The organism is Geobacter metallireducens GS-15, assembly GCF_000012925.1.
GTDB classification, from domain to species: Bacteria; Desulfobacterota; Desulfuromonadia; order Geobacterales; family Geobacteraceae; genus Geobacter; species Geobacter metallireducens.
Genome location: NC_007517.1, coordinates 1029458 through 1087128, shown reverse-complemented (window position 1 = coordinate 1087128; position 57671 = coordinate 1029458). Strand labels below are relative to the sequence as shown.

46 protein-coding genes and 1 riboswitch (2 of these 47 running past the window's edge) are annotated in these 57671 nt (G+C 60.7%); of the genes, 4 read left to right on the top strand and 42 right to left on the bottom strand.

Annotation, left to right across the window (positions count from 1 at the left end; genetic code table 11):
• From GMET_RS04890 to GMET_RS04800, 19 genes are all read right to left on the bottom strand, one after another.
• On the bottom strand, positions 1–470 hold the 5' portion of the coding sequence (locus GMET_RS04890; protein ID WP_004514372.1) for a shikimate kinase. Its footprint begins 70 nt before the window's first position; only the first 470 of its 540 coding nucleotides appear in the window; its start codon is at positions 468–470; the stop codon falls past the left edge of the window.
• Positions 439–1620: a chorismate synthase gene (gene aroC / locus GMET_RS04885; protein WP_004514371.1), complete on the bottom strand. Its 1182-nt coding sequence runs from the start codon at positions 1618–1620 to the stop codon at positions 439–441. Before aroC ends, GMET_RS04890 begins: the two co-directional genes overlap by 32 nt.
• A 75-nt stretch (positions 1621–1695) precedes the next feature.
• Positions 1696–4308 (bottom strand): type IV pilus secretin family protein, encoded by a 2613-nt coding sequence (gene pilQ / locus GMET_RS04880; RefSeq protein WP_004514370.1) that lies wholly within the window; start codon positions 4306–4308, stop codon positions 1696–1698.
• A 22-nt stretch (positions 4309–4330) separates the two neighbouring features.
• A complete protein-coding gene (locus tag GMET_RS04875; RefSeq protein WP_011365753.1) occupies positions 4331–4879 on the bottom strand; it encodes a pilus assembly protein PilP in 549 nt (182 codons plus the stop codon).
• On the bottom strand, positions 4863–5459 hold the full coding sequence (locus tag GMET_RS04870; RefSeq protein ID WP_004514368.1) for a type 4a pilus biogenesis protein PilO: 597 nt from the start codon (positions 5457–5459) through the stop codon (positions 4863–4865). The genes GMET_RS04875 and GMET_RS04870 overlap by 17 nt, the downstream gene beginning before the upstream one ends.
• A 20-nt stretch (positions 5460–5479) precedes the next feature.
• Complete coding sequence (locus tag GMET_RS04865; protein WP_004514367.1) at positions 5480–6052, bottom strand: PilN domain-containing protein; 573 nt, start codon at positions 6050–6052, stop codon at positions 5480–5482.
• Positions 6046–7101 carry a type IV pilus biogenesis protein PilM gene (pilM, locus tag GMET_RS04860; RefSeq protein WP_011365752.1) on the bottom strand — a complete coding sequence of 352 codons (1056 nt, stop codon included), beginning with the start codon at positions 7099–7101 and terminating at the stop codon, positions 6046–6048. The genes GMET_RS04865 and pilM overlap by 7 nt, the downstream gene beginning before the upstream one ends.
• A gap of 21 nt (positions 7102–7122) precedes the next feature.
• Positions 7123–7323 (bottom strand): helix-turn-helix transcriptional regulator, encoded by a 201-nt coding sequence (locus tag GMET_RS04855; RefSeq protein ID WP_004514364.1) that lies wholly within the window; start codon positions 7321–7323, stop codon positions 7123–7125.
• Between the two features lie 264 nt (positions 7324–7587).
• Positions 7588–7664: riboswitch (cyclic di-GMP riboswitch) on the bottom strand.
• Between the two features lie 94 nt (positions 7665–7758).
• Positions 7759–8316 carry a hypothetical protein gene (locus tag GMET_RS04850; RefSeq protein WP_004514363.1) on the bottom strand — a complete coding sequence of 186 codons (558 nt, stop codon included), beginning with the start codon at positions 8314–8316 and terminating at the stop codon, positions 7759–7761.
• A 22-nt stretch (positions 8317–8338) separates the two neighbouring features.
• Positions 8339–8680 carry a hypothetical protein gene (locus tag GMET_RS04845; RefSeq protein WP_004514362.1) on the bottom strand — a complete coding sequence of 114 codons (342 nt, stop codon included), beginning with the start codon at positions 8678–8680 and terminating at the stop codon, positions 8339–8341.
• Positions 8680–11772 carry a pilus assembly protein gene (locus tag GMET_RS04840; protein ID WP_011365750.1) on the bottom strand — a complete coding sequence of 1031 codons (3093 nt, stop codon included), beginning with the start codon at positions 11770–11772 and terminating at the stop codon, positions 8680–8682. The genes GMET_RS04845 and GMET_RS04840 overlap by 1 nt, the downstream gene beginning before the upstream one ends.
• A gap of 49 nt (positions 11773–11821) precedes the next feature.
• Complete coding sequence (locus GMET_RS04835; RefSeq protein WP_238378976.1) at positions 11822–12307, bottom strand: hypothetical protein; 486 nt, start codon at positions 12305–12307, stop codon at positions 11822–11824.
• A gap of 53 nt (positions 12308–12360) precedes the next feature.
• Positions 12361–13044, bottom strand: coding sequence for a prepilin-type N-terminal cleavage/methylation domain-containing protein (locus tag GMET_RS04830; protein ID WP_004514359.1), 684 nt, complete (start codon positions 13042–13044; stop codon positions 12361–12363).
• Between the two features lie 11 nt (positions 13045–13055).
• Positions 13056–13448 carry a type IV pilus modification PilV family protein gene (locus tag GMET_RS04825; protein ID WP_004514358.1) on the bottom strand — a complete coding sequence of 131 codons (393 nt, stop codon included), beginning with the start codon at positions 13446–13448 and terminating at the stop codon, positions 13056–13058.
• Positions 13449–13455: 7 nt separating this feature from the next.
• Positions 13456–13968, bottom strand: coding sequence for a GspH/FimT family pseudopilin (locus GMET_RS04820; protein ID WP_004514357.1), 513 nt, complete (start codon positions 13966–13968; stop codon positions 13456–13458).
• A 197-nt stretch (positions 13969–14165) separates the two neighbouring features.
• Entirely contained in the window at positions 14166–14735 is a 570-nt protein-coding gene (locus GMET_RS04815; RefSeq protein ID WP_004514356.1) for a pilus assembly FimT family protein, read from the bottom strand.
• A 96-nt stretch (positions 14736–14831) separates the two neighbouring features.
• Complete coding sequence (locus tag GMET_RS04810) at positions 14832–16196, bottom strand: sigma-54-dependent transcriptional regulator (protein WP_004514355.1); 1365 nt, start codon at positions 16194–16196, stop codon at positions 14832–14834.
• Positions 16193–17788 (bottom strand): sensor histidine kinase, encoded by a 1596-nt coding sequence (locus GMET_RS04805; protein ID WP_004514354.1) that lies wholly within the window; start codon positions 17786–17788, stop codon positions 16193–16195. Before GMET_RS04805 ends, GMET_RS04810 begins: the two co-directional genes overlap by 4 nt.
• 10 nt (positions 17789–17798) lie before the next feature.
• A complete protein-coding gene (locus GMET_RS04800; protein WP_004514353.1) occupies positions 17799–18578 on the bottom strand; it encodes a prepilin peptidase in 780 nt (259 codons plus the stop codon).
• 347 nt (positions 18579–18925) lie between these two features.
• On the opposite strand from GMET_RS04800, the gene GMET_RS04795 reads away from it, so the two are divergent.
• Positions 18926–19882, top strand: a complete 957-nt coding sequence (locus tag GMET_RS04795; RefSeq protein ID WP_004513407.1) for an IS110-like element ISGme8 family transposase — start codon at positions 18926–18928, stop codon at positions 19880–19882.
• Between the two features lie 49 nt (positions 19883–19931).
• On the opposite strand, the gene GMET_RS04790 is transcribed toward GMET_RS04795, so the two are convergent.
• From GMET_RS04790 to GMET_RS04710, 17 genes are all read right to left on the bottom strand, one after another.
• Positions 19932–21833: a bifunctional diguanylate cyclase/phosphodiesterase gene (locus GMET_RS04790; protein ID WP_004514440.1), complete on the bottom strand. Its 1902-nt coding sequence runs from the start codon at positions 21831–21833 to the stop codon at positions 19932–19934.
• A gap of 157 nt (positions 21834–21990) precedes the next feature.
• Positions 21991–24654: a valine--tRNA ligase gene (locus GMET_RS04785; protein ID WP_004514439.1), complete on the bottom strand. Its 2664-nt coding sequence runs from the start codon at positions 24652–24654 to the stop codon at positions 21991–21993.
• Between the two features lie 100 nt (positions 24655–24754).
• Positions 24755–26074, bottom strand: coding sequence for a response regulator (locus GMET_RS04780; RefSeq protein ID WP_004514438.1), 1320 nt, complete (start codon positions 26072–26074; stop codon positions 24755–24757).
• Positions 26075–26169: 95 nt separating this feature from the next.
• Positions 26170–27420, bottom strand: a complete 1251-nt coding sequence (locus tag GMET_RS04775) for a serine hydrolase domain-containing protein (protein ID WP_004514437.1) — start codon at positions 27418–27420, stop codon at positions 26170–26172.
• 64 nt (positions 27421–27484) lie between these two features.
• On the bottom strand, positions 27485–27829 hold the full coding sequence (locus GMET_RS04770; RefSeq protein ID WP_004514436.1) for a DUF2914 domain-containing protein: 345 nt from the start codon (positions 27827–27829) through the stop codon (positions 27485–27487).
• Between the two features lie 108 nt (positions 27830–27937).
• Positions 27938–29122, bottom strand: coding sequence for a bifunctional glutamate N-acetyltransferase/amino-acid acetyltransferase ArgJ (argJ, locus tag GMET_RS04765; RefSeq protein ID WP_261974681.1), 1185 nt, complete (start codon positions 29120–29122; stop codon positions 27938–27940).
• Positions 29123–29222: 100 nt separating this feature from the next.
• Positions 29223–31922: a preprotein translocase subunit SecA gene (secA, locus tag GMET_RS04760; RefSeq protein ID WP_004514434.1), complete on the bottom strand. Its 2700-nt coding sequence runs from the start codon at positions 31920–31922 to the stop codon at positions 29223–29225.
• A 143-nt stretch (positions 31923–32065) separates the two neighbouring features.
• Positions 32066–33367 carry a phenylacetate--CoA ligase gene (locus GMET_RS04755; RefSeq protein ID WP_004514433.1) on the bottom strand — a complete coding sequence of 434 codons (1302 nt, stop codon included), beginning with the start codon at positions 33365–33367 and terminating at the stop codon, positions 32066–32068.
• Between the two features lie 25 nt (positions 33368–33392).
• Positions 33393–33938 (bottom strand): indolepyruvate oxidoreductase subunit beta, encoded by a 546-nt coding sequence (locus tag GMET_RS04750; RefSeq protein WP_004514432.1) that lies wholly within the window; start codon positions 33936–33938, stop codon positions 33393–33395.
• A complete protein-coding gene (locus GMET_RS04745) occupies positions 33935–35752 on the bottom strand; it encodes a thiamine pyrophosphate-dependent enzyme (RefSeq protein WP_004514431.1) in 1818 nt (605 codons plus the stop codon). The genes GMET_RS04750 and GMET_RS04745 overlap by 4 nt, the downstream gene beginning before the upstream one ends.
• Before the next feature lie 146 nt (positions 35753–35898).
• Entirely contained in the window at positions 35899–37236 is a 1338-nt protein-coding gene (locus tag GMET_RS04740) for a TldD/PmbA family protein (RefSeq protein WP_004514430.1), read from the bottom strand.
• A gap of 18 nt (positions 37237–37254) precedes the next feature.
• Positions 37255–37707, bottom strand: coding sequence for an N-acetyltransferase (locus GMET_RS04735; protein ID WP_004514429.1), 453 nt, complete (start codon positions 37705–37707; stop codon positions 37255–37257).
• 49 nt (positions 37708–37756) lie between these two features.
• A complete protein-coding gene (locus tag GMET_RS04730; protein ID WP_004514428.1) occupies positions 37757–38674 on the bottom strand; it encodes a GGDEF domain-containing protein in 918 nt (305 codons plus the stop codon).
• Positions 38664–39518, bottom strand: coding sequence for an HDOD domain-containing protein (locus tag GMET_RS04725; protein WP_004514427.1), 855 nt, complete (start codon positions 39516–39518; stop codon positions 38664–38666). The genes GMET_RS04730 and GMET_RS04725 overlap by 11 nt, the downstream gene beginning before the upstream one ends.
• The gene (locus tag GMET_RS04720) at positions 39508–39837 is read right to left on the bottom strand and encodes a hypothetical protein (RefSeq protein ID WP_004514426.1); all 330 of its coding nucleotides are present in this window, start codon (positions 39835–39837) and stop codon (positions 39508–39510) included. The genes GMET_RS04725 and GMET_RS04720 overlap by 11 nt, the downstream gene beginning before the upstream one ends.
• Before the next feature lie 33 nt (positions 39838–39870).
• Positions 39871–41535 carry a DNA repair protein RecN gene (recN, locus tag GMET_RS04715; protein WP_004514425.1) on the bottom strand — a complete coding sequence of 555 codons (1665 nt, stop codon included), beginning with the start codon at positions 41533–41535 and terminating at the stop codon, positions 39871–39873.
• Entirely contained in the window at positions 41535–42386 is an 852-nt protein-coding gene (locus GMET_RS04710; RefSeq protein ID WP_004514424.1) for an NAD(+)/NADH kinase, read from the bottom strand. The genes recN and GMET_RS04710 overlap by 1 nt, the downstream gene beginning before the upstream one ends.
• Positions 42387–42527: 141 nt before the next feature.
• Here GMET_RS04710 and GMET_RS04705 point away from each other — a divergent pair, with 141 nt between their 5' ends.
• From GMET_RS04705 to pfkA, 3 genes are read left to right on the top strand one after another with little or no spacing between them, the layout of a single operon-like run.
• Positions 42528–45044 (top strand): glycogen/starch/alpha-glucan phosphorylase, encoded by a 2517-nt coding sequence (locus GMET_RS04705; RefSeq protein WP_004514423.1) that lies wholly within the window; start codon positions 42528–42530, stop codon positions 45042–45044.
• Between the two features lie 14 nt (positions 45045–45058).
• The gene (locus GMET_RS04700; RefSeq protein WP_004514422.1) at positions 45059–46384 is read left to right on the top strand and encodes a replication-associated recombination protein A; all 1326 of its coding nucleotides are present in this window, start codon (positions 45059–45061) and stop codon (positions 46382–46384) included.
• Positions 46381–47340 (top strand): 6-phosphofructokinase, encoded by a 960-nt coding sequence (pfkA, locus tag GMET_RS04695; protein ID WP_004514421.1) that lies wholly within the window; start codon positions 46381–46383, stop codon positions 47338–47340. Before GMET_RS04700 ends, pfkA begins: the two co-directional genes overlap by 4 nt.
• A gap of 25 nt (positions 47341–47365) precedes the next feature.
• Here the strand turns inward: pfkA and GMET_RS04690 are convergent, their stop codons facing one another.
• The 6 genes from GMET_RS04690 to GMET_RS04665 all read right to left on the bottom strand — a co-directional run.
• Positions 47366–47986 carry an HAD family hydrolase gene (locus GMET_RS04690; protein WP_004514420.1) on the bottom strand — a complete coding sequence of 207 codons (621 nt, stop codon included), beginning with the start codon at positions 47984–47986 and terminating at the stop codon, positions 47366–47368.
• 29 nt (positions 47987–48015) lie between these two features.
• Positions 48016–48330 (bottom strand): HNH endonuclease, encoded by a 315-nt coding sequence (locus GMET_RS04685; RefSeq protein WP_004514419.1) that lies wholly within the window; start codon positions 48328–48330, stop codon positions 48016–48018.
• Complete coding sequence (gene rnhA / locus GMET_RS04680; RefSeq protein WP_004514418.1) at positions 48327–48785, bottom strand: ribonuclease HI; 459 nt, start codon at positions 48783–48785, stop codon at positions 48327–48329. Before rnhA ends, GMET_RS04685 begins: the two co-directional genes overlap by 4 nt.
• On the bottom strand, positions 48769–49422 hold the full coding sequence (locus GMET_RS04675; RefSeq protein WP_004514417.1) for a lysophospholipid acyltransferase family protein: 654 nt from the start codon (positions 49420–49422) through the stop codon (positions 48769–48771). The genes rnhA and GMET_RS04675 overlap by 17 nt, the downstream gene beginning before the upstream one ends.
• Before the next feature lie 175 nt (positions 49423–49597).
• On the bottom strand, positions 49598–57370 hold the full coding sequence (locus GMET_RS04670; RefSeq protein WP_187148464.1) for an MBG domain-containing protein: 7773 nt from the start codon (positions 57368–57370) through the stop codon (positions 49598–49600).
• Positions 57371–57612: 242 nt separating this feature from the next.
• Positions 57613–57671: the final stretch of a peptidylprolyl isomerase gene (locus GMET_RS04665; RefSeq protein ID WP_004513962.1), read on the bottom strand. The gene runs 934 nt beyond the window's last position; 59 of the gene's 993 nt are visible here — the last part of the coding sequence; its start codon lies beyond the right edge, outside the window; it ends in the stop codon at positions 57613–57615.

Here is a 57671-nt window from a genome sequence, read left to right as displayed (position 1 = left end):
CTCAACTCCGCATCCGCGTAGAACTGTTCACGTTCCGCCATCATGGCCGCAATCCGCTCGCCCGAACGATCGTCCTTCAGAAGGGGGCGGTCCGTCTCCTCCCGCAGCCGCCTGCATACTTCCTCCACCGTGGCGGTCAGGTTCACCACAACTCCCGCCTTCCGCAAGAGACAACGGTTTTCAGGAGAGATAACCGCTCCGCCGCCGGTGGAAACGACACATCGTTCTTCCCGGGACACGGATCGCACCGCCTCGGTTTCGAGAGCCCGAAAGTGGGGTTCCCCATGTCGGGCAAAGATCTCGTTAATGGAGACTCCCTCCCCTTCGACGATGAGCGCATCCAGGTCGCAGTAGCGGAAGCCGAGCCGATGGGCCAGAAGCCTGCCGACGCTGCTTTTTCCCGTCCCCATGAAGCCGGTGAGAATGACGTTGCGCACGCTAGAAGGAGCGGAGATAGTCGAGGTAGCCATCGTAGTTGCGCCGTATCTCGGCAAGGGAGTCGCCACCGAACTTCTCCAGGAACGCGCTGGCAATCTCGATGGCCACCACCGACTCGGCCACCACGGCGGCGGCGGGCACGGCGCAGACATCGGAGCGCTCTACCGTGGCCTCGAAGGGCTCCTTGGTGAGCATATCCACCGAACTGAGGGGTTTGTAGAGGGTCGGGATCGGCTTCATGGCCGCGCGGATGACGATCTCCTCGCCGTTGGTGATCCCCCCCTCGATGCCTCCGGCATTGTTGGTCTTGCGGAAAAATCCCGTGGCCTCACCGTGGGCGATGCGGGAGGAGTCGAAGTAGATCTCGTCATGAACCTGGGAGCCGGGGCGGCGGGCCGTCTCGAAGCCGAGGCCGATCTCGACCCCCTTGATGGCCTGGATGCTCATGACCGCCATGGCGAGGCGGGCGTCGAGTTTGCGATCCCACTGGACGTGGCTGCCGAGTCCCACCGGGGCTCCCGTCACAACCACCTCAACGACCCCGCCCGCCGTGTCGCCGGCATCCTTCACCGAGTCGATAAAAGCCTTCATCCGCGCTTCCGCCTCGGGGTCGTAGGTGGCAAGTTCGGACTTGGCAGCCAGTTCCCGGAGCCGGTCGGAGGAGAGGCCACGCCGCTCGGCCTTTATCCCCCCGAGTTCCACCACGAAGCCGCTCACCGTGACACCAAAGGAGGCCAGAAATGCCCGGGCAACGGAGCCCACCGCCACCCGCATGGCAGTCTCCCGGGCGCTGGAACGCTCCAGGATGTTACGGACGTCGCGGTGGTTATACTTCATGGCTCCGGGAAGGTCGGCATGGCCGGGACGCGAACGGGTGACGCGGATCTTATCATCCCGGTGGCGCTCGTGGGGCGACATCTTCTCCTGCCAGTTAACCCAGTCGCGGTTCACCACGCAGAGGGTCACAGGGGAACCGATGGTCTCACCCCACCGGACCCCGGAGAGGATCTGGACCTGATCCTTCTCGATGAGCATCCGGCCCCCACGGCCGTAGCCCCCCTGCCGGCGGGCCAGATCCACGTTGATGGTTTCTTCGGAAATTTTCAGGCCTGCGGGAATTCCCTCGATGATGGCCGTCAGTTGCGGGCCGTGGGATTCGCCGGCGGTCAGGTAGCGGAGCATACTCACCTCTTTAGTAAAGAAATGCCAGGGGATACCCCTGGCATGGTAAAAATTGTCTTTATGGAACCCTGTTCATTACAGAACGATTTTAGGAGTAATGAAAATTAGCAGTTCGTTCTTGATTTTTTGCGTATTGCTTGACTTGAACAGCCAGCCAAGCAATGGGATATCTTTAAAGAACGGGACGCCCTGATCAGCCTGAGAATCATTATCCACGTAAATCCCGCCAATAACTGTGGTTTCACCATTCCTTACCAAAAGCTCTGTGGTCGCCTCTTTCTTGTTTATTGCCGGAACAGCCCCTGTCGGTGCTGGCGCAGCAGAGTTGTTAGTCGCCTTGATCTTCATACTGATGCTTCCATCGGAAGCAATGTGGGGCGTCACTTCCAGCGTCAATGCCGCTTCAACGAATTCTGTTTTCGTCCCTTCAGCAGAGACAGTCGAATAAGGAATAGATTGTCCCTGGGATATTTTGGCTGCTTTGTTGTTAAGGGTCACGACTTTGGGCGATGAAATTATCTTTATCCTCTCTCCCGAAGCCAATGCGGACAGTTTCAGGTCAAGGGACCCGCCGGAAATGAGTTTCCCAAATGTTATGCCGGCCGCAGCACCAGGACCGAATGTACCCGCAGTTGGCGCAAGCCCGGTGAGGATTCCACCAAACCCCACGTCAGCATTCGTCACGCCAATAGTATTCGCATCACGAGCGTGTATGCCCCATTGAATGCCGAGTTCCTGAGTGACAGTGGAACTCGCCTCAACGATTCTGGCCTCGATCATTACCTGTTTCTCGGGGATGTCGAGACTCTTCAGCAGATTCCTCATCTCCGCCACCACCGGTGCGATATCCTTGACGATGACCCGGTTGGTGCGGGCATCCTGGGAAATCATCCCCCGCTCGCTCTTGAGGGTGTTGAACTGGGTGACCACATCGCCCACTGCGGCATAGTTGACGTCAAAGACCTCGGTCTTGAGTTCCATCCCCTGTTCGCGGGACTTTTTGGCCTTCTGCTCTTCATCGGCAAGGGTCATGATTTTGGATTTGGGACGGATCTGAACGATGTTGCCGTCCCGCTGCATCCCGAGCCCCTTGTTCTCAAGAATTACGTCGAGGGCCTGGTCCCAGGGAACGTTCACCAGCTTTAGGCTGATGGTGCCGGTGACATCGTCACCGACGATGAAGTTCAGATTGCTGACTTCGGCAATAAGTTGGAAGATCTTCCTGATATCGGCATCGGAGAATTCGAGGGTGACCCGGCGCCCCGTGTAGACCTTTTTCCCGTCCGCGGCTGCCGTCGGTGAAACAGCCTGTGATTTGACGACCACAGGAGCGGACCGTTCAGACTCGGTCTGCTTGGCCGGCTCCGATGCGACCGGTGCCGCAGTGATATCAACCGGATTCTTCAGGTCAAGGTAAATGACTCCCCCTTCCCTGCGCAACTCATAGGAAGTCTGCCTCCGTAACGCGACCTGCACTTTCACGTCGTGACGCCCCTTTACCTTGACCTGGTAGGGGGTCACCTTCTGGACAACGCTGGCAAAAGCGCTCGTGTCGAGATGCCGCTGCCATTTCCGCGGCAGAATGCAGTTCTTGAGAGTAAGCGTCAGACCTTCGGCGGACTTGACTGGCTTTTCAGCGTTGCACGGGGCAGTCGTTTCAATGGCGATGCGGGAGATGGCATCCACCACTTTGAATTCTATCGAATCTACTTCAGGTGCCCCGGCATGCACAACGGGCTTGGCTTCCGCCTTGGGAGCCGCGCCCGTCACAAGGGCGGGTGTCGTCTGCTCGGACTCACGAGACTTCGCCGCGACGGCAGCCGGGGATGATGACGGAACCACGGCGAGGCCGGCGGCGGTCTTCTCCACCGTGAAGGCGGGAAGGGTGTCACCTGAAGCATCGAGGACAAGACGCACCTTGTCGGGATAGGCGCCTACCCGGACGGTCTCGATCCCAAGGCTGTTGACCGGCACAACCTTTTGGGCCAGGGCCGCTTTGACGCCGAAGACATCGAGCACGAGGCGGTCGGGCTTCGTGAGCCGGAACGTCTTGAAATCGGCCACCTCGCCCGTGGTCCGGATTTCAAGGGAGTCTTTACGGGGAGTAATGGCGGTGATGGCATCGGCGATTTTACGTTCTGCAGCTACAGGCGTATTAGCGGGCTGCGGAGCTACCGGTTCCGGCGCAGCGGCAGGCGCCGGCGGCTCGGCTTTGGCCGGTGCGGCAGAAGCAGGAACCGGCGGGGGGACAAAGGCCAGACGCATTGTTCCCTTGTCGGCGGGATCCGTGGCAGCCGTCATCTCCGCATCCCGGGCAAGGAAGACCTCTACCCGGGTCATGGCGGCTTCCCCCTCACCCACACGGGTGGTGGCAATCCGCTTGATGTTTCCGGCGTTGATCTCCATGGGCGCGGAAAAGGCACCCGGTTGCACCTGGGCAAGATCTACGACCGCCTTGGGAGGATTCGCCGCCATGTAAAAAGTGTACGCGAGGGGACGGTTAGCCGAGATGCTTACCTGGGCATTGTCTCCCTCCCCCGTAACGCGGATGTCCCGGATCACCGGAGCCGAGGACTGGCTCGTCTCCTTGTCGCCCATAACGGAGGCGTTAGTGGCGGCACAGCCGCACAACGCGCCCAACAGGGACAGAAAGGCAAGGTTGCGGGATATTGTGAGTTGGATTCTCATGGGGAGTCTCCTTGGCAGCCTGTTAGTTTTTCTTTGGCAGGGCGAGTTTCACCAACCGCCGGCTTATTTTGCCGGTGACGTCGTTCCTGACGCGTTCAGCAACTTCAAGGTATGACGGGGTGATTCTCATTATCACGCCATTGTTGTTGCCCATTTTCATCCCTGCCTTGACCACGTATCCCTTGCCGGCTGGGTCGACGATAAGAGCCTTGTTTTCCTTGAATCCGGCAATGATGCCGGAGACTTTGAACTGCTCCACCGGATAGCCCTGGATGGGAAGTGCGCCGGCGGCGGGAATGGAGCCGCTGGCAGCGGCCGGTTTCTCGGCCTTGGGTTGAATGAACGGCTTGAAGGGATCTTTGCGGCCGGAAAAATCCAGTGACGGATTAACACTTGCCACGGATTGGGCTGACGAGGCCTGAGCCTGCACGGGAGGCTTGACCGGGTTGGCCGGTTTCGCGGGGGGGGCCGGCGGGGGACTCTCTTCGGCCTTTTTGCACCCTCCGCACGCCAGGACCAGTGAGGCCGCTGCGGCAAGGAGGAGCATGCTGGTGCTATTTCTTCTTGTCATCCTTGGTCTCTTTCTTGTCGAGGAAACGGAACGTCGTGGCGAGACAGTTCACTTTGACGCTGGTCTTGCCTCCCGCCTGCTTAATGTCTGCAAAGGAGACATCGGTGATATTGACGATCCTCGGCAGCTTTCCCACGGCGGTGAAGAAATTGGCAACGCTGTGGAAGGTGCCGGAAATGGAGATATCAACCGGCACTTCGGCATAGAAGTCCTTGGAAACTTCAGGTTTCGGCCTAAAGAGAAGGAAGTCGTTACCCGCGCTCTTGCCGACACTGGTGATGCCGGTCAGTAGGGAGGGTATCTCTTTCTGGTTCGGCAGTTCGGTGAGGGCCAGGTCGAGATCCTTCTGCAGTTGCTGATACTCGCGCTTCAGCTTGGGAAGGTTGTTGGCGATCCTCTCCTTTTCCCGCACCTCGTTCTGCAACCCTTCCAGCCGGCCGCGAAGCTCCTTGAGCTCCGTCTGCCGCGGCAGAAAGAGCCCCCAGTAGAGGGCAGCACCTTCAAAAAGCAGGATAGCGACCAGAAGAGCAATCTTCTGTTTCTTGGGAAGCTTCAGCAGTTTTTCGATTCTCGGATCCATGGAGAGTCCTTAACCGGTGGCTATTTCTTCGGCGCGGGCGGCTCTGGGTTCTTGACCGCCTTCAGGGCACAGGTGAGCTCGAACCGCTTGGCCTTCACGCCGCCGACCTCCGTTTGCTCGGACACGACGAGTTCCACGTTCGTGAAATCTTCGGATCTTTGGAGGTTGCGCATGAATGTGGCGATGAGATCCTCGTCGAGAGCAACCCCACCGATGCTGACGCTAGCTCCGCTCTCGGCATACTTGGTGATCCAGAGCTTATCGGGCGTAGCATCGCTCAGGGTCGCGAGTCTGCGGACGGGGCCGGTTTTCCCCTTGCGAAGCTGAGCGAGCACATCGAGCTTCTTCGTGACCTCATCTTTCAGCTTCTTGATGTTTTCCAGCTCGCCGATCTTGACCTTGAGCTGCTGAAGGTCGTTTTCAGCCTTGGAAATCTCTTCCTTGGTGGCTTTGATCTTTGCCTGGGCATAGACATAGAGGCCAAGGCCGGCAACGAGCACGAGAGCCGCCGAGACGCCGAGAATCGCCAGTTGCTGCCTGGCGGTCTCCTTCTTCTTCGACGTTCTGACCGGGAGCAGGTTGATTTTTACCATTTGTCCCCAACCCTCCTTGCGGCCAGCCCCAGGGCAACCGTGACGAGGGGCCCGATCTCCCGGAGATACTCAGGATCGAACTCCTTTTCGCTGCAGGTAATCTTCCTGAAGGGATTGAGCATCTCCACCGGCACGCCGAGCTTGTCCTGGATCGCATCGGCGAGCATGGCGGTTTTAGCCGCGCCGCCGCTCAGGTAGACCTTGCTCACCCTCCCCTCGCCGGCGGTCGTGTTGTAGAAATCCAGGGAGCGGCGCACCTCGATGGAGAGGGTTTCGTTGATTCGCGCCAGTACGCTCCGCAACTTCTCCTGGTCGGGGTGATCACCGGTCAGCTTGACCCGTTCCGCTTCGTCGCTGCTCAAGGCGAACTGTTTCTGAATCTCTTCGGTAAAGAGGTTCCCCCCCATCTGGACGTCGCGGGTGAAGAGCGAAATCCCCCCCCTGACGATATTGAGGTTGAGGATGCTGGCACCGATATTGATGAGGGCCACGACCTCCTCCGGCCCGCTTTCATAGTTGAGCTCAAAGGCGTTCTGCACCGCGAAGGAATCGACGTCGACAATGACGAGTTTGAACCCGCTCTCCGCGAAAACATTCACGTAGTCGTTGATGATTTCCTTCTTGCTGGCCACGAGGAGCACATTCATGCGGGTGGGATCGTCCTCGTCGGGCTCGAGAATCTGGAAATCGATATTGACGTCATTGATGTCAAAGGGAATGTACTGCTCGGCCTCCCACCGGATTTGATCCTCCAGTTCTTCGGGAGGCATGGCGGGAAGCTTGATCTTGCGTATGATCACCGTGTTGCCCGAAATAGAGCAGGCAGCTTCCTTGACCTTGACGGAAAGGCTCTTGCCGAGGTTCTTGACCGCATCGACGATGGCCGAGCTGTCCATGAGGGTATTGTCGACGATGGCCTCGGATGGCAGCGGCATCGTGCCGACATTCAGGAGCTGCCAAGCCCCCTTCTGCTCCCGGAGCTGCACGAGCTTCACGGAGCTGGAGCCTATGTCGATGCCGACGAGATCCTTTTTCTTGGAGAAAAACATAGGTGATTCCCGTTCACAAGGTTAGTCGAGAAAGACCGCTTCCTTCTCGGACAATGAAAAACCAAAGGCAAGAATGATCTTTCTCTTTGTCTCCATCCGGCACTCCTCACCGTGCTCGATCCTGTCGATGGTGGCCGGCGAGACCCCCGCAAGGCGCGCAAGCTCAGCCTTGCTCATGAGCCGTTCTTCTCTGATCTTTCTGACGTTGTTCTTGAATTTCATCGCCCAATCCCGCAAAGCCAGGTAGTTTACGGCGAAATGTACTGAAATTGAAATCAATGTCAAGGAATTAGTTAATATTAAATGAAGTTGAAACGAATTAAGCAAGATTGATACCGTAAACATTTCGATCGTTCTGGCAACGAAACTCCATGAATTGAAGCAAATGACTGACAATTTCCGTCCACTCCTTGCCGATATTTTGACAACCTGTATTTCTGGGTCCAAAAAAGAAATGCCGGGACCGAGCATCACGAATTGTGATATTTCGGCATCCCGGCTGTCTCAGAGAGACCCTGTAGGCTTTCCGTCCCACCCTCGCGGATGGTTTAGTATTGTCGATATCGGAGCTATTCTGTTTTTTCCAGGAACACTCGCGTATATGTCCTCTGGATTAACTAATCGGCCTGTACGTTCGTTTCTTGAGGGGAAAATTCCTCATTTCGAACTTTTTCTCGGGAGGGCTGCCGTACCGAGAGCTTTTAGGGCTACCCCGCGGTACTTGCCGAGCCTGTTGAACTGGTTATCCAGCTTTATCGACTCGGCAAGGTATCCCTTCCCCTCCACATCCCTGCCATGCCGGATAGCATACAACCCTTCCAGGAATAGGGCAAAAACCTTGTCCTTTGTCTCAAGCTCCCGGTGAAGCGCCTCTTCGCCGCGTAAATCACCACGCAGATCGTGAATATAGCCGAGGTAAAGGTAAATTTCCTTGAAAAAGGGAAATGTTACTGCCACATTTTGTCGCAGGTACTGCAATCCCTGGAACGCCGCATCGTATTCCTTCTTGTTGAGCTTCCGTTTCGCATCGAGAAAACGCTTAATGTTTTGAAGCTCCGTCACCCGTGACGGGAAAGGCTTTCCCAATATGCGGTACGTCATCCATCCCACGACGTTATAGGGCCATGTTGCGACAACATAAATCGACGCGGCCCCTAGTATTATGACAACCAGTACGGCAATCGTCCGCCCAGTTTTTCTTACAGGTTTGCCCATATTCAATACAGTGAATCTTCCCTTACTTTATTTCCAGCTCTGAGACGAAATAAGTCTTGTTCGGAAGCCTGTAGACGGTAGCTTTGACCGTGTCCCCCTTCTTCAGGGAAAATTTCGCCTGATTTGCCGGGGTGCCGTCGACATCACTCTCCTGGCAGATAATATAGAGCTTTTCCCGAAGAATAAAGCTTCCCGCGCCCCGCACCTCCATGACCACCCCTTCGTGAGCCTCCGGAGTCATGAGATCGGTGAAATTCACTCCTAGAGAGGAAAGTGTGGGGAGCCCCCGGTGAACGTCCTGTCCAGCCACGGCGAGATTGACACAGAACACAAGACTTGCCGCAACGACCATCAGGTAACGCATCAGAACACCTCTCGCCATGAAATGGGTATGATACCGGTCACGAAATTGAAAATCTCTTGTATTGGCTTCTGGTTGGCACTCCCATCTCCCCCGCCACCTCCCCCACCTGTGGGAGGCGAATCAGGGATGAGGTTTAACAGATTAATGACCCCGCCGCCGGCTCCGACAAAAGCCGTGGTTCCCGTCGGGCGGACGACCAGTACAGCCTCGGTGGGTATGCCGTTGCCGAGACTGTAACGCGAATAGAGGCCATTCAGGTAGCTTACGGCGTAAACCTTTGCCCCGCCACCGATATCACAGAGGGCATTATTGGGAAGGAAGGTATCGAACAGTACATACTTGTTGAAGAGGACCGGCGCAGCCAGCGACTTCTCGCCAGCAGCCGCTATGAGCCGAACATACCAGCCACTTGTTGTCAGGGGCAAGATAGAACTGCTTACCACACCTGTCTGATTGGTCAGGCTGTTTTCCGTAAGGGTGGCGAACACGCTCTGATCGGGGCTGGTGTCCTTCACCCCGTAAAGCCGGTCCACGGCATCCGTCGAACGGGGGTTGTCCCGGTCTCCAGTAGAGAAGTAAACATAGTTATGCCCCGACTGCAAGGCTATCTCGGGCTGATAGAAAATTTTCCGCCCCGAACTGCCGTCGGCTCCCGGGTTGGAGGCAAAGAGCTTGCGGATTCCCCAGTTATCGATGAGGTTGATGTCTTTCTGGGCATCAGTGGGGTCAGTACTGTTGGGCGACTTCCCAATCCGCCAAAGATTGCCCCCCAGGTCCCCCACATATATCCGGTCGACAATCCCATTGGAGTCCATGTCCACGGCGGCTACGTTACTGGGAATGGCATAGTTCATTCCATTGCTGGTTGTGTATTTGAAGCTGCTTATCAACTCACCGGTGAGCAGGTTGGCGATGAATACTCCGCGCCCCTTGGCGGCAGCGGCGACAGCCTTGGTGTTAGCCTGAGCCGAGTCGAAGCCGGCACCGAAGATAACGGCATCATAGGTGACTGGCACCCCGTTGCTGTCATTTTTCTTCACTTTGGCTATCAGCGGTTCTGACCAGGTCTGGCCGATTTCAGAGAAGCCGGTGGATGAACCGTTGATTCTCCAAAGAAATTGTGGCGACGCGGGATTGGTGACATCAAGGGCGTAGTAGTTGTCGCCTCCGGCCCGCTGCCCGAAGATGATGATCGCCTTGGTGATGACACCGGCCGAGTTCCGCAGTTGGTAGAGCTTTACGGAACCATCGACAAAATACGGGTGAGAGCTTCCCTCTTCAAAGAGCTTCAGGCGGGGAAGCGCGTCGGGAGGCACGAAGCCCCACTCTTCGCTTCCGTTCGCATCATTGATGCAGTGGAGCATCCCGTCGTTGGAGCCGAAGAAAATGTGCCGGTTCGGGTCGGTGGCCGTCGGTCCGTTGTAGTCCACCACCAGCGGCACGGAGTGGAGGATATCACCGAGAATGAAGTCCCGCTTTTCGGTCCAGTTCAGGTTGCCATTGTCATCATAGGCGTCCTGGCCGTGTATGTAGTTGATCAGGTCGTCGCGGGCTGCGGTGGCAGCGTTGGCTGCGTTGCTCTTGGCCGGATTGCCGAGTACGGCGGCCGTCAAGGCGGTGTTGGCGATCGTGAAGGCATTGGAGCTGTCCGTGAGGTTACTGTTGGTCCCGAGGTAGGTGTAGATGTTCCGGGCGGTAGACCGGCTCTTCAGCAGTGACGATACGCTCCAGTACGGAACGGCGGTGTCGAGCATGGCTCCCGATGAATCCGTGGCCTGGTTGCCAGCACTGTCGATGATCTGATTGGAACTGGACAGCCCGTATTTGTGGAGGTCGCCGACCCAGAACTTGGAGTAAGCCAGCGGCTTGAAGAACGCCAGATACATCTTGTCGCCGCTTGAGGTCCGGGTTATGGGAACGACCGGAGCGGTATAGGTCTGAAGCTTTTTGGCGATGTCGTCCAGGGCCATGAGGAGGCTGTGCTCCAACTCCGCGGCGTTGTTAGCGGTAAAGTACAGCCCCCCTCCGTTCTGGGCGGTTCTCTGCAGCAGGGGGCTGTCATGGGCGTAGCCGATGGTGTACGTCGTTACATTCTGGGTTCCCTGCAGGTCGGGACGAAGATCGTGGGTATAGAGATACTTGGCCACATCATCGAGAAACGTCTGGGGGACCGTGTCACTGTATGTATCGTCGGCGACCCAGACGTCGTTATTGAGGGGATCGGTGGTGGTAGTGCTGTGCATATTGTAGTCACCGTCCTGGTCCCATTTCTGCCCCCGGTTGGCGTCGGTGATTCCCGTCTGCCCGCGGTCGAGAAAATGGCCGATGATGGTTGTGTCGGTATCGTGGGTTGGTTCACCATCGGTGACGATGATGATGAAGGCTTTCTGGCACCAGTTATTAGAATTCCAGGGGCTGTACTGGCCGGTATAGGTGTCCTCGAAATACTTACCGGCATCGGTCAGCGCCTCTGCGAGAGGAGTCCAGGTGGTGGCGTTGATGGCGCTGATCTGGCCATGCATGGCGGTAATGGTGGCGCCAATTTTCGAGATGATGTTGCCGCCGTCCTCGGTGTTGAACTTCATGAACCCGAAATCGACGTCATTGTACATCAGATCGACCAGGTTATTGAGCACCCCCTTGGCCGTGCTCAGCTTGCTGGTGGTGGGCAACGCCTCGTAGTTGAGACGGTTGCCGGTCTTGAGCGCGGTGCTACTGTCGTCGATCCCGTCCTGACCAGCAACGTCAACGCCGCCATCCCGGTTTATCTGATCGGTAAAGACGCCAGTATACACCTGCCACTGGGTTGCCGTGCACTGCCCCTTCTTGTTTCGCGCCGTGCACGTATACTGGTAGACGGTGTCTTTCGTGTATGTTCCGGCATAGGCCGTGGCGTTGTCGTAGGGGACCGGGTCGCCCATGCTGCCGGAGTTGTCCATAATGATCATCACCATCGGCTTCATGGTGGCTCCGGCAGAATATATTTCGGTGTCATCGGCCCTGGCGATACCCGGGGCCGCAGCGAGATGGGCGATGGTGACCGGAACGGAAAGCATCCGCATGATCTTTTTAAAGAGCCTGCTCGTCAACATGGCTGCTACCTCCCTGCGTTTCGTGCGGAAATACAAAGTTCCGACCCGTTTAGGGTGCGAGACTGAATCCCTCAAACTCGACGATCTTTCGTGAAGTCCCGTTCTCGGCACGGGCAACGGTCCGGCTGCGATAGGGTTTCAGCACCAATGCTCCTCCACCGGCTGTGGGCGCCACATACCTGCTGCTGAAACCGCTGCCGACCAGAAGATTTGAGTCGACCCCCATCCCCGTCAGGTTCAGGAAGGTCACCTTCTGGTTCAGGGGTGCCGGCAGTTGGGCCTGCCCCTGCGCCGTGAGGTTGCCTGTGGAGGACGACGCGGGAAAACCGTTGCTCCCCATGTAGACGAATGTCCCCCGAACAAACTGGAGCCCCGCATCGGCAGCCACGAGAGTACGCTTGCTGACGGTGCTGGCCCCCGCTAGCACCGTTTCGACCATGGTAGTATTGAGCATCATGGTCATCATGGCCATGAGAACCGCAGCAAAGGTAATGACCGTCACCAGTGCCATGCCGGTCTGATCTCCCATGCGCATCAAGAACCACTTTTTTCGAGTTCCGCGGATGACCACTGAACTACCTCCCGTTCTTAGAGCCCGAAGTTTCGGGGGCTGACGGTTACCGAGTACGTACGCCTACGGTATCCGTCGGCCGCCCGCGCTATACCGTTACCAATTGTCGGAGGAGTTGTCGTGGAGTCAGGATCCCTGGCCTGGGATTTCAGGAGAATCTGAAGAGTAACTCTCATGGGGCGGGCCGGATCGACATTCCCCAGATTCACCGCTGAACCGTCATCGTCATAGACCCCGGATATCTGCAGGTCCTCTACGTTTGACGCGATGGGATCCGTTGTCCCGCCCGGCAGGAGATCCTGCCGCATCAACCCCGGGTTGGCAGGGTCCTTACTGACGTAATAGTTGTACGCCCGAGAACCTCTGGTCGACCCGGATGAAATTGCCGTCGAATAACGGATCTGGACAGCATCGGTACCGACACTACACGTTGCATCGTTGGCAAGGGCGTTGTCCGAGGCAGCCAGTCCCGTTGCCTTGCTCACCCCAAACCCGGCCATGCGGATGTCGCGCTCGAGCAGATCCATCACCATCTGACCGCTTATCTGCACATCACTTGTGGCGGACTGGACACTCGCCATCTTGTTCTGTACGATGAAAGTCGTCGTGGCCGCCATGATCACCAAAGCGGCAACAAACATGGTGACAAGGAGTTCGACAAGGGTAAATCCACGGCGACCGTTGAGGGATGATTGGCTCATAACGCCCCTCCTCACCGGGACCTGACGACTGAAAAATTCATGCCGTGCCTGCCGTTTTTGTCGGTCCACGTAGTGGACATATTAATAAAGGCCAAATTGCTGGTGAGATTGTTTACCTGCCACTTTGTGTTGTAACTGATGCCGTTGGAAACGGTCGTTATTGGCGTAAGCTGGCTGGCAAGGCTGGCGAAGGGAGTATTCATGAGGGCTTCGATCCGGGACTGGGCCGTTGCGGTGGCGACATACCGGTTATTGCTCCCCAAACTCCCCGACATCCCCGTGAACAGCATCGAAGCCGTCCCCAGCATCACCACGGATAGGATAGCAATGGCAATCAGTGCCTCAAGCAGGGAGAAACCTGCATTGCTTCGAAAAAATAAGCCATTATTCGCAACGGCCTTCATAGCGCCCTCATTTATAGGTGGAGGTTGAACTGTCCCACGAGGAAATTATCGGCCGGCCGGCGGCATTGACCGCGATCCTTCTCCCATCCGCCGGGTTGCGATTATCCTTGAGGTAGAAATTTCCCGTCGATGCAATTCCGCTGGGCTGAATGACCAGTTGGTTGCTGGTGAAGGTCCCTGAATCGGGAGCAGGGGCGTCGGCATTCAGGCTACCGAATGAAACGCCGGTGAAACCGCCCAAATCAATTGTCTTGAGAACCGTCCCGTTCTGGACAATTCGATAACCGTTTCCATTGGTCGGGAACTGCTCAAGGGTGCACGGAGCACCGTTGCGCAGGGCGCAGATGCGGGCACTCTGGATATCGCTGAACAGTAGGCGCGTTGCATCCTTGAGCCGATAGAGCGGGAGCTCACGCAGGTACATGACCGTCCCGATTCCGGCAAGGATGCCGATAATCGCAACGGTAACAATCAACTCGATGAGTGAGAATCCTCGGTTGTTGTGTGCTTTGGAAATCATCTCTGATCCTGTCTGTTCTGTGGTCGTTTACCAAGGGAAGCAAGCATAGTGCCAGACGATAAACCAGACCTTCTTCCCCCAAACCCCTTAATCTTAGCTGAGTTGAACAATACCTAGATTTGAACATGCCGGGAAAACAAACAAAAGGCTATGCAAATTTTGCATAGCCTTTCCAAGCATTTCCCGGGCGCGAAGGGCTAGATTTCCACCCACGCCCCTCCACGCCACTTGTAGACACCCAGATTAAATTCTTTGGAATTGACCGTTATCACCATGGCACTACCTGCCTGGCTCTGGAGGTAGACGGCGCCCCAATCTCCCGTGATGCCGGCATCGCAGACAAATCGGTTATCCCCGAAGCTTATGCCGTCCTCCGCCTTCGTCCGCCCTTTCAAGGGTCCGCGGCTGCCATAGCCGTACCTAACTCCCTCGGGAAGAGTCAATGTTCTGACAACCGACTCATCGCCGGTTCCCCATTCGTCATCAGGCCCCTTTCCGGAGACAAGCGTTGCCATGCATCTGTCGGGATCGAACAGGATTGCGCACGGTTTGTCCTGGATGCTCAGCAGCTTTGCATCCCGAATGAGGTCTCTGATCTCCCGGGCGACGGATTTGAGCCGGAAGTCACCGTAGAAACTGCTGAACGCCGGCACCGCAATGGCGCTCATGACGCTGATGATCGCCACCACAAGGATGAGTTCAAGAAGCGTGAAGCCTCTATCACATCCGACGTTCCCGCCATGACATGAGATGCGTGCTGGCACCATCCCCGGCACCTCCCCCATGGATAACATTAAAAAAGGCTGCGCAATAATTGCACAGCCCTCGTAAGATTACAACAATTTTATTAATACGTGCCAACATTATTCCATATCATACTCTTTCAGTTTGTAGAGCAAAGCACGGTGGCTGATTTCCAGGATCCGGGCCGCGTGGGTGCGGTTGCCGCCGGTCTTTTCGAGGGCGCGGCGTATGAACTCCCGCTCAAGCCGCTCCTCGGCCTTTTTGATGGAGAGATTGTCGTTGTCCGGGCCCACCATAGCCCACCCCGCGCCACCTCCCCGCAGCCCGTCCGGGAGCGCCCCGGGGCCGACAACATCACCGTCTCCCAGGATGAGGGCCCGCTCAATGCAGTTCTCCAACTCCCGCACGTTGCCGGGCCATGCGTACGCGGAAAGGAGCCGCAACGCCTCGGGAGACACCCGCGCTCCCGGCCTCCCAAGGGAAGTGCCGTGTTTATTAAGAAAATGGCCCGCGAGGAGCGGCACGTCCTCCAGCCGCTCCCGCAGGGGGGGAAGGGTGATGCTGACGACGTTAAGACGGAAGAAGAGATCCTCGCGGAAGTGCCCCTCGGCCACCTCCCGCTCCAGATCCCGGGATGTGGCCGAGATAACCCGCACGTCGACCTTTGAGAGGCGCTCGGCCCCCACGCGCCGCACCTCCCCCTCCTGGAGGACCCGCAACAGCTTCACCTGGAGCGAGGGGGGCATCTCGCCAATTTCGTCCAGGAAAAGGGTGCCGCCGTGGGCCTCCTCGAAGAGCCCGGTCCGGTCGGAGGCGGCGTCGGTGAAGGCGCCCCGCACGTGGCCGAAGAGCTCCGATTCCAGAAGGTGCTCGGGGATGGCGCCGCAGTTTACCGCCACAAAGGGAGCATCCCGGCGGCTCCCGTTGTGGTGAATGGCCCGGGCCACCAGTTCCTTGCCGGTGCCCGATTCGCCCAGGACGAGGACCGAAGTCTTCACGTCGCAGACCTTGCGGATGAGCTCGAAAATCTCCCGCATCCGAGGATTGCGGCTCACGATGGCGCCGAAGGAGTACTCCCGGGCAACCTCAGCCCGCAGCCGGCAGTTTTCCGTTTTGAGCCGCTCCCGCTCCTCGGCCTTCTTGAGCACCAGCAGGATCTCGTCGTTTTTGAAGGGCTTGGAAACGTAGTCGTAGGCCCCCTCCTTCATGCACTGGAGCGCCGTATCGATGGTGCCATAGGCGGACATCATGATGATGGTGCCACCTATCCCCGCCTCCTGGGCCCTGCGGAGGAAACCGAGCCCATCCAGGACCGGCATCCGGATATCGCAGATGATAAAGTCATAGGGATGCTCCCCCGCCATGGCGAGGGCCTGCTCACCGTCCGCCGCCTCGTCGGCATGGTAGCCGTTCTTGCGAAGCATGGCCCCAAGCATGTGCCGCAGGTTCTCCTCGTCGTCGATGACCAGCACCCGTTGTTTCATTGCTCCATTCCTTTGTCCGTCACGCTCCCGGCGACCGGGAGCCAGATGACAAACGTGGTCCCCTTCCCCACAGAGCTCTCCACGGTGATCCGCCCGTCGAAGGAATCGACGATGCGGGCCGAGATGGCAAGCCCGAGGCCGGTCCCCTTGCCGGGTTCCTTGGTGGTAAAGAACGGGTCGAAGATCCGCCCGAGTCTTTCCGGTGCAATGCCGCAGCCGGTGTCGGCCACCTCGATACGGACACAGGGGACCGGTTCACTCTCGGCGGCGAAGGATGCGCGGAACACGCCGTCGAAATCTTCCCTGCGGCGCCCGCTGACATGGAGAGACGAACCGGTGGTCTGAACGGGGGGAGTGAACCAGTCGGCACTGGTTCTGACGTCAAGTTTGCCGCCATCGGACATGGCGTCGCGGGCGTTTATGAACAGGTTGATGAGCACCTGCTGGAGCTGGAATGGGTCAACCACGATCGGGGGAAGCTCCCCGGCGGCGTCCACGGTCACTGCAATCCCCTTGAAGGCCCCCTGCAGTTCGAGCATCTCCAGGGTCGAGGCCACGAGAGCGACCACATCGACGGTCTCCGTGGTCCCCTCGGCGGGGCGGGCAAAATTGAGGAGGTCGCGTACGATCCGGTCGATCCGCTCCGCATCCCGTTCGATGCGGCGCAGGTAGTCGGCTTTTCGGGGGTCATCGGCCACCTCGTCCATGAGAAGCCCCGCATACCCCATAATTGACGTGAGGGGAGTGCCGATCTCGTGGGCTGTACCAGCAGCCAGAAGCCCCACCGATGCCAGTTTTTCGGAACGAAGCGCCTCTTCCCGGGCTTTCTGGAGCTCCCGGTTGGCCTGCTCCAGGGACCGGACATACCGGTCGGCCTCCTCCTGCTTGGCTCGCAGGGCATCGACCATGCCGTTGAATGATTCAGCCAATTCGGCGATCTCCCGTCCGCCCCCCACCGCGGCCCGATGGCTGTAGTCACCCTGACCGATGCGCTCGGTGGTTGCCAGAAGCCTGCGCACGGGAGCCACGATGAAGCGAGAGAGGAGGAACGAGCCAACCGCCAGAAGCAGGAGAAAATCAAGGACACAGTACGCCAAGAAGAGATGCCGCGACTGGGCCAAGAGCTTCTGCTCTCCCTTTAATGACAGCTCAAGTCGGACTGCCCCCACGGATCTCCCGTCGCGCACAAGGGGCGCATAACGGCGCAGTGTCCCGCGTCCCCCGGAAAACCGGGCTAACTCAGCGCCGGACGCGATGGTTTCGGCGAGCATCCCGTCGCCGAGGACTTCCGATCCCAGACTGTACAACACCGTGCCGTCGCGTCCTGACACCGTGAGCCCCACGAACTCCCCTTCCCGGGCGAACCGCTGTGCCAGGGTGCTGGCCGGAGACGACGCCACGGCCGCCGGGTCCCGGGGGACCAGGGCCGTGAAGGACGCGAGGAGAAGCCGCGCCTTGTCGCTTTTCTGCTGCAGGAGGTCGTTCTCGGCAGTCTTGAAGGAGATGAGGCTGAGGAGCACCCAGGTGAGGACCAGGATGAAGGAGAGGGACGAGAGGATCAGGAAGCTGAAGCTGAAGCGAAACTGCTTCACGAAGGCCTCCCTAGCGGGCGCCCAAAGTCAGGTACCAGGTGATGATCGTCTTGCCGAAGAAGATGTAGAGCACGGCCCCCGTCGCCAGGAACGGCCCGAAGGGAATGGCGAGCTTGGAGTCTTTTTTCTGGACGAGCATGAGGGTGACGCCGATCACCGATCCGATGAGGGACGAGGCGAAGATGATGAACGGCACGGAGCGCCAGCCAAGGAACGCCCCCATCATGGCCAGGAGCTTGATGTCGCCTCCCCCCATCCCTTCCTTCTTCGTCAGGAGCTCGTAGAGCCGCGCCACGGACAGAAGGCTTCCCCCGCCGGCCACGATGCCGATGAGGGAACTTTTCCAGCCAAGCCACGGGAGCGCGAAGGAGCAAGCAAAGCCCACCACGATCCCCGGCAGGCTGATGACGTCGGGGATGAGCTGGTGGTCCAGGTCGATGAAGGTGACGGCCACCAGGGCCGAGCAGAAGACGAAGAGGACCAGGAAGGTGGGAGACGGCCCGAACTTCAGGAAAAGGGCGAGGGTGAGGAGGCCGTTCAGCAACTCCACAAAGGGGTAGCGGGGCGAAATGGGGGCGCCGCAGTCGCGGCACTTCCCTCGCAGGATCAGCCAGCCGAGAATCGGGATGTTGTGCCACGGGCGGATTCTGGCACCACAGGCAGGGCAGCGGGATGGGGGAGAAACCACCGATTCCCCCGCCGGCAGCCGGTAAATGCAGACGTTGAGGAAGGAGCCGACCGCGGCGCCGAGGAGAAAAGAAAATAGTGCAAAAATAACCACTGGGGACATGAAATGATCCTGTAAGCAATCATGAAAACGGCAGTCATAATAACACGGAGCAACGGAGCAACGGAGATGTCAATGCTTAACCCAATAATTTGCCAGATCTTCTGTATGTGGTTGAAGACTGGAATGTTAAAGGGTTTTCCCTCAGATTTTACTCCGTTGCTCAGTTGCTTGTATGTTTCAGTAACCGGTTATATGTTCTCCAGAATTGGACACGACAGCTTGGTCGTTGCTTGGGCCAATTGAGCCCGTCACAGAGCGTAATGCGTCGTGTCCATCTTTCCTCAACCCGAACGGTTGCTTGGGCCGAAACGAGCCCGAATTTTCGCAAGAAAGGGACTGGAGAGAATATGGAACCCAATGATGCAGTTGTTGGAGTCGACGTTAGTAAAGAGCATCTTGATGTCTACCTCATGCCAACTGGTGACCAGAAAAGGGTGACTAACGATGATGCCGGTTGTGCTGAGCTGACGACGTGGCTCATTACGAACGCCCCTTGTCGGATTGTTCTCGAAGCCACCGGCGGCTTGGAGATGCTAGCTGTCAGCACCTTATCAGCAGCGGGTCTGCCAGTGGTCGTGGTTAATCCTCGGCAGGTCAGAAACTTTGCCAAAGCATGCGGGCTGCTGGCGAAGACCGATATTCTTGATGCCAAGATCATTGCCCGATTTGCCCAAGCCATCAAGCCTGAAATCAGGCCGCTCAAGGACGAGACAAGCCAAAATCTAGCAGCACTGCTGGCCCGCCGCCGGCAGTTGGTCGAGATGCTTGTGGCGGAAAAAAATCGCGTGATTTCCGCTGCACCTACGGTCCGCAAAGGCATCATGACCCATATTGCCTGGCTGACACAGCAGATCGATGACGTTGATAAAGACATCTCAACTCTTATTCAGTCCAGCGAATCCTGGAAGGCAAAAGAAGAAATCCTTACCAGTGTCAAGGGCATCGGCCCTGTGACTGCGGCCACCATACTGGCAGCACTTCCGGAGTTGGGGACCATTTCCCGACAGCAGCTTGGCGCTCTGGTCGGAGTATGCCCCTATAATCGGGACAGTGGCAAATTCCGTGGAAAGCGCGCAATCTCCGGTGGCAGAGCAACCGTGCGTTCTGTCCTGTACATGGCAACATTGTGTGCCGCCAGGTTTAACCCGGTTATAAAAGCCTTCTATCAACGCCTTACAAGCGCCGGAAAACTTCACAAAGTCGCGATCACCGCTTGCATGCGAAAACTACTCACCATCCTCAATGCCATGGTGAAAAACAACCAGAAGTGGGATCACTCGAAATTCACTCCACTTCTGCACTAATTTGTTGACTGAGAACACGGTTGCTCCGTGTTTCAGATGCTTTTCCCGCTCAACACCACTTGCCGAAGTTGAGATACGGCGTGGCCGCGTGACCGAGCACCGGGGTGAACTGCTCGGCGGGAGCGGGCTCGCTGAAGAGGAATCCCTGCATGTACCGGCAGTTCAGTGCCCTGAGCACTTCCATCTGCTCCACGGTTTCCACCCCCTCCGCAACCACTCCCAGGTTGAGCCCTTTTGCCATGCTGATGACAGCGCCGGCAATGGCCTCATCGTCCGGGTTGGAGGCGATCTCACGTACGAAGGAACGGTCGATCTTGAGGGTATGGACCGGAAACTTTTTCAGATAGTGAAGCGACGAATAACCAGTGCCGAAATCGTCGATGGAAATCCGGACCCCCATTCTATCCAGCCGCCGGAAGGTTCTGATCGTCTCCTCGGCATCGTCCATGAGGATGCTTTCGGTAACCTCGATGACGAGCCACCCCGGGGCAAGCCCGGTCTCCGCCAGGACCCGCGCCACCGTCTCCGACAGGTCTCCCTGCCGGAGCTGGCGGGGTGAGAGATTTACCGCCACCTGCATGGTGGGATAGCCGGCATCCTGCCATGCCCGGTTCTGCTGGCAGGCGGTTCGCAAGACCCACTCTCCCAAGGGAACGATGAGCCCGGTCTCCTCGGCCAGGGGAATGAAGCGGGACGGAGGAACAAGCCCCATGCTGGGATGCTGCCAGCGGACCAGGGCCTCCATGCAGGCGATCTGGCCATGCTCCACGTTCACCTTGGGCTGATAGTGGAGGACGAATTCGTCCCGCTCCAGCGCCCGCCGCATGTCGTTCTCCAGAGAGAGCCGCTCAAAGGCCCGGGCATTCATCTCAGGGGCAAACAGCTGACAGTTGTTGCGTCCCTGCTCTTTGGCGCGGTACATGGCAACGTCGGCGTTTTTCACCAGGGCATCGCCGGAGCGTCCGTCGTGGGGATAGACGCTGATCCCGATGCTCGTGGTGATGAACAACTCATATCCGTCAATGACGAAGGGTGTTCTGAAGACGTCGATGATCTTCTGGGCCACCGTGAAGGCGTCCTTCACATCCGAGATGGCCGATAGGTTGATGATGAACTCGTCGCCTCCCTGGCGCGCCACCGTGTCCCCCTCGCGGCGACAGCAGTTTCTAAGGCGCTTTGCCACCGCCATAAGGAGCCTGTCTCCCACGGCGTGGCCGAGGGTATCATTGATGAGCTTGAAGCGGTCCAGGTCCAGGAACATGACCGCCAAGGGCCTCTTGTGGCGCTGGGCCAGGGCGAGGGACTGCCGGAGACGGTCATTGAAGAGTCGCCGGTTGGGAAGCCCGGTGAGGGAATCGTAATAGGCCATCTGGCGAATCCGCTCCTCGGCCCGGGAACGCTCCGCCACCTCCTCTTCCAGCATGGCGGCGTGGCGCCTGAGATCTTCCATGAGGCGGAAATTGCGCAGCACCGCCGAGGCAGAGTGGGCATACTGCTGGAGCAGTTGCTCGTCGACCTGGTCGAAGGGTTTGTCCATGCGGAACGCGGCGATACAGGCAGCCACCCTTCCCTCGTCGAAGATGGGCACCAGCAGGGCCGTATTCATCTCCACCACCTGGAAGAGCTCGCAGCTTTCCCGGCAAAAGAGCGAAAGGCGGTCGACCCTGAGGGGGGTTCCGCAGGCGGCCAGAGCCGCGCAGATGTTGCCGTTGCGCAGGGGAACCGTGACCCCTTTCATCATCTGGTTCCAGGCCCCGGAAGCCGCCGTAAAGGTAAGGAGACCGGCCTGGCGATTGATGGCCGTCAGGACACCGGTTTCGGCACGGACGATGTCGCACGCCCCGTCGCAGAGGGCGGTGTCGATGAGATCAGGGGCCCCCATGGTCAGGAGTCTCCTGATCCAGAGGTCGAGCTTGACGAGGCCGTCATTGTAGCGCTTGAGATCTGCCATAAATTACGTACGCCGGGCCTTCACTTCCGTAAGATCCCCCAACAGTCACAAATTTGACAACAAGAGGGTCAGAAAACGAAATGCAAAACACCTTCCACCCCATCGACCGAGGGATAAAAAAACGCCGCTGAGATACCCAACGGCGTGTTTTCAATGATTATTTCAGATTTCGAATCTTGTCGAGACTTGCCAGGAGAACCTCTTTCTTCTGGCTGAACTCCGTCAATTTCTCCCGCTCTTTGGCCACCACGTCTGCGGGGGCCCGCTCAACGAAGGAAGGATTGGCAAGCTTCTTCGCCAGGAACTCGATGTCCTTGTCCAGTTTGCCGATTTCCTTGAGGAGGCGCTTCTCCTCTTCCTCCACGTCCACGAGCCCCCTGAGGGGCACCGCCACCTCCACGTCACCGGCCACCGAGATGGCCGCATCGGCCGGGCGCTCCAGCCCCGTGCCGATGGCAAGGTCAGAGACCCGCGCCAGGCTCATGATGTAGACCTCGTTCTTTTTCAGGAGATCGAGGCTTGCCTCTGAACCGCAGTTGAGGATGGCGGCGATCTCCCGGGACGGGGCTACATCCATCTCTCCCCGGATGTTCCTGATCCCCCGGATCACCTCCATAACCAGCTCCATCTCGGCGGCACCGGCGGCGAAATCCCAGGCGGGGTCCGGTGTCGGCCAGGACGCGGTCATGATGGTGGCCGTGGGACGCCTGCCGGGGAGGGCCTGCCAGATCTCCTCGGTAATGAACGGCATGAAGGGGTGGAGGAGCCGCAACAGATGCTCCAGTACCAGCCAAAGGACGTAGCGGGCCGTCCGCTGGCGGGTTTCGTCACCCCGGTAGAGATCGTCCTTCACCAGCTCGATGTACCAGTCGCAGAACTCGCTCCAGGTGAAGCGGTAGAGTGCCGTTGCAGCGTCATTGTAGCGGTAGGCTTCCAGAGCCTCCTGCACATCGGCCGCGGCAGCGTTGAACCGGTAGAGGATCCAGCGGTCGGCGTTGGAGAACTCCAGACCCGCCGGATCGACGGCGTCGGGATCGAACCCTTCCAGGTTCATGAGGGCGAAGCGGGAGGCGTTCCAGATCTTGTTGGCGAAGTTCCGGTAGCCGGCGATCCGCTCCTCGGCCAGCTTGATGTCGCGCCCCTGGGCCGCGAAGGCCGCCAGGGTGAAGCGGAAGGCGTCGGTGCCGTACTGGTCGATGACCACCAGGGGATCAATGACGTTCCCCTTGGACTTGCTCATCTTCTGCCCCTGGGCGTCGCGGACCAGGGCGTGGATGTAGACGTCGCGGAACGGCACCTCTCCCATGAAGTGGAGTCCCATCATCATCATCCGGGCCACCCAGAAGAAGAGGATGTCGAAGCCGGTCACGAGGCACGAGGTGGGGTAGAAGGTCTTCAGCTCCGACGTCTGGTCGGGCCACCCCAAGGTGGAGAAGGGCCACAGCGCCGAGGAGAACCAGGTGTCCAGCACGTCGGTCTCCTGGCGGATCTCGTCGCTGCCGCACTTGGAGCACTTGGTCGGATCCACCTTGGCCACGGTGGTCTCGCCGCAGTGGTCGCAGTACCAGGCCGGTATCCGGTGTCCCCACCAGATCTGACGGGAGATGCACCAGTCGCGAATGTTCTCCATCCAGTCGTAGTAAGTGTTCTCCCACTGCTGGGGAACGATGCGGGTGCGGCCGTCCTTCACCGCGGCCAGGGCCTCTTCGGCCAGGGGGCCCACCTTCACGTACCACTGGAGCGAGAGGTAGGGCTCAACCACGGTCTTGCAGCGATAGCACCCACCCACGGCCAGGGCGTGGTCGTCGATCTTCTCCAGGAGCCCCTGGGCCTCCAGGTCCTCCACGATCTTCTTCCGGGCAGCGAAGCGGTCCATCCCCTCGTACTGGTGGCCGGCGGCATTGATGACCCCCGACTCGTCAAAGACATTGATCACGTCGAGATTGTGGCGCCGCCCCACCTCGAAGTCGTTGAAGTCGTGGGCCGGCGTTATCTTCACCACGCCGGTGCCGAACTCCCGGTCCACGTAGTCGTCGGCCACCACCGGAATCTGCCTGTTCAGCAGCGGCAGGATGACCGTCTTCCCCACCAGGCCGGCGTAGCGCTCGTCCTCGGGGTGGACCGCCACGGCGGTGTCCCCCAGCATGGTCTCGGGGCGGGTGGTGGCAACCACGACGAAACGGCCCGGTTCATCCGCCACGGGGTAGCGGAGATGCCAGAGGTTTCCCGCCTTCTCCTCGTGCTCCACCTCGATGTCCGAGAGGGCCGTGTGGCAGCGAGGGCACCAGTTGATGAGGCGGTTGTCCCGGTAGATGAGCCCTTCCTCGTAGAGGCGGACAAAGACCTCGCGCACGGCCCGGGAGAGCCCCTCGTCCATGGTGAAGCGCTCCCGCTCCCAGTCGCAGGAGGCACCGAGGCGCTTCAGCTGCCCGATGATCTGCCCGCCGGACTCGGCCTTCCACTTCCAGACCCGCTCGATGAACGCGTCGCGCCCCAGTTCGTGGCGGCTCTTCCCTTCGGCGGCAAGCTGCCGCTCCACCACGTTCTGGGTGGCAATGCCGGCGTGGTCGGTGCCGGGCATCCAGAGGACATTGTGGCCGCTCATCCGCTTCCATCGGCAGAGGACGTCCTGGAGGGTATTGTTGAGGGCATGCCCCATGTGGAGGGCCCCCGTGACGTTGGGAGGAGGGATGACGATGCTGTAGGAAGGCTTGTCGCTCACCGCTTCGGCGCGGAAGTACCCTTCCCGCTCCCACGTCCGGTACCACTTCTCTTCAACGGCCTGGGGTTCGTAGACCTTTGCCAGTTCCTTGTCTGCCATTGGGATAACCTCTTTCATCTGCAAAATGAAAAATGGGGATGTGTCATCCCCATTTCAGCGCAACAATTCCTGCCGGTCCCTGCCCCCCGGTCCCCGGTTCCTAACTGCCTTCCTTGATCCGGCGGATCTCTTCCTTGATGAGGGTTTCGGCCAGATCGGGCACCACTTCCCACGCGATCCGCTCGATGACCTCCCGGGAAATGCGGGAGATGGCTGCAGCAAGCTGCTCCTCGGTCAGGGTGATGGTCCCTCCACCCCCCTCGACAGCGGGCGCAGCAGTGAAGGACGCGGATGACGGAACCGGTTTCTCTTCAGGAGCAAATGAAGATACCCCGGCGGCCGGAGTAAATTCCGTTTTCAAGGGCATTTCAAAGGGCTCGATGCCCGGGTCAAACGCTCCGGAAACCGGCGTTTCGGAAATGCTTCCGTACGGCTCAACAACGCTTTCAGCGCTCTCCTCGCCGAATACGAATGACTCATCCATGGGGGGAGCACTGAAGGGTGCCGGTTCGACGGAAGCTGACGGAGCAGGCGTTTCCGCCGCCACGGCAAAACCGAACTCGTCGCTGGCAGAGGCAAAGCCGAAATCGACCGACTCGGCGGCAGGCCCCGTTCCGGCACCAAAGACGTCCGGAGTCTGTTCCAGCCCAAAGGGAGAAACCTCGTCTACTGCGGCGGACGCTCCATCGGCAGCCGCCTGGCTGGACTTGACAGGCTCGTCACCGACAACCTCGTCCTCAAGCTCGAAAGCACCCCAGAGATCATCGGCGGGAGATGCCTCCTCAACCGCGAAGACAAAGGGTTGCGGTTCGGGCACGGTTACCTTGGCGGCCGTGGGTTCGGGGGTGGGAGGTGGCGTCACGGCCGGCTGGGGCTCACTGGACGCGGGTTCGTCGAATTCAATGGCAAAGGACTCAACCGGCCCGGCAGCAACTGGTGCAACGGACGCAATTGATTCAGCCGCCTCTGCCACTGTCGGCGCCGCAGGCGGCGTCACGGCCGTCATAGTCGGTGCTGCTGCCGCCACTGACGGCGCCCCGGCCCGGCTTTTGCCAAGATCAAGGAGAGTTTTGACCTTGTCGATAAGTTGCTGGGACTCGAAAGGCTTGGAGATGAAATCGTCGGCGCCGCACTGGCGGGCCTTCTCCTCGTCAAAGGGCTCGAAGGCACCGGTCATGAGGAGGATGGGGACAGTGCCGAGGGCGGGATCCTTCCGGATGGCGGTACAGACCTCGTAGCCGGACTTGCCGGGCATGAGGGCGTCCACCAGCATCACATCAGGGGTGACTTCGCGGGCCTTCTCCACAGCGGAGTCCCCATTGTCAACGACAGTAAGGTCGCAGTCCTCGTTGGCGAAGATGATCCCCACGACCTTCTGGATTGTGATGCTGTCGTCGGCAAGGAGAATCCTGTTGCCCATGAAAAAACCTCCTCGGATAGGAGCGCCGTAAGTCCTGAAAAACCGCGAACAACCGCGGAAAAACTAGCACAGCCCCCCGGTGGGTGTCAAGATGTTTACCGGCCCTGCGGGGCCTTGAACATGGCGATTTCGGACAGTTCCCGAAGGTCTGGGTGGAGCATGGCAAAGGCCACCGTGGAGAGATCGTTCCTGAGCTTCGAGAATGCCCGCGTGCTCCGGTAGTCGAGTCGCGAGGAGAGGAGAACCACGAAGACGTCGTTCTCGGGATCGATCCAGAGGGAGCTTCCCGAATAGCCGGTGTGCCCGAAGGAGGCTTCGGAAAACCCTCTCCCCTTCGGCGAAGAGTAGGGTGACGCGATGTCCCATCCCAGGCCCCGGCGCACCGTGCCGCCACGGGAGAAATGGGGGGCCGCCATCTGGCGCAGGGTCGGGGCCGCGAGCACCCGCTGGCCGTCAAGCTCTCCATCGCCAAGAATCATGCGGCAAAAGCGGGCCAGGTCGCCGGCCGTGGTAAAGATTCCCGCGTGTCCAGCCACGCCGTCAAGGAGCCTGGCCGTGGTGTCCTGAACCTTCCCGAATTGGGGACCGCCCCCGACATCAAGGGTTGCCGCGCAGCGGCCGGCAGCGGCCGGACCGGGATTGAAACAGGTCGCCGTCATGGCAAGGGGGCCATAGACGGTTTCAGACACGACGCGGTCCAGCGGTGTGCCGGTCACCCGACGTACCAGTTCTCCCAGGAGGATGAAATTGATATCGGCGTACCGGAAACGGTGGCCGGGTTCCCCCTTGAGCTTCTGGCGGGCAACCCCTTCGAGGGCGCTCAGGAGAGGACTTGAGGCTGAAAGCGGGAAGTCGTCGAGCCCCGAGGTATGGGTCAGCAGATGCTCCACCAGGACCCCATCCTTCCCCTTGCCGGCGAACTCGGGAAACCAGCGGGTGACGGGATCGGCAAGGGAAAGTCGCCCTTGCTCCACCAACCCCATGACAACCGGCGCCGTGGCCACCACCTTGGTGAGGGATGCCACATCGAAAATGGTTTCTGTCGAGACCGGAAGGGCGCCGGACTCACCGGAGACCCTGCCGAAGGCCGATTCGTAGACGATGCCGTGGCGATTTCCCACGACCACCACCCCCCCGGCGACGAGCCCGTCGGCCATGGCCTTGTCCATCAGGCGCGAAACGGTATTCTGCCATGGAAAGGGGGCGAGAGGGGTGTCGCCGGCGAACACCGGCAGAGAGGTAAAAAGGATGAGGAGCAGAATGAAGAGCTTACGGCACATAGCGGACCCCATCACCAGACGATTGGTAGCAGACTCCAGCTTTTCTTGCAAAACAGGGGCCATCATTCGGCTCTCCAGAAACGGCAAAGGGGAGTTGCCTCCCCTCCAGAGCGTCTGTGCGAACCGGTCCTCAGTTTATCCGGAACTCAACCGCCTTCAGCAGCTTCCCTGCGCTGTCGAGGGCTTCAACCCGCCATGTGCCGATGGAATCGCGGTCAATGGGACGCTTGCTCCAGGTGCGCCACTTCTGGCCCTTGACCTGAAGCTCCTGCTCGCCCACCACTTCACCGTTCCGGTACCAGACGTGCCGGATGGGCGTCTCCTCCCCCGAAGGATTGACGATCCGGGTGAAGCAGTAGAGGGCGGGAACCGACCGGTGATTGATCCGCCGGACCGCATCGATGGGATTGTTGCGGGAGACCTTGGTCGTAACGGCCATCTCGGTGATCCGCAGGGAGCCGCCCTCGGCAGCCATTGACGCTGTCGCTCCAGGCAGACACAACCAAAATGCCGTCAGAAATGCGAACAGTTTTCTCATGAGCATTACCCCCGTGCCGTAGAAGCAGGTTCGTCCGCGCTTTCCTCAGGTCCGGTAATCGGCGTTGATCTTGACATAGTCGTAGGAGAGGTCCGACGTATAGACCGTGGAGACCCCCTCGCCCAGGTGGAGATCAACCGTCACGCTGAATTCCCTCTTTTTGAGGATCTCGGTCCCCCGCGCTTCCGCATCGCCACCAGTAAAGACCCCGGCTCTAACCATCTGCACGTCATCAAAGAACAGTTCGGTCCGGTCAGGATCCACTTCGGCGCCCGAGTACCCCACCGCCGCGAAGATCCGTCCCCAGTTGGCGTCCTGGCCGAAGAATGCGGTCTTCACGAGGCACGAGTTTGCCACCGCCATGGCTGCCCGCTTGGCGTCGGCATCGGACCGGGCCCCCTTGACGGTGATCTCCACGAACTTTGTGGCCCCCTCACCGTCCTTGACGATGAGCTTGGCAAGAGCCAGGAGCACCTCGTCCAGAAGCCGCACAAACTCGGCAGCATCGTCGCTCCCGGCAGAGAGCACCGGGTTGCCGGCAGCGCCGTTGGCCATGATGAGGGCGGTGTCGTTGGTGGAGGTGTCGCCGTCCACGGTGATGGCATTGAAGGAGCGCTCCACCCCGGCGGCAAAGACCGTCCGGAGCCACGTCGGGTCCACCGCCGCGTCGGTCACGATAAAGGCGAGCATGGTGGCCATGTTGGGCATGATCATCCCTGCCCCCTTGGCGATGCCGGCTACGGTGTACTCCATGCCGCCGGCCTTCCCCGTCCTGACCTCCATCTTGGGAAAGGTGTCGGTGGTCATGATGGCGCGGGCCACGTCGTCGAAGGTGCCCGTGCCGAGTCCCCGGACAAGGGGAGGAATCCCGGCTCGCATCCGCTCCATGGGAAGGGGCACGCCGATGACGCCGGTGGAGCAGACGAGCACCTCCTCCTCCGCGGAACCGACCCCGTCGGCCACAAGCCGCGTCGTCTCCCGGGCATCGGCCAATCCGACAGGACCGGTGCAGGCGTTGGCGTTCCCGCTGTTGACGACAATTGCCCGGCAGGCGCCCTTTTTCGTCCGTTCCTGATCGAGGAGGACCGGCGCCGCCTTCACCGCGTTCGTGGTATAGACCCCTGCCACCGCAGCCGGCGTTTCGGAGACAATCAGTGCCAGGTCCAGGCGCCCCGGCTTCTTGATGGCCGCCTCCACGGCGGAGAATTTGAATCCTTTTATGTTCATCATGCCCTCCGCTTGTTTTCGCGTAGGGGGGTGATTAATCACGCCCTATCCTCACGGCAAGCAATCCGGGCGCAACGAATTGCGCCCCCACATGAAATCCCGATCATTTCCCACAGCACTTCTTATACTTCTTCCCGCTCCCGCAGGGGCACGGATCGTTGCGGGAAGCGCTCTTCTTGCTCCTGGCCGGCTGGGGAGCTGTTGCCGGCTCCTCGCCGAGATTGAATACTATCTTCTTCTGGGCCTGTTGCTGCTGTTCCTCTTCCATCCGTTCCACGTCTTCCTCGCGGGCGATCTGGACCCAGAAGATCTTCTCCACGGTTTCTTCGGCGATGCGGGCCATCATATCCATGAAGAGGCGGTAGGCCTCCTTCTTGTACTCCTGCTTCGGGTCCTTCTGGCCGTACCCCCTGAGGCCGATCCCCTCCTTCAGGTGGTCGATGGAGAGGAGATGGTCCTTCCACTGGCTGTCGATAGCCTGGAGCATGATCACCTTGATGAGGTGATCCATGAGCTCGTCGCCGAAGGAAGCCAGCTTCCCTTCATAGGCCTCATGAACCGATTCCTTGAGGAGCTTGCGGAAGCTCTCGGGGGCGAGCCGGTCCATGGTTTCGGCCGGGATGTCGATCTGGAAGCCGAAGGTCTTGTAGACCGCCTCGACAATGGCCTGCCAGTCCCATTCGGAGGCGTGGACCTTGTCGATGGCGAAGGCCGCGGCGATGTCCTCGATGGTGTCGTCGAGCATCTGGGTGAAGTTGCCGCGGATGTCCTCCCCGGCCAGGATTTCCCGGCGCTGGGTGTAGATGACCTCGCGCTGCTTGTTCATGACGTCGTCGTACTCAATGAGGTGCTTGCGGATCTCGAAGTTGTGGGCCTCCACCTTCTTCTGGGCGTTCTCGATGGCCTTGGTGATCATGCCGTGGGTGATGGCCTCCCCCTCCTCGATCTTGAGGAAGTCCATGATCTTGGAGACCCGCTCGGAGCCGAAGATGCGCAGGAGATCATCCTCCAGCGACAGGTAGAAGCGCGATGATCCCGGGTCACCCTGGCGGCCGGAACGGCCCCGGAGCTGGTTGTCGATGCGCCGGGATTCGTGGCGCTCGGTGCCGAGGATGTGAAGGCCGCCCAGCTTCACTACCTCGTCGTGCTCGGCCGCGCACTCCGCCTTGTACTTGGCAAGGATAGCGGCGTACTCCTCATCCGCGGCATCGGGGTTCTCCCGGCGCCACTGCTTGGCCAGGGAATCGGGATTCCCCCCCAACACAATGTCGGTACCGCGGCCGGCCATGTTGGTGGCGATGGTCAGCATCCCCTTGCGCCCCGCCTGGGCCACGATCTCGGCCTCCCGCTCGTGCTGCTTGGCATTGAGGACGTTGTGGGGAATCCCCTGTTTTTTGAGGAGTTCCGAAAGGATCTCGGACTTCTCGATGGAGATGGTACCGACGAGGACCGGCTGCCCCTTCTGGTGGCAATCCTTGATCTCTTCGATTACGGCGGCGAACTTCTCCCGCTCGGTCTTGTAGATGACGTCGGGGAAGTCGGGGCGGAGCAGGGGCCGGTTGGTGGGGATAACCGTCACGTCCAGCTTGTAGATCTTGTGGAATTCCTCGGCCTCGGTGTCGGCGGTACCGGTCATGCCCGAGAGTTTCTCGTACATCCGGAAGTAGTTCTGGAAGGTGATGGTGGCCAGGGTCTGGTTCTCGTTCTCGATCTCCACCCCCTCCTTGGCCTCGATGGCCTGGTGGAGGCCGTCGGACCAACGGCGTCCCGGCATGAGGCGGCCGGTGAACTCATCGACGATGATGACCTCCCCTTCCTTCACCACATAGTCCACGTCGCGCCGGAACAGGGCATGGGCCCGCAGGGCCTGGTTCACGTGGTGGAGGAACTCCATGTGGCGCGGGTCGTAGAGGTTGTCAATCTTCAAGAGCTTCTCCACCTTCAGCACACCCTCCTCGGTGAGGGTGGCGGAGCGGGCCTTCTCATCCACGGTGAAGTCGCCGGTGTATTCCTTTTTCTTGCCCGAGAGGGTGTTGGCCTCCACCTCCTTCATCTCCCCCTTTTTCAGGTGGGGGATGACCCGGTCGATGATGTAGTACTTGTCAGTGGAGTCCTCGGTGGGGCCGGAGATGATGAGCGGCGTCCGGGCCTCGTCGATGAGGATCGAGTCAACCTCGTCCACGATGGAGAAATAGAAGGGACGCTGCACGTAGTCGTCCAGGGAGAACTTCATATTGTCCCGCAGATAGTCGAAGCCGAACTCGTTGTTGGTGCCGTAGGTGATGTCGGCGGCGTAGGCCTCGCGGCGCTCCTCGTCGTCGAGGCCATGGACGATGACGCCGACGGAGAGGCCGAGGAAGTTGTAGATCCGTCCCATCCAGTCGGAGTCGCGCTTGGCCAGGTAGTCGTTGACCGTGACCACATGTACCCCTTTGCCGGTAAGGGCGTTCAGGTAGGCAGGGAGGGTAGCCACAAGCGTCTTACCCTCGCCGGTCTTCATCTCGGCGATCTTGCCGCTGTGGAGCACCATGCCGCCGATGAGCTGCACGTCGAAGTGGCGCATGTTGTGGACTCTCTTGCCCGCCTCGCGGCAGACGGCAAAGGCCTCGGGGAGGAGGGAGTCGAGGGATTCCCCCTTGGCGCAACGCTCCTTGAACTCGGAGGTTTTATTCCTGAGCTGGTCGTCGGTGAGCGCTGCCATCTGGGGCTCCAGCCCGTTGATCTTTTCCACGATGGGCCAGAGGCGCTTCAGTTCCCGCTCGTTCTTGCTTCCCACGATCTTCTTGATGATGGATCCGAACATTATGAGGTGTCTCCTGGAAGGAATATTTTTTAGGGAAATGCAACGGAGAACGGTAGCACAAAGGGGTGAAATGCTCAACAGAATCCGTGTCGAGTCTGGCGTTCAACGTATGTCGTCACGCAATCGTTGCATGTTGAGCACCGTTAGTACTTCCGGTTGTCATACATCCTTCTGGTCTTCCCCTCCGAGCGGGGGAGCTCGCCGTAGGGGAGGACAACCACCTCACAGGAAACCATGAGGCTGTGCTTGACGGCAGAGGCGACCTTTCGGGCAAGGGCCGGGTCGTCGGCCGGAGCACCGTCCTCGCCCCGCTCCACGCGGATGGTCATGTAGTCGCGGCCGTCGGCGCCATGGTCGAGAACTACCTGGAATTCGCTCCCGACCCCCGCCACGGTATCGAGAATCTCATCGATCTGCCCCGGGTAGATGTTGACGCCGCGGAAGATGACCACGTCGTCGGAACGGCCGAGAATCCGGTCGTGACGGGGGAACGTGCAGCCGCAAGGGCAGTCACCGGGGATCAGCCGGGTGAGGTCCCGGGAGCGGTAGCGAATGAGGGGCGCCGCCTCCTTGCGGAGGGTCGTGAAGACCATCTCACCCACCTCCCCGGGTGCCACCGGCTGAAGGGTTTCGGGATCAAGGATTTCGAGGAGATAGTAGTCGGCCCAGTAGTGGACGGCGCCGTTTGCCCCCGGAGCGGCACAGGAAAGGCCGGTGCCGGGGCCGTAGACCTCGGTGAGGCCGGTGATATCGTGAACCGATTCCGCCCCGAGCCCCTCCCGGATTTTGGCGAGCATCGCCTCGCTGGAGCGCTCGGCCCCGAGAATCACCTTCCTGACCTTTATCCGGTCCCTGAGCCCCCGCCGCTGGACTTCCTCCGCCAGGAGCAGCCCCATGGAGGCGGTGCAGCAGACCACCGTGGACTGGACGTCCGTGAGGAAGGTGGTCTGGAGTTCCAGGTTCCCCGGCCCCACCGGCACAGCCAGGGCGCCGTAGCGCTCGCAGGCGGCCTGGAAGCCGATTCCAGCGGTCCAGAGCCCGTAGCCGACGCAGATCTGGACCCGGTCCTCCCGCGTCACCCCCGCCAGCTCGTAGCAGCGGCAGAACATCCGGGCCCAGTCGTCCAGATCCTTCTGGGTGTAGCAGAGGATCTTCCTCTTGCCGGTAGTACCGGATGATGAGTGGATCCGGACAATCTCCTCAAAGGATGCCGACCGGAGCGGAAAGGGATAGCCGGCCCGCAGGTCATCGGCTGTGGTAAAGGGAAGTCTGCGCAGGTCGTCGAGGGTGCGGATATCCTCCGGCGAGACGCCGGCCTGCTGGAACCGCTCCCGGTAGAAGGGGGAGTTGTTCCAGGCGTGGGCGACGGTCCATTGCACGCCGGCAAGCTGCAGCCGTTCAAGGTCGGCAGGGGAAGAAAAGGGGGCGGGAAAACGTGTGAGCATCGTTTATGAAACCTCCGGACGAAAATCAGCCTGCTGCATTCTCCATCCCCAGACGAAGGGCCGCCAGGGAAGCGTCCCGCAGCTTCCCCTTCTCGACCAGGCGCCGTTCTATGGTCCCGATGACCTGGTCGGGAGAGAAGAAGTCTCCCGAGGCGGCGAACCGCGCCACGGCATAGCCGATAAGGATCAGGTTGAGGGACTGGGGATTGCCGAGCTCCAGGGCAAGGGTATCAGCATCGATGACATGGACCGGATGGCCGTCGAGGCCAGCCGGCGCGGCCTTGGCGTTCACGACGACCCAGCCGCCGGGACGAAGGAAATGACGGTGGATCGCCACGTTCTCCGCCTTCATGGCGATGAGTCCGTCGGCGCGCCCCGGTCTCACGAGGGGGCTCGAAAACTCCCCCGCTTTCAGGTGGGAGATGACCACTCCCCCCCGCTGGGCCATGCCGTGGGTCTCGGAGGTCATGACCGGCATCCCCAGGCTGATAGCGGTTTCGGCGAGGATGCGGGTCAGGAAGAGGATTCCCTGGCCGCCGACGCCACTGATGATGAGCTGCTGACCGGTCATTGTCCCACCTCCTCGATTGCCAGCCGCGGGCAGACGTCGATGCAGACACCGCAGTCGGTGCAGATGAGGGTGTCGATGGCGACCCGCTTCTCCTCCTCGTCATAGACCAGGGCCGGGCATTCGAACTGGGTGGTGCAGTAACGGCAGCCGTTGCAGGCGTCGCTGATGGCAACCTTTCGCCGCGGCGGGCGGTCCCCCTTGAAGGTGCGGTCCACCACGCAGGGCTGGCGGGCGATGACCACGGCAAGCCCGTCGGTCCGGGCAAAGGCGACCGCTTCCTTCATGAGGTCGGTGAACGCCGGAAGGTTGCCGGGGCGCCCCACCTTGCAGAACTTCACCCCGCAGGCCCTCACGAGCCCCTCCATGTTGACCGTGGCCGTGGGGACCCCGCCAGCCCCCCACCCCAAGGCCGGGGTCGGCTGGTTGCCGGTCATGGCGGTGGTGGCGTTGTCGAGGATCACGAGGACGAACCGGGCATCCTGGACTACCGCGTCGATGAGGGGGGGAATGCCGGCGTGGAAGAAGGTGGAATCGCCGATGGTGGCGACGATGTCGGGAACCTCGCCGCCGATCTTGTGGGCGTGGTAGAAGCCGCAGGCCTGGGAGACCGCTGCCCCCATGCAGAGGACGGTGTCAACGCCTCCCAGGTTGATGCCGAGGGTGTAGCAGCCGATATCCGACGGAAAGATTCCCTTGGGGGCGGCACGCTTGATGGCATAGAAGCTGGCCCGGTGGGGGCAGCCGGGGCAGAGGGTCGGACGGCGGCCCCCTTCGGCGGCGGGAGCGGGAGCTTCCGGGGTTTCGATCCCGGCAAAGGAGGCAATGAGCCCCTCGATCAGCTCCGGCGACAGCTCTCCCACTTCGGGGACGAAGCCCGAGCGTTTCCCCTTGACTCGGTAGCGGTCGGCTAACTGCAGTTCCATGACGCCGGTGGTCTCTTCGAGAACGAGGATCTCGTCGTATTGTTCGAGGACAGTGGTCACGAAGTCCCCATGGAGCGGATAGGGCTGTACCACCTGCCAGAGGGGGAGCGTCTCCCGGAGCCCCAGGTCATTCAGCACTTCGCGGGCATGGGCCGCGGCGACGCCGGAGGCGACGATGGCCCGACGGGCCGGGGCAGCAGGATTAAGGAGCCGGGGAGCGGTGGGCTCCCAGGCGGCGATCTTTGCAAGCTTCTCCTCCAGTTCCAGGTGGAGACGGTGGCGAAACTTGGGGGTGGCGGCCCAGCGGGCCGGGTTTTTCTCGAAAAGGGCTTTGCGGTCCGATGGGGCCACGGGACCGGGGAGGATGTCCTGGTTGGCGTGGCAGACCCGGGTGGTGGGGCGGAGCATGACCGGAATCTCGAAGGCCTCGGAGAGCTCGAAACCGACTTTCACCAACTCCCGGGCCTGTTCCGGCGAGTCGGGGTCCAGCACCGGCACCTTGGCGCCCATGGCCATGAGGCGGCTGTCCTGCTCGGTCTGGGAGGAGTGGGGACCGGGGTCGTCGGCGCTGATGACCAGAAAGCCCCCCTTTACCCCCAGGTAGGCGGCGCTCATGAACGGGTCGGAGGCCACGTTGAGCCCCACCTGCTTCATGGCGGTTGCGGCCCGCAGTCCCGCCTGGGACGCCGCATAGGCGATCTCCAGGGCCACCTTCTCGTTCACCGCCCACTCCACGTGCATGGGGAGATCATAACGGGCCCGCCACTGGGCCACGGACGAAAGGATCTCCGAGGCGGGGGTACCGGGATAGGAGGCCACCACGTTGCATCCTGCCTCCACAAGGCCGTGGGCCATGGCTTCATTGCCGAGCAACAGCATTCGTTCACTCACCTGCTTTTCCTCCCAACGCAAAATCAGAGAATTCTCCGCACTCGCCCGGTGTTTGTCAACCTGAAATCACGAAACCGCCACCCGGTATTAATCCGAACATGGCGGTTTCATTGACCGGCCCGGTACTCCGGGTCTGTAATGGCAGCCTACTCGCCGCTCACATCAAGGGCTGCGATCCGCAGCGACGGCGCCCCCACGGTGCCGTAAAGCCGAAGGTCGTTCCCCACCCCTTCCACTCCCTGGAAGAGTTCCAGAATATTCCCGGAGATGGCGATTCCCTTGACCGGAACCGTCACCTTCCCCTCTTCGATGAGGAAACCGGCGGCCCCCACGGAGAAGTCGCCGGAGATGGGATTGGCGGTGTGCATCCCCATGACGTCGGTGAGAAGGATCCCCCGCCCGATGCCGGCCATGAGGTCATCGAAGGGGACGGTGCCGTTCTCGATGAAGAGGTTGGACACTCCCATGTGGGGAGGGGACTTGATGCCGCCGCGGCTGGCATTGCCGGTGGAAGCGACACCGTCTTTTCGGGCCCGGAGAGTGTCGTAGAGGTAGCCACGGAGCACGCCGTCCTCCACGAGGATTGTGTTCTGCTTCGGCACCCCCTCGGCATCGAAGGGGGCAGTCCCCATGCCGCCGGGGAGGGTCCCGTCATCCCGAATCCGGAGGAGGGGGCTGACAATCCGGGTTCCCTTTTTCCCCACCAGGAGCGACTTCCCCTTCTGGACGCTCTCGGCCAGGAAGGCGGAGGCGAGCACCTCCAGGATTTCGGTGGCCACGTAGTTGTCGAGAACCGCCGGACAGCGCATGGTCGGGATCTTCGCGGCCCCCAGAAGCCCCACCGCCTTGGCCACGGCCCGTGTCGCGATCCGGTCAACGGACAGATCGGTGAAATGGTTGGCGAAGTCGAAGTCCCACCCCATCTGGGAATTGCCGCTTTCCTCGGCGATAGCCGAGACGCTGGCCGACACCGACGTACCCCGGCAGGTGGCATCGACGCCACGGGAGTTGACGATACGGGTCTCCACCGTCGACTCGCCGAAGGAGCATTTGCGCACCCGCTTCACCCGCGGGTCGGCAGCCATGACGAGCCGCTCCAGCTCCATGGCCCGCGCCACCTTCTCCGCTTCGGGCACGGCCGCCAGCCCCTCGTCGTAGAGCCCGGGGATCTCCGAACCGGGACGGGGCTCGGGAAAGGCATGGTGCTCATCGGGGGTCTGGGCTCCGGCCCCCACGAGGGCGTTTTCCACCATGCGGGCAAGGTCGGCAGGCTCCATGCTGGTGGAGTACGAGAACCCCATGCCGCCGTTCTTCAGGACCCGGATGCTTACCCCGCCCGGGGCGGAGCACTTGAAGGTGTCCACCTTCTGCTCCTTCACCTCGATGGAGAGTAGGCGCGACGTTGCGGCGGCAACCTCCCACCCGTCCAGGGGACGGTCCTTCAGGAGGGTGGCGACGGTTTCGATCATTTCATTTGTGTTCATGGGCATACCTGTCGAGGACTATTCGAGGTCCAGGATCATTGCGATCTCGTCGCAGTCGGGGAATTTCACGCACTTCATGCAATCGCCCCACACCTTGTGGGGAAGCTCCGACTTGTCCACGATCCGCATCCCGAACGTGCCGAAGAAATTGGGCTTGTAGGTGAGGCAGAAAACCCGCTTGAGCCCCAGTTGGCGGGCCTCGTCGATGCAGGCGTTCACGACCTGGGTACCGATCCCCTTCCGCCCCGTCTCCTCCGCCACGGCCACGGAACGGATCTCTGCCAGGTCCTCCCAGATGATGTGGAGGGCGGCAGTGCCGACGATCTCCCCCCCTTCCTCCCACACATAGAAGTCACGGATCGACTCGTAGAGCTCCGACAGGGAACGGGAGAGCATGTCCCCCTGACTGGCGAAGTGGGTGAGGAGCTTCTGGATGTTCTTGACGTCACCTATCTGGGCCTTGCGGAGCATGGGTGGGTCTCCTTCTGTGGTGTGGATGGGATGGTCCTGCGTTAAATGGCTATTTACGCCGATCCATAACATAACAGCTTCTGTGGGATTTCTTGGCCATCTTTTTCAGTTCCGCCGCCACCTCGGCCACCTTGGCGTAGTGGCCGATCTTCGGCGAATCCATGGGAACAATGGAGATGGCGACCCCCATGAGGGGCACCCGTTCCTCGTTCCCCTTGCGGTCGTGGGCCACGTAGAATCCCCGCGCCTTCTCCTCCTCGTTGAAGAGCTCGGAAACGACGGCGGTGAAGTTGGCGATGATCCGCTCCGACACGGCCTCGGCCTGCTCCAGGGGCACGATGAAGACGAAATCGTCGCCGCCTATGTGGCCCGCAAACCCCTCACCCGCCTCCTTGACGGCATTGGCGATGATGCGGGCAACCATCCGGATCACCTCGTCGCCGTGGGCGAAGCCATAGACGTCATTGTACTGTTTGAAGTGGTTGATGTCCACGTAACAGACCCCCATGGGCTTTCCCACCGCATGCTCGATGGCGCGCTGGATGGAGGTGTTGCCGGGGAGCCTCGTCAGGGGATTGTTATCGAAGACCCGCCTGAGGCGCCGCAGCGACAGGACAATCCGGGTGAAGAGATCCCGGTAACTGAGTGGGGTAGTGACGAAATCGTCGAGGGGATATTCCTCCCAGTCGAACCCTTCGGCAGCCCATTCGGGGATCATCCCTATGACCGGGATGGTGGAGAAGAAGAAATCATCCTTCAGGCTGTGGATGATGCCGAGAAGCGTCTGGTCGGGGGTCGCCAGGTCTATGAGCACCACGTCGGGGGGGTCGGAGTAGATGAGCCCCATGACACTGGGAGGATTATCAAGGGTGACCACCTGGTACCCCTTGCTCTGGAGGCGCAGTTCGAGGCTCCCGTCCCCGCCGCTGGGGCTGGTGACGACGATGATCCTCAGATTAGTTCCCATCGGCGGACTGTATCTCCAGGCTGAAGTTTTTGACTTCCACCAGCCGGTCCTCAAGCTCTTCCACAATGGCGGCAAGGTCGTCCTCGGCCATGCCGAGCCACTCCCAGGCCGTGGGCTGGATGCGGGGTACATAGACTTCACCGCTGAAGCCGAAACCGCTCGCCTTGACGAGCACGTCGGCCAGATGCACCACGGCGGTCTTCATCTTGTGGTGCTGAGCGTTGGCCACGTCGTGGTGGCAGGCAACCGGCTCGCTCAGCTTATTGGGAAGATACCAGTTGTGCACCAGCCACTCCCCGACCTCGGCGTGGTTGGTCTGGAGCACCTGCCGTTCGGCTTCAAGCATGGGAATGCCGTCACGCTCCACCATGTTACAGATCCGCTCATAATCCTCGGCGCACTTCTCCTTGATAATCACCTTGCCGATGTCATGGAGAAGGGCCGCGGTGGAGATCTCCTCGACCTCGGGAAGCTTCAGGTGCCTGGCGATGATATTTGCCGCCACGCCGGCCCCCAGGGAGTGCTCCCACAGCCCGACGATGGTCTTTTCCATAATCTCGAAGATGGAAGAGCTGAGGGCGAGACTCTTGATGACGTTCACCCCCAGGAGGATGAGGGCGTTGGAGATGGTGGAAACCCGGTAGAAACCGTAGGACGGAGAATTGACAAGCCTCAGCACCCGGGCCGACAATATCTGGTCCGAGGATACCAGGCGGGCCATCTCCTCGATGCTGGACTTGCGGTTTTCAGCCAGGGCCTGGAGCCGCGACACAACGCCGGGAAGAGTCGGGAGCGAGTTCGTATCCCGGATGATGTCGAGGATCTTGTCGCGCTTACTTCCCACCTTCACCCCCCATGGAGCGGATAATGTTCTTGCGGTAGATTTCCTGCAACCGACCCATGAGCGGTACGTTCGCCACCTTGCTGAACCGGTGGTCCAGATCCGCCAGAAGGTCCTCCAGGGTCTTCTCCCCCTCGATGACGACCGGATGCCCCTCCACGGTTATGGACTTGATCCCCAGGTTCTTGAGCCGTTCAATGAGCGATTCCGTAAGGGTCGTCCCCCGGCCGCAGATGGGTGGGGCCTGGGGATTGTCGGTCCGCCTCACGTCGCGGGCAAGGGCCATTTCCGGCTCGGCAAGGGCTATGGGTATCGTCTGCATCGGGTTTCGTCTCCGTGAACGGCTGGGTCGTTTCTACGCCCCGGCCCCGTGGGCTATCATCTCGCGGGCATGCTCCAGGGTCCGGTCGGTGATGGTGACTCCCCCCAGCATCCGGGCCATCTCCGCCACCCGGGCCTCCCCTTCCAACGGGGTGACGGCGGTGGCGGTCCGCCCCCCCTCCACCCGCTTCTCCACCAGGTAGTGGTGGTCGGCAAAGGCCGCCACCTGGGGAAGATGGGTTATGCAGAGGACCTGCTGCCCCCTGCTGACCCGCTTGAGCTTTTCCCCCACCAGGGCCGACGTGGCGCCGCCGATGCCGGTGTCCACCTCATCGAACACAAGCGTCGGCACGTCGCTCTCCGGATGGACCTGTTTGAGGGCCAGCATGAGCCGGGAAAGCTCCCCGCCCGAGGCGATCTTCGTCAGGGGCTTCGGTTCCTCCCCCGGGTTGGGGGAAAAGAGAAACTCGGCCCGCTCAAGCCCCGTGGCCCGCGGCTCGGAAAACTCCTCGAAGGCGACCTCGAAAAGGGCGTGTTTCATGGCAAGCTGGTGAATCTCCCGCTCCATGGCCTTTTGCAACTCCTTCGCCACGGCGCGGCGCTTCGCCGAAAGCTCCCCCCCCTTTGCCGCAAGCTCCTTCCGCAGCCTCTCCAGGGCCGCGTCCAGCTCACCGCGGGTTCGCTCACGGTTTTCAAGGTGTTCCATCTCGCGGGCCGCCTCCTCGCCGTAGGCGACGATCTCCTCCACGGTCGGGGCATATTTCTTCTTGAGCCGCCGGATCAGGTCGAGCCGCTCCTCCACCCGCTCCAACCGGGCGGGATCGGCCTCGACCCGCGAGGAGTAATCCCTGAGGGTCATGGCGGCATCTTCCAACTGGGCGGCGGCATCCGCCAGGGAATCCATGAGCGGTCCGAGGGATGCGTCAATGCCGGCTATCTCGGCCACCTTTCCCTTCACCTCGGCCAGCCGGTCGAGCACGGCACCATCGTCCCCGTAGAGGGCCGCATAGGCCTCCTGGCTGGCGAAGAGGAGCTTTTCGCCGTGGGCCAGGAGCCCCCGCTCCCGCTCCAGATCCGCATCCTCGCCGGGGTGCAGGGCCGCCTCACGAATCTCGCTTGCCTGGAACGACAGGAGATCGAGCCGCCGGGCCGCCTCCCGCTCCCCCTCCTCCAGCGCCCGGATTTGATCAAGGGTAGCGCGGTAATCGGCATAGAGGGCGCCATAGGACTCCCGGAGAGGGAGAAGCCCCCCGAAACCGTCCAGGAGGGTCAGGTGGTTGTCGGTCCGCAGGAGGGTCTGGGACTCATGCTGGCCGTAGATATTGACGAGCTCCCGGGCCATGTCGGCGAGAATCGCCTGGGTGGAGAGGCCGCCCCCCACGAAGACCCGGTTGCGTCCCGAGCGGGACACGACCCGTTTCACCAGGAGCTCGCCGTCGCACTCGATCCCCGCATCGGCCAGGCGGGCACCAAGAGGGGAACCTTCGGGGAGCGCAAAGACCGCCTCCACGGTGGCCTCCTCGGCGCCGGTCCGGATCAGGTCGGCGGAAGCACGCCCCCCCATGATGAGGTTTACCGCGTCGATGATGATCGACTTTCCCGCGCCGGTCTCGCCGGTAAAGACCGTAAGCCCCGGCTGGAACGGAACATGGAGAGTATCGATGATGGCGAAGTTTCTGATGGAGAGGTCGATGAGCACTACCGCTCACCCCACTTGAGCTTGGTCCTGAGAACCTCGAAATAGTCCTTGCTCCGCGACATAACGAGGCGCGTGCGGTGCTCGGCCCGGCGCACCCGGATGATGTCGCCGCACTTGAGCTCCATCCCCACCTGGCCGTCGAGGGTGAGGTAGACATCCTCATTCTTGGAGATGAGCCTGATGGTTACCTCAGCGCTGGCCTCCAGGACGATGGGACGGTTGGTGAGGGTATGGGGGCAGATGGGGGTGATGGTGAGGCATTCCAGGTCCGGGTGGACGATGGGGCCATTGGCCGAGAGGCAGTAGCCGGTGGAGCCGGTGGGGGTCGAAATGATGAGGCCGTCGGCCTTGTAGGTGGTGAGGTAGTGGCCGTTGACCAGACTTTCCATGTCGACGATCCGCGCAAGGGCTCCCTTGTTGATCACCGCGTCGTTCAGAACCCGGTGGGAGAAGACGATGTCGTCGCCCCGCTCCACGGTGGCGGCAAGCATCATCCGCTCCGAAACCCGGTAGTCGCCGCCGAGGCATGCTTCAAGGGCTGGATAGAGCTCGTCCAGGGTGACCTCGGTCAGAAAGCCGAGGCTCCCCAGGTTCACGCCGAGAATGGGGATTTCCCGCCCCCCCAGGAGCCGGGCGGCCGAGATGAGGGTGCCGTCCCCCCCCAGGACCACCGCCATGTCAGCGAGGTCGGGAATCTCTTCGGAGGTAACGCCCGATCGCCCCAGATGGCGGGCAAAATGGGCTTCAACGAGCGGAACGATCCTCCGCTGCTCGAGCCAGGTGATCAGTTCCCCTGCCACTCCCTGGCAACGGGGGTCGTGAACCTTGGCGAAGATGGCGATTTTTTTCATCGTGCCGACCCTGTTATTGTGGTATAAGTATGGAATTTACTAGCATAGATCAGGGGGCATGTCCAATGGAATTCCGCCATTTGGGGGTACTGCCTTCTCCCGAACGACCCGGTTTCCACCCCCCTCCCCTGAGGTGACCCCATGACTGATGAAGCGTTTCCGAGCGAATCCGGCTCCCCTGAACTCGACACCATGATGCTCATCATCAAGTCTTTCCTTGAGCACCTGGAGTACACCCTGGGCAAGGACAAGTACTCCGCTACCCGCCACGATATCTTCAACGCCCTCGCCTACGCCGTCCGCGACCGGATGGTGGAACGGTGGCTCGACACCCAGCAGGCCTACTACAACGAGGACCCCAAACGCATTTACTACGTATCCATGGAGTTTCTCATGGGGAAGACCCTTGAGAACAGCCTGGTGAATCTGGGGCTTCTCGCGGAGTTCCGGGAGGCCATGAACTCGCTCGGCTATGACCTCGATGAGTTCATCGAACGGGAGCAGGACGCGGGGCTCGGCAACGGAGGGCTGGGGCGGCTTGCGGCCTGCTTCCTCGACTCCATGGCCACCATGGGGGTTCCGGGGTACGGCTACGGCATCCGGTACGAGTACGGCATCTTCCGCCAGAACATCATTGACGGTTCCCAGGTGGAAATCCCCGACAACTGGCTCCGTTATCGAAACCCTTGGGAGATGGACCGCCAGGAGCACCTCCACCCGGTCAAGTTCTACGGCAGGGTTGTGGAGCGCAAGGACACCGAAGGCAATACCCTCTTCGACTGGATCGACACCGAGGACGTCATGGCCATGGCCTACGACACCCCCATCCCCGGCTACGGCACCAACACCGTCAACACCATGCGGCTGTGGACCGCCAAGTCGACCCGGGAATTCGACCTCTCCTTCTTCAACGAAGGGAATTACATCCGTGCCGTCGAAAAGAAGATGCTCACCGAAAACATCTCCAAGGTCCTCTACCCGGCCGACAACGTGCCGGAGGGGAAGGAACTCCGCTTCAAACAGGAGTACTTCCTGGCCTGCGCCACGGTTCACGACGTTATCTACCGCTTTCACAAACAGCACGAGGACCTGCGGCGTCTCCCCGAAAAGGCTGCCATCCAGTTGAACGACACCCATCCGGCCCTCTGCATCCCCGAGATGATGCGGGTCCTCATCGACCACCACCGGCTCGATTGGGAGACCGCCTGGAATATCACCACCAGGACCTTCGCCTACACCAACCACACCATCCTCCCCGAGGCCTTGGAGAAGTGGCCGGTCTGGTTCTTCGAACATATCCTCCCCCGCCACATCCAGATCATCTATGAAATCAACGATCGTTTCCTGACTGCGGTCCGCACGCGCTTTCCCGGCGACACGGGCAAGCTGGAACGGATGTCCCTCATCGAGGAACACTGGGAGCGAAAGGTGCGGATGGCGAACCTGGCCGTGGTGGGGAGCCACTCGGTGAACGGCGTGGCGGCACTCCACACGGAGATTATCAAGGAACACGTCTTCAAGGATTTCTTCGAGATGTACCCGGAGCGGTTCAACAACAAGACCAATGGCATCACCCAGCGCCGCTGGCTCAAGTGCGCCAACCCGGACCAGGCGCGCCTCATCGGCGACACCATCGGCAACGGCTGGACCACCGACCTCTACAAGCTCACCCAGCTCCGTCCTCTGGTCGACGATCCGGCCTTTATGGCCCAGTGGCAGCAGGTGAAGCGGACCAACAAGGACAAGCTTGCCGAGTATATCCTGAAGCACAACTGTATTCAGGTGAACGCCGACTCCCTGTTTGACTGCCAGGTGAAGCGGATCCACGAATATAAGCGGCAACTGCTGAACGTGCTCCACGTCATCACCCTGTACAACCGTATCAAGGCGAACCCCGACGGCGACTTCGTCCCCCGCACGATAATCTTCAGCGGCAAGGCGGCCCCGGCCTATGCCATCGCCAAGCTGATTATCAGGCTCATCAATGCCGTGGGAGATGTAATCAACAACGACTCCCAGGTTGGGGACCGCCTCAAGGTGGTCTTTCTCGCTAACTACAGCGTTTCCCTGGCTGAGAAAATCTTCCCGGCCGCCGATCTTTCGGAACAGATCTCCACCGCCGGAACCGAGGCGTCGGGGACTGGCAATATGAAATTCGCCCTGAACGGGGCGCTCACCATCGGCACCCTCGATGGCGCCAACATCGAGATCATGGAGGAAGTGGGGCGCGACAACATCTTCATCTTCGGCATGAACGCCGACGAGGTGGAGGACCTGCGCCGCAGGGGCTACAACCCGAGGGATTACTACAGCCGCAACCCCGAGCTGAAAAAGGTTTTGGACATGATCGCCGAGGGGTACTTCTTCCCCGCCAACCGCGACCTCTTCCGCCCCATTGTCGACTCCCTCCTCAACCAGGGAGACCACTACATGCTCCTGGCCGATTACGCCTCCTACGTGGCCTGTCAGGAGGAGGTCAGCCGCCTCTACCTGGACCGGGAACAGTGGGCCCGCAAGGCCATCCTCAACTGCGCCGGCATGGGGAAGTTTTCCAGCGACCGGACCATCGCCGAGTACGCCCGGGAGATCTGGGACGTGGAGCCCTTTGAAGTCCACCCGGTCCTGGAGTACCGCCAGCACGACGTGATACCCGACTGAGCAGAATCAGACCGATGACCGATCTTTTCGACGCCACCGCCGCAACCGAAACCGGCAGGGATGCCCCCCTGGCCGAACGGATGCGCCCCCGCACCCTCGACGACTACGTGGGCCAGGAGCACCTTCTGGGCGAAGGGAAACTCCTGCGTCGGCTCATCGAGTCCGACACCCTCTCTTCCCTCATTTTCTGGGGTCCTCCCGGTTCGGGGAAAACGACCCTGGCCCGCATCATCGCCAACGCCACCAAGTCCCACTTCATCTTTTTTTCCGCCATCCTCTCCGGCGTGAAGGAGATCCGCGAAATCGTCAAGGAGGCGGAGAACGAGCGGAAGTACCGGGGTTCCAACACCATCCTCTTCGTTGACGAGATCCACCGGTTCAACAAATCCCAGCAGGACGCCTTCCTCCCCTACGTGGAGAAAGGAGTCTTCACCATTATCGGCGCCACCACCGAAAACCCTTCGTTCGAGGTCATCGCGCCGCTCCTCTCCCGCTGCAAGGTCCTGGTCCTCAACTCCCTGACCGATGAAGAGGTGACAACGATCCTGCGTCGTGCCCTTGTCGACCCGGAACGGGGGCTTGGCAACCGGAGCCTTGCCGTTTCCGACGAGGCCCTCGCTTTCATGGCGGAGCAGGCCCAGGGGGACGCCCGGATCGCCCTCAACACCCTGGAAACGGCGGCGCGACTGGCGAAAAACGGCGAGATCGACCTGGACTCGGCCCGGGAAGCGGCCCAGAAGAAGGCCCTGCTCTACGACAAGGGGGGTGAGGAGCACTACAACGTCATCTCCGCCTTCATTAAGTCCATGCGGGGCAGCGACCCCGACGGCGCCCTCTACTGGCTGGCGCGGATGATCGAAGCGGGGGAAGACCCCCTCTTCATCCTGAGGCGGATGGTGATCCTCGCCTCCGAGGATATCGGCAATGCCGACCCGAGGGCGCTGCAAGTGGCGGTTGCAGCCCTTCAGGCGTTCCAGCTTGTGGGGATGCCCGAAGGACGGATCATCATGGCCCAGGCGGTGACGTATCTCGCCACCGCACCCAAGTCCAACGCCTCCTACGCGGGAATCGACGCGGCCCTGGCAGAGGTAAGGAAGAGCGGCGCCCTCCCCGTTCCCCTCCACATCCGCAACGCCCCCACGCGGCTCATGAAGGATCTGGGATACCACGCGGGATACAAGTATGCCCACGACTACGAAGGGGGGCACGTCTCCCAGGAGTATCTCCCTGAACAACTCCGGGGGAAGACCTTTTACGCCCCCCGCGGGCATGGCTACGAAAAGACGATCAAGGAACGGATGGAATATCTGCGGACTTTACAGGAGAGGAACAAGCAATGAAAAAGATCGGCATTCTCACGAGCGGCGGCGACTGCTCCGGCATGAACGCCGCCATCCGGGCGGCGGTACGGACCGCGATCCGCCTGAACATCGAGGTGGTGGGATTCAGAAAGGGATATCTGGGGCTCATGAAGGGGGATGCCATCCCCCTCGACACCAAGGCGGTTTCGGGCATCCTCCACCGGGGTGGGACGTTCCTCCAGTCGGCCCGCTCGCCGGAATTCAAGACCCCCGAGGGGCAGCAGAAGGCCATCGACAACCTGAAGGAGTTGGGCGTCGAAGGACTCGTGGTGCTCGGTGGCGACGGCTCCCTAACCGGCGCCCTGGCGCTCCACCGGCTCGGCCTGCCGGTGGTCGGCATCCCGTCCAGCATTGACAACGACATCCCCTACACCGACATGGCCCTCGGTGTTGATACGGCCCTCAACAACATCATCTACGCCGTCGACTGCATCAAGGATACGGCCAGCTCCCACGCCCGGGCCTTTGTGATCGAGGTCATGGGGCGCAACTCGGGGTACCTGGCCAGCATCTCCGCCATCGCCACCGGTGCCGAGTTCGCCCTGGTCCCCGAACGGGAATACGACCTGGCCGAGATCTGCCAACAGCTCCGAGCACGCTTCGAGGAGGGGCGCGATAACGCCATCATCATCCTCGCCGAAGGCGCCGGCCATGCCCGGGAGATCTCCGACAGCATCAAGGACGCCATCGGCTTCGAGACGCGGATCACGGTGCTGGGCCACTACCAGCGCGGCGGCGCGCCGACCGTCTTCGATCGGCTCCTGGCAAGCCGTTTCGGCAAGCGGGCGGTGGAACTCCTCATCTCCGGCAACTCCGGGGTGATGGTGGGACTTTCCTGCAATGCCATTCTCGCCACGCCCCTGGAAGACGTCATCAAAGGCGAGAAACGCCCCCAGGACGAGGTATTGCGGCTGGCAGAGGTGTTAGGTGTTTAGTGTTAGGGAACCATGTGGGAGCGGTTCAGGATCGCACAAGGGCGACCAGATCGCCATGGTGGTCGATGCACGTCATGGCGGGGAGGTCTGCCTTGTAGGCGACAAAAGGCACGCCGGCTGCTTCCGCGGCCATGGAGTCCACGGCCGAGTCCCCCACAAAGAGGGCCTCACCGGGTTTGATGCCGAAGTGTTCAACAACCCTCAGAAGCGGCTCCGGGTGGGGCTTCGGGTTGGCCACCTTCGAGGCGGTCATGACGAGGCCGAAATAGGAAGCGAGGTCGAAGCTTTCCAGAACGGTGTCCATGGAGGTTGACCGATTGGTGCAGACGGCCAGCTCAACACGACCCTTGAGCACATCGAGGGTTTCGCGAAACCCCTGTTCCATGACCATCAGAGGGACGAGGTCCCGGTAGTCGATCCGGCCGGCACAGCGGACCGCCTCTTCCCACTCCCTCGGGTCGGGGAAAAAATGAGCGAGGACCTCCCGGTTAGCATAGGTATGGAGGATGCGCATCTGCTCCTCGTCGGACCGGTCGAGGGGCTTGCGCCCCATCATCCCCATGATCCGCTGGTAGAAGGCGAGATTCGCCTCGAAGGAGTCGAACATCACCCCATCACAATCGTAGATTACTGCCTTGTAACGCACGCTTACCCCATGCCGCCCGCTGGCGGAGGTTACCCTTCACCGTCGGACGGTTCGCTTTCCAACGAATCCAGATACTCCTCCCACTCCACGGGGAGGAGATACTTCTTGCGGTTGTTGCACTCCTTGCAGGCCGGAACCACGTTGCCGCGGGTGCTCTTGCCGCCACGCACGACGGGCACCAGGTGGTCCATGGTGAGCTCCTCGGGCGGGAAGATTTCACCGCAGTAGTGGCAGATGCCGCGGGCAATCCGGTTCTTCCACCACTGGCTTCGGCGAAGCTCCCGGGCCTTTTCCTTCTCCCGCTTCACCTCCTGCTCCGACACCTCAACGATGAAGTAGTTCACCGCCGTCCCTGCCCCTTCTTTCTGAGCTCGTCAATGGCCCCCCGAGCCAGGGCGTCACAGCGCTCGTTCTCGGCATGGCCGTTGTGCCCCCGAATCCAGGTCCACTGGATCCGGTGAGTCTTGGAGAGTTCCAGGAGCCGTTCCCAGAGATCCCGGTTCAGCACCGGCTCCTTCTTGCTGTTGACCCACCCCCGCCGGATCCACCCCGAAAGCCATTCGGTCATTCCCTTTACCAGATACTGGGAGTCGGTGGTGACGACCACCTCACAGGGACGCGTCAGGGCCTCCAGCCCCCGGATGGCGGCGGTCATCTCCATCCGGTTGTTGGTGGTCTCCCACTCGGCGCCCGATAATTCCTTTTCCGTAGCGCCACACCGAAGGATGCCCCCCCAACCGCCGACGCCCGGATTACCGCTGCAGGCACCGTCGCAGAAAAGTTCAACCCTTGTTGACATAGGCCCCTTCCGTCTTCAGAAGATCAGCTATGGCTGTCATGACACGCCCGACAATCAACTGGTGAGTTTCCTTGTTGTCTTCGCGGCCATACAGGTCTGCAAAATCGAGAGGTTTTCCGAATACGATGGCGGCATCCTGGCCTACACCGGGGAACTTCCAGCGATTGAGGCCCACGAGGGCCGTCGGCACGACCGTGGGGCGCGTGTCGTAGATAATCTTGCCCACACCCCGGTTGCCAGGGCCGAGAACCCCGTCCTTATGGCGGGTCCCCTCGGGGAAGAGCATCACCTTTTCGGTCAGGAGAAGATCATTGATGACCTTACCGGCGCGGATGTCGCGCCCCCGCTTGACCGGAAACGCCCCCCACGAACTGTAGAGCCACTGCTGAAGACGGCTGGTGAAAAGCTCTTCCTTGGCGGGAGCCCAGACCATCTGCAGGGGATAGTGACGCAACACGGCCCAGGGAATGAAAATGGTTTCATAGGCCGAGATGTGGTTGGAGGCGATCAGCACCCCACCATCCTTCGGCAGGTTTTCAATCCCTTTAACCCGGAACCTGTTGAGAGTGGATGCATAGAAACCGATTACATGGGCAGAGAATGTAACCCAGACACGGCGAACCAGGGAAGCCTTCAAGAAAACCTCTGAATCATGTGGAATGAACTGGTTATACCATCTTTTCGAAATCAGGGGCAACCGTGAATACCAATGCGCCCTCAAGGGTTGCGGCAAAAAGAAACGGGGAGGCGTCCGCGACACCTCCCCGTCGTTCATCATACGAAATCACAGCTTTGCTTACAGCATCATATCCTCAGTTCTTCACTTGAGGGGAGCAAATGCGCGCATCCAGCAACGTCACGGCACCATCACCGTCCATATCGAGAGTGAGGTTGTTAGTCCCCCTCCCGGCAATGATCGCCTTGACATCATCGATGGTTACAAGACCATCACCGTTGACATCGCACGAATTAACGGACAAGGGGATAGCTGACACATCTGCCGTCACAACGGTAATGGTGAAATTCTGGTATGCAGAATTCCCTTTCGAATCGGTGGCCTTCACCGAAACATTGTAGGAGCCGGTTCGGGAGGCATACCAGTTGATCAAGCCCGTGGAAGAATTGATCGACATACCGTCAGGCCTTCTGGCGAACGAATATTTAATAGTGTCGCCATTCGGATCAACGGCGTCAGCGTTATAGGTGTAATACTTCCTGACAACTGCAGTGGTCACGGGAGTGGAAGTGAATTGAGGAGCCCCATTGTTCGTTGTACTCCCCGTGACCGATACGGTGAAGCTCTGGGTGTCGCTTCCTCCCTTGCCATCAGTCACCTCGACCGTCACACTGTTGGATCCGGTCTGTGAGGACGAAGGAGTCCACGAAATGACACCGGTGTTTGCGTCGATGCCCATGCCACTGGGGGCGGTGGTCAGCTTGTAGGTCAAAGTATCCCCATCAGCGTCAGTTGCATTGACATCATAGGAGTACGAACGTCCCACGGTGGCAGTTGTTACCGGCGAGGTAGAAATCACCGGTGCGTTATTGGTACTGGAGGACTGTGACACCGTAATGTAGAAGCTCTGTGACGTTCTTCCTCCCTTGCTGTCGACCGCCTGGACACTCACATATTTCGAGCCGGTCTGGGATGAAGTCGGCGTCCAGCTGATGAGACCGCTTATCGCGTCGATCGTCATCCCTGACGGTGCCGATGACAACCTGAAGTACACGGTGTCGCCATTGGAATCCGTTGCATTCACATCATAGTTGTACAAAGTATCAACGACTGCCGTGGTCACAGCCGTCGAGGTGATCTTCGGCGAGCTGTTGGAAGAGCTGTCGGCTACGGAAATCTTGAAGCTCTGGCTTGCGTAAAGACCAGTTGTGTCCTTTGCTCTCACCGTTACCGAATAGGTGCCGGTGCTCCCCGGACGCCAGTAAATGAGTCCCGTCGTCGAGTTGATGGTCATGCCCGACGGATAGGTGCTCAACGAGTAACTGACAGTGTCACCATTCGGATCAGAAGCCACTACCTGATAGTAGTAGTAGCCGTCCTTATATCCTGTTGTCACCGGAGACGATGTGATCACGGGGGGCTGCTTGGTGATAACGGCGTTCACGGTGAGGCTCACGCTCGCCGTTGCCGTGGTGTAGTTGACGGTGTCGGTCGGCGTGAAGGTGGCGGAAAGAGTTACGGTGCCGGCGGTGTTCAGGGCTGTCCCGGCTGCCGGGGTGTAGGCGAAGGTACCCGGAACGTTGGCAGTGGCGTTGAGTTGGGTGCTGCCGAGGGTCGTACCCTCAGACACTGCCGCCGGTGTTGCCCAGGTAATGACCGGAGTCTGCTGGGTAACGGCGTTCACAGTGAGGTTAACGCTCGCCGTTGCCGTGTTGTAGTTTACGGTGTCGGTCGGCGTGAAGGTGGCGGAAAGAGTTACGGTGCCGGCGGTGTTCAGGGCTGTCCCGGCAGCCGGGATGTAGGTGAAGGTGCCCGGTACGTTGGCTGTGGCATTGAGCTGAGTGCTACTGAGAGTCGTACCAACCGACACTGCCGCCGGCGTTGCCCAGGTAATTACCGGAGTTTGCTTGGTAACGGCGTTCACGGTGAGGTTAACGCTTGCTGTTGCCGTGCTGTAGTTGACGGGGTCGGTCGGGACGAAGGAGACGGACAGTGTCTGGGTCCCGGCGGTGTTCATGACCGTCCCGGCAGCCGGGGTGTAGCTGAAGGTGCCGGCAGTATTGGCTGTGGCGTTCAGTTGGGTGTCGTTGAGGGCAGTGCCGACGGGAACGGCAGTCGGCGTGGCCCAGGTGATGGTAGACGTCGCTTTGGCAATAACCAGGGTACCCGTGGCGCTACCGGTGTAGTTGGCGTCGGTGACGGTGGCAACTACGGCGTAGGAACCGGCTGCGGTCGGCGCGGTGGCGCTGCCGGCGTAGGTGATGGTGACGGCCTTGCCCGCAGGGTTGGTGGTAGCGGTGACGGCCTTGGCGCTGCCGTCATAGGTGGCGGTAAGGCCTGCGAGGGTTACCGTGGCGCTGGCCGGGTTCACCGTCAGGGTGACGGTCTTGGTGGCCGTGGTGTACGTGGCGGTGTCGGTCGGCGTGAAGGTGACCGACAGGGTCTGGCTGCCGGCGTTAAGCACGGTGCCGGAGGCCGGGGTATAGGCAAAGGTACCGGCAACGTTGGCCGTGGCGTTCAGTTGATTGATGTCAAGCGCTGTGCCATAGGCGATCGCCGCAGGCGCTGCCCACGTGATGGTCGGTACCTGCTTGGCAACTACCGAGAGGCTCACGCTCGCTGTGGCGCTGGTGTAGTTCGTGCTGTCGGTCGGCGTGAAGGAGACGGACAGCGTCTGGGTCCCGGCTGTGTTCACAACCGTCCCGGCAGCCGGGGTGTAGCTGAAGGTGCCGGCAGTATTGGCTGTGGCGTTCAGTTGGGTGTCGTTGAGGGCAGTGCCGACGGGAACGGCAGTCGGCGTAGCCCAGGTGATGGTAGACGTCGCTTTGGCAATAACCAGGGTACCCGTGGCGCTACCGGTGTAATTCGGGTCGGTGACGGTGGCAACTACGGCGTAGGAACCGGCTGCGGTCGGCGCGGTGGCGCTGCCGGCGTAGGTGATGGTGACGGCCTTGCCCGCAGGGTTGGTGGTAGCGGTGACGGCCTTGGCGCTGCCGTCATAGGTGGCGGTAAGGCCTGCGAGGGTTACCGTGGCGCTGGCCGGGTTCACCGTCAGGGTGACGGTCTTGGTGGCCGTGGTGTACGTGGCGGTGTCGGTCGGCGTGAAGGTGACCGACAGGGTCTGGCTGCCGGCGTTAAGCACGGTGCCGGAGGCCGGGGTATAGGCAAAGGTACCGGCAACGTTGGCCGTGGCGTTCAGTTGATTGATGTCAAGCGCTGTGCCATAGGCGATCGCCGCAGGCGCTGCCCACGTGATGGTCGGTACCTGCTTGGCAACTACCGAGAGGCTCACGCTCGCTGTGGCGCTGGTGTAGTTCGTGCTGTCGGTCGGCGTGAAGGAGACGGACAGCGTCTGGGTCCCGGCTGTGTTCACAACCGTCCCGGCAGCCGGGGTGTAGCTGAAGGTGCCGGCAGTATTGGCTGTGGCGTTCAGTTGGGTGTCGTTGAGGGCAGTGCCGACGGGAACGGCAGTCGGCGTAGCCCAGGTGATGGTAGACGTCGCTTTGGCAATAACCAGGGTACCCGTGGCGCTACCGGTGTAATTCGGGTCGGTGACGGTGGCGGTTACGCTGTAGCTTCCTGCCGCTGTCGGGCTGGTTACCGTGGTTTTACCGTTCTTATAGGTTAGGGATACTGCTACTCCGGCAGGGCTGGTTGTGGCGGTTGCGGCCTTGGTGGTGCCGTCGTAGGTGGCGCTGAGCCCTGAGAGAGTTATGGTGGCGCTGGCCTTGTTCACCGTGAGGCTGACGGTCTTGGTGGCCGTGGTGTACGTGGCAGTGTCGGTCGGCGTGAAGGTGACCGACAGGGTCTGGCTGCCGGCGTTAAGCACGGTGCCGGCGGCCGGAGTGTAGACGAAGGTACCCGCTACGTTGGCGGTAGCGTTCAGTTGGGTGGCGTCAAGGGCTGTGCCATAGGCGATCGCCGCAGGCGCTGCCCACGTGATGGTCGGTACCTGCTTGGCAACTACCGAGAGACTCACGCTCGCCGTGGCGCTGGTGTAGTTCGTGCTGTCTGTCGGTGTAAAGGAGACGGACAGGGCCTGGGTCCCGACGGTGTTCATGACCGTCCCGGCAGCTGGGGTGTAGGTGAAAGTACCGGCAGTATTGGCTGTGGCGTTCAGTTGGGTGCTGCTGAGGGCAGTGCCGACGGGAACGGCGGTCGGCGTGGCCCAAGTGATGGTAGACGTCGCCTTGGCAATAACCAGGGTACCCGTGGCGCTACCGGTGTAGTTGGCGTCGTTAACGGTGGCAACTACGGCGTAGGAACCGGCCGCGGTCGGTGCGGTGGTGCCGCCGGCGTAGGTGATAGCCACGATCAGCCCGTTCGGGATGGTGGTAGCGGTAGCGGCCTTGGCAGTGCCGTCATAGGTGGCGGTAAGGTTGCCGAGGGTCACGGTGGCAGCGGCCTTGGTGATGGTGAATGCCGTGGCGGAGGAGGAGGTGCCGTTGTAGTTGGCGTCAGCCGCTACGGTGGCGGTTACGGTGTAGCTACCGGCATTGGTCGGTTTGGTGGCGCTTGCGGGATAGGTAGTGGCTCCGGTCCCGGCGTAGCTGTAGGTCACCGCGCCGGTCGAGCCGGTCACGGTGGCAGTGCCCGGACCCTGCGGGGCGCCGGTGTAGGTGAAGCTGGTGGCGCCGGTCACGGTTACGGTCGAAGCGCCTTTGCCGATGCCGATGCTCTGCTGTACCTGGGCTGCGGCGTTGTAGTTGGTGGTGCCCGCCTGGTTGGCGTCGATCACGCAGGTGCCGGCCCCGGTGAAGGTCACTACGCCGGAGGCGAGTGTGCAGCCGGTGCTGGCGGCATCAAGGGTGATGGCTACGGCGAGCCCGGAGGTCGCGGTTGCTGCCGGGGTGTAGGTGCCGCCTATCGCGGGACTCGCCGGAATGGTCGAGGTGAAGCTGACCGTCTGGCTGGCCTTGGCGATGTTCAGGGTGCCCGTAGCGCTGCCGGTGTAGTTGGCGTCGTTAACGGTGGCAACTACGGCGTAGGAACCGGCCGCGGTCGGTGCGGTGGTGCCGCCGGCGTAGGTGATTGCCACGGTCAGCCCGTTCGGGATGGTGGTAGCGGTAGCGGCCTTGGCAGTGCCGTCATAGGTGGCGGTAAGGTTGCCGAGGGTCACGGTGGCAGCGGCCTTGGTGATGGTGAATGCCGTGGCGGAGGAGGAGGCGCCGTTGTAGTTGGCGTCAGCCGCTACGGTGGCGGTTACGGTGTAGCTACCGGCATTGGTCGGTTTGGTGGCGCTTGCGGGATAGGTGGTGGTTCCGGTCCCGGCGTAGCTGTAGGTCACCGCGCCGGTCGAGCCGGTCACGGTGGCAGTGCCCGGACCCTGCGGGGCGCCGGTGTAGGTGAAGCTGGTGGCGCCGGTCACGGTTATGGTCGAAGCGCCTTTGCCGATGCCGATGCTCTGCTGTACCTGGGCTGCGGCGTTGTAGTTGGTGGTGCCTGCCTGGTTGGCGTCGATCACGCAGGTGCCGGCCCCGGTGAAGGTTACTACGCCGGAGGCGAGTGTGCAGCCGGTGCTGGCGGCATCAAGGGTGATGGCTACGGCGAGCCCGGAGGTCGCGGTGGCTGCCGGGGTGTAGGTGCCACCAAACGCGGGACTCGTCGGAATGGTCGAGGTGAAGCTGACCGTCTGGCTGGCCTTGTTCACCGTGAGGCTGACGGTCGCGGTAGCCGGGGTGTAGATGGTCGTATCGGTCGGCGTGAAGGTGACCGACAGGCTCTGGGTGCCGGCGTTAAGTACCGTGCCGACGGCCGGGGTGTAGGTGTAGGTGCCGGGGACACCGGCCGTGGCGTTCAGCTGCGCGGCGCTGAGCGCGGTCCCGTAGGTGATCGCCGCAGGCGCTGCCCACGTGATGGTCGGTACCTGTTTGGCAACTACCGAGAGGTTCACACTCGCTGAGGCGCCGTTGTAGTTTGTGGTGTCGGTCGGGGTGAAAGTGGCGGACAGCGTCTGGACTCCAGCGGTGGTCAGCACCGTCCCGGAGACTGGGGTGTAGGTGAAGCTGCCGACCGTGCTGGCCGTGGCGTTCAGTTGAGTCGAGGAAAGCGCCGTGCCGACGGGAACAGAGGCCGGCGTCGCCCACGTAATGGTCGGGGTGGCCTTGTTCACCGTGAGGGTGGTGGTCGCGGTGGCCGTGGTGTAGGTGGTCGTATCGGTTGGCGTGAAGGTGACCGACAGGGTCTGGCTCCCGGCGTTAAGGACGGCGCCGGAGGCCGGGGTGTAGGCGTAGGTGCCGGGGACGTTGGCTGTGGCGTTCAATTGCGTCACGCCAAGCGCGGTCCCGTAGGTGATCGCGGCAGGCGCTGTCCACGTGATGACAGGGGTCTGCTTGGTTGTCGCGCTGACGGTTACCGTGAAGCTTTGTTGGACGAAGAGATAGCCGTTATCCGTAACTTGAACGACAACATTCTGGGGGCCGACCTGCGTCGCATCCGGTGTCCAGGAAATAACACCGGTGGTCGAATTAATGGTCATCCCGCTGGGGGCAGCCGGCAATCCGAAGGTGAGCTTGTCACCCTGTTTGAGGTTCGGGTCGGTTGCGACCACGGTGTAAGGATAGGAAACCCCGACGTAAGCACTCGTCACCGGAGAAGAGGTGATGGACGGTGCGGCGTTTACATAGGCAATGAAGAGCGTATAGGTCTGGGTAGCGGCCAGAGTACCATCACTCACCCGGACGGTTATCGTGTTATTACCGGTCTGGGCAGACGTAGGAGTCCACGTGATAAGGCCGCTTGAATTGATCGTCATCCCGGCAGGAGCGACATCAAGGGAGTAGCTTAGCGTGGTCCCCGGGTCGGAATCAGTGGCTATCACCTGGTAACTGTATGCCTGGCCTTCGGTGCCGTTCTTGCCCGGAAAGGAAGAAATTGAAGGGGGGTGATTACAGAGAGTCAGCTTGGCACTCACGCTCGTGGGGAATGTCTCGTCGCTGACTATCTGGGACGTCATTGTGAAATCGGCGGCGGAGTTGACGGTATAGGTCCCCTGGACCGTCTGCTGCGCTGCACCGGCCGCCATCTGGAGAATCTTCCAATCGACGGAGCCGGTTGTCGCGTTGTAGGCCCCGCCGTCGGTCGCTAACGAGAGAGAGATGTCGCGGGCCAGCTTCTCTCTGATGAGGGTGTTATCGGCAGGAGTGGCAAGGTTTCGTGTGTTGTCAAACGCATAGGTGTTCGTGAAGGTCTGACCATAGTTTACACAGGTGCTGGGCGTGGAGGCTTTTGAGAGATAGAGGGCCTTGGTCGGGTAAAAGTCGTCTGTAATCGTAAATGAAGTCGGTGTCTTGGGGTCTACGGTCAGATCCCATTGGAAGGCGAACTGGGAGTCACCATTGGAGGGGAACGGTCCGGAAAAATTGTCGAGGTTGTATGGTGTGGCCCCGTTTGCCAGGGAGCCCAGGAACTGGGCGTTATCGATACCGACGCGACTGGGAGGCACTGTTGCACGTTCAACAAAAGTCGCCCCGTTACCGACCGTGTCGGTGGTGTTAGTAAAACTGGACTGATACGCCTTGCCGTTGACAATTGAGGCATTCTCGAAATTATAGGCGCCAGTCTTGAGGTCGTAATCCGAATAGCTGAAAAGATGGAGGTCAAGAGGAGCCGCCGTGAGGTTGGTAACGACCACCTTCTTGTTAAGCGTCGAGCGACCAGTGGTTCCGCCAATCAACTCATAGGTGACGGCAATCGAGAACCTTCCGGCTTTTTCGGTAAACGTCAGGGTTACTGAGGAAGCGGTCTGGTTGCTGGCAGCAACAGTGAAAGGAGCAGTGGCATCAAGAGTGTCACCACTCACGCTGACCTCGGGCGATGTCGTCCCGATCCTGTAGTAGAACGCCTGCTGACTTATCCGTTCAACGTTGTCTAATAGCCAGGAATAAACGCCGGGACTAGTTCCGGGCATTGCGGAGTCATTAAGCGTTACCGTTGAATTCCCACTGGTAAGGTTCCAGTCAGCAGCATAGGCTGATGAGGTGAGCGCCGTTACCAGCAGGAGGCAGAGTGTCACGAATACCCATTTGATTTTTCGAGCAATGCCCATGACCGAGTACCTTCTCCCTTTCAATTCCTAATAAAAGCTTGAACAAAAATACGACTATAGACGACTGACTTTGTTTAGTGCCGTACTGCGTTCCGCACACCCTTTCAATCGAGCAGAACCTCGATGGTTGCTTTCTTCCGCAACTCCAGCGTGTGTGCATTCA

Excerpts from the sequence above, each read along its gene's own strand:
- aroC (WP_004514371.1), bottom strand. The coding sequence starts at position 1,620 with ATGCTCCGCTACCTGACCGCCGGCGAATCCCACGGCCCGCAACTGACG.
- pilQ (WP_004514370.1), bottom strand. The coding sequence starts at position 4,308 with ATGAGAATCCAACTCACAATATCCCGCAACCTTGCCTTTCTGTCCCTG.
- GMET_RS04875 (WP_011365753.1), bottom strand. The coding sequence starts at position 4,879 with ATGACAAGAAGAAATAGCACCAGCATGCTCCTCCTTGCCGCAGCGGCC.
- GMET_RS04870 (WP_004514368.1), bottom strand. The coding sequence starts at position 5,459 with ATGGATCCGAGAATCGAAAAACTGCTGAAGCTTCCCAAGAAACAGAAG.
- GMET_RS04865 (WP_004514367.1), bottom strand. The coding sequence starts at position 6,052 with ATGGTAAAAATCAACCTGCTCCCGGTCAGAACGTCGAAGAAGAAGGAG.
- pilM (WP_011365752.1), bottom strand. The coding sequence starts at position 7,101 with ATGTTTTTCTCCAAGAAAAAGGATCTCGTCGGCATCGACATAGGCTCC.
- GMET_RS04855 (WP_004514364.1), bottom strand. The coding sequence starts at position 7,323 with ATGAAATTCAAGAACAACGTCAGAAAGATCAGAGAAGAACGGCTCATG.
- GMET_RS04850 (WP_004514363.1), bottom strand. The coding sequence starts at position 8,316 with ATGGGCAAACCTGTAAGAAAAACTGGGCGGACGATTGCCGTACTGGTT.
- GMET_RS04845 (WP_004514362.1), bottom strand. The coding sequence starts at position 8,680 with ATGCGTTACCTGATGGTCGTTGCGGCAAGTCTTGTGTTCTGTGTCAAT.
- GMET_RS04840 (WP_011365750.1), bottom strand. The coding sequence starts at position 11,772 with ATGTTGACGAGCAGGCTCTTTAAAAAGATCATGCGGATGCTTTCCGTT.
- GMET_RS04835 (WP_238378976.1), bottom strand. The coding sequence starts at position 12,307 with ATGCGCATGGGAGATCAGACCGGCATGGCACTGGTGACGGTCATTACC.
- GMET_RS04830 (WP_004514359.1), bottom strand. The coding sequence starts at position 13,044 with ATGAGCCAATCATCCCTCAACGGTCGCCGTGGATTTACCCTTGTCGAA.
- GMET_RS04825 (WP_004514358.1), bottom strand. The coding sequence starts at position 13,448 with ATGAAGGCCGTTGCGAATAATGGCTTATTTTTTCGAAGCAATGCAGGT.
- GMET_RS04820 (WP_004514357.1), bottom strand. The coding sequence starts at position 13,968 with ATGATTTCCAAAGCACACAACAACCGAGGATTCTCACTCATCGAGTTG.
- GMET_RS04815 (WP_004514356.1), bottom strand. The coding sequence starts at position 14,735 with ATGGTGCCAGCACGCATCTCATGTCATGGCGGGAACGTCGGATGTGAT.
- GMET_RS04810 (WP_004514355.1), bottom strand. The coding sequence starts at position 16,196 with ATGAAACAACGGGTGCTGGTCATCGACGACGAGGAGAACCTGCGGCAC.
- GMET_RS04800 (WP_004514353.1), bottom strand. The coding sequence starts at position 18,578 with ATGTCCCCAGTGGTTATTTTTGCACTATTTTCTTTTCTCCTCGGCGCC.
- GMET_RS04795 (WP_004513407.1), top strand. The coding sequence starts at position 18,926 with ATGGAACCCAATGATGCAGTTGTTGGAGTCGACGTTAGTAAAGAGCAT.
- GMET_RS04790 (WP_004514440.1), bottom strand. The coding sequence starts at position 21,833 with ATGGCAGATCTCAAGCGCTACAATGACGGCCTCGTCAAGCTCGACCTC.
- GMET_RS04785 (WP_004514439.1), bottom strand. The coding sequence starts at position 24,654 with ATGGCAGACAAGGAACTGGCAAAGGTCTACGAACCCCAGGCCGTTGAA.
- GMET_RS04780 (WP_004514438.1), bottom strand. The coding sequence starts at position 26,074 with ATGGGCAACAGGATTCTCCTTGCCGACGACAGCATCACAATCCAGAAG.
- GMET_RS04775 (WP_004514437.1), bottom strand. The coding sequence starts at position 27,420 with ATGATGGCCCCTGTTTTGCAAGAAAAGCTGGAGTCTGCTACCAATCGT.
- GMET_RS04770 (WP_004514436.1), bottom strand. The coding sequence starts at position 27,829 with ATGGCTGCCGAGGGCGGCTCCCTGCGGATCACCGAGATGGCCGTTACG.
- argJ (WP_261974681.1), bottom strand. The coding sequence starts at position 29,122 with ATGATGAACATAAAAGGATTCAAATTCTCCGCCGTGGAGGCGGCCATC.
- secA (WP_004514434.1), bottom strand. The coding sequence starts at position 31,922 with ATGTTCGGATCCATCATCAAGAAGATCGTGGGAAGCAAGAACGAGCGG.
- GMET_RS04755 (WP_004514433.1), bottom strand. The coding sequence starts at position 33,367 with ATGCTCACACGTTTTCCCGCCCCCTTTTCTTCCCCTGCCGACCTTGAA.
- GMET_RS04750 (WP_004514432.1), bottom strand. The coding sequence starts at position 33,938 with ATGACCGGTCAGCAGCTCATCATCAGTGGCGTCGGCGGCCAGGGAATC.
- GMET_RS04740 (WP_004514430.1), bottom strand. The coding sequence starts at position 37,236 with ATGAACACAAATGAAATGATCGAAACCGTCGCCACCCTCCTGAAGGAC.
- GMET_RS04735 (WP_004514429.1), bottom strand. The coding sequence starts at position 37,707 with ATGCTCCGCAAGGCCCAGATAGGTGACGTCAAGAACATCCAGAAGCTC.
- GMET_RS04730 (WP_004514428.1), bottom strand. The coding sequence starts at position 38,674 with ATGGGAACTAATCTGAGGATCATCGTCGTCACCAGCCCCAGCGGCGGG.
- GMET_RS04720 (WP_004514426.1), bottom strand. The coding sequence starts at position 39,837 with ATGCAGACGATACCCATAGCCCTTGCCGAGCCGGAAATGGCCCTTGCC.
- GMET_RS04710 (WP_004514424.1), bottom strand. The coding sequence starts at position 42,386 with ATGAAAAAAATCGCCATCTTCGCCAAGGTTCACGACCCCCGTTGCCAG.
- GMET_RS04705 (WP_004514423.1), top strand. The coding sequence starts at position 42,528 with ATGACTGATGAAGCGTTTCCGAGCGAATCCGGCTCCCCTGAACTCGAC.
- GMET_RS04700 (WP_004514422.1), top strand. The coding sequence starts at position 45,059 with ATGACCGATCTTTTCGACGCCACCGCCGCAACCGAAACCGGCAGGGAT.
- pfkA (WP_004514421.1), top strand. The coding sequence starts at position 46,381 with ATGAAAAAGATCGGCATTCTCACGAGCGGCGGCGACTGCTCCGGCATG.
- rnhA (WP_004514418.1), bottom strand. The coding sequence starts at position 48,785 with ATGTCAACAAGGGTTGAACTTTTCTGCGACGGTGCCTGCAGCGGTAAT.
- GMET_RS04670 (WP_187148464.1), bottom strand. The coding sequence starts at position 57,370 with ATGCCCGGAACTAGTCCCGGCGTTTATTCCTGGCTATTAGACAACGTT.